The following is a 54,133-nucleotide window of genomic DNA, read 5'->3' on the forward strand; positions in this document are numbered from 1 at the left end:
CAGGACGTGGTCTATGTGGGTCGGGTTCGCGCCGGGGTCGATGACCCGGCGGAACTAAATTTGTGGCTGGCGTCAGATAACGTACGCAAAGGGGCCGCATTGAACGCCGTACAACTGGCGCAGTTGTTGATAAAAGGCCTTGTGTAAAAGATACTTGGCCGCAATTTGTAGATTGATTCTAGCCAGGCGCTATGCTTGGCCCCAAGATGGAAAGATTGCGCGTCGGTGACCTATCGGCTCGCCATGCCTTATGGCAGCGGTTACCAACCTTCTCGCAGGCCGGGGAGTGTTCAAACAAAGGATGAGGCTATGGTTCAAGTTCGCAAACTGGTGTTAGCAATAGCGGCCGCCTCGGCGCTGTCCTCCGGTATGGCGCAAGCACTGCAACTTGGGGAGATGACCCTCAAGTCGACGCTGAACCAGCCGCTGTCGGTGGAAATCGAGTTGCTCGACGTCGGTGGCCTGACGGCCTCCGAGATCACGCCCAGCCTGGCTTCGTCCCAGGCCTTTGTGGATGCGGGCGTCGATCGCCAGGCTTTCCTGAATGACCTGACCTTTACCCCGGTGGTCAATCCCAACGGCCGCAGCGTGGTGCGTGTCACCTCCAGCAAGCCGCTGCCTGATTCCTATGTGCGTTTCCTGCTCCAGGTGCAATGGCCCAACGGCCGCCTGATGCGCGACTACAGCGTGTTGCTGGACCCGGCCAAGTTCGACCCGTCGGCCCCGGCAGCCAGTGCACCTGCACCCGCGCCCCGCTTGAACTCGCCTGCGACGGCTCCGGCAATCAGCAAGCCCAAGGAACACACCACGACTTCCCACGACACCTTGTGGGAAATCGCCGCGAAGAATCGCAATGGTGCCTCGGTGCAGCAGACCATGCTGGCCATCCAGGCGCTGAACCCGGGCGCCTTTATCGACGGCAACATCAACCGCATGAAAACCGGCCAGGTCCTGCGCCTGCCGGATTCGGGGCAGAGCACCAGCCTGCCGCAGCCCCAGGCGATTGCTGAAGTGACTGTGCAAAACGCTGCGTGGCGCGAGGGCCGTCGCGGTGGCAATCAGCTCGCCGGCAAGGCGCAACTCGACGCCACCAAGCGTACCCAGGCGGGTAACGCGCCGTCGCAGACCAGTACCAAGGACAACTTGAGCCTGGTCTCGGCCGAAGCCGCCAAGAAAGGCGTGAAGGGCGGGGCTGGCGACAGCCGCGCCTTGAACAACAAGCTGGCGGTGACCCAGGAAAGCCTGGATTCGACCCGTCGCGAAAATGAAGAACTGAAAAGCCGCATGGCTGACCTGCAAAGTCAGCTGGACAAGTTGCAGCGGCTGATCGAGCTCAAGAACAATCAACTGGCCAAGTTGCAGATCCCGGGCGGCGCTGCGGCGCAGCCTGCTGCCCCGGCTGCGATGCCGGCCGAGCTGGCTGCACAACCGGCCGCGCCGGTTGCGGCAACTCCGGCCGCGGCTCCGGTCGAGACGCCGGTCAAGGCTGACGCGGCGCCTGCTACCACTGAAGGCAAATTCAATGACCTGCTGACCAACCCGATCGTACTCGGTGTGATCGGCGGCGCAGCGGGTTTGCTGGTGCTGTTACTTCTGCTGCTGTGGGCTCGCCATCGCAACGCGCGCCTTGAAGAAGAAAAGCACCTGCGCATGGCGCGCGCGTTGGCTGAAGAGCCGGAGTTTGCACCGAACATTGATCACGACCTGCCGTCTGACAGTTTTGAAGGCCTTGATGTACCGCCGCCGAACGTCAAGCTGGCTCCAGCTCCAGCCCCGGCGGCAGTGGTTGCTCCGGTTATTGCACCGGTTGTCGCCCCTGTTGCTGCCGAGCGCCCAACCGACGCCCTGGCGCAAGCCCAGTCGCACATCGACCGTGGCCACCTGAACCAGGCCGCTGAAGTGCTGGAAGATGCGATCAAGCAAGAGCCTGCCCGTAGCGACCTTCGTCTCAAACTGATGGAAGTCCACGGTTTGCAGGGCAACAAGGACGGGTTTGTCACCCAGGAGCGCCAACTGGTCGCCAATGGCGAGAATCACGCCCAGGTTGAACAACTGAAAAGCCGCTTCCCGGCCATGGCCGTACTCGCGGCGGGCGTCAGCGCTGCCGTCGCTGCTGCTGCCCTGGATGCCCAGTACGTCAAGGACCTGCTCAAGGACGAACCCGCGCCACCTGCACCTGCACCGGAGCCGGAAGCGGAACCTGAGCTGGACGCATTTGACACCGACTTCGACCTGAGCCTGGACGATCTGGAAGCCGCTTCCCCTGCCGTGGTCAACCCGCAGGTGGACGACCTGAGCTTTGAATCGGTGCTGCAACAGCAGACCGAGGCCAAGGCCAGCGAGGAAGACCTCTCGGACTTCGACCTGGACCTGCAACTCGATCCGCCATCGTCGACCCAATCCGACGACGACTTCCTCTCCGGTCTTGAAGACCAGATGAAGGACCTGCCGCCGGTAGAGCCGCCGACCCTGACGCCGGCTGACCTGGACGACCTCGACCTGCCGGAAGATTTCGACCTGTCCCTGGCCGACGAGCCCGAGGCGCCTGCAGCGGCCAAGCCGGATGCGTTCGCCTCGGAGCTTGACGACGTCAACGCCGAACTGGGTCGCCTGTCGCAAAGCCTGGAGCATCCGCCGATCGAACCGTCCTTCACCGAAGAAGACGCGGCATTGGGTGGCGACGAGCCGGAATTCGACTTCCTCTCCGGTACCGACGAAGTGGCGACCAAACTCGACCTGGCCCAGGCCTACATCGACATGGGCGACGCCGACGGCGCGCGGGACATCCTTGCCGAAGTGCTCAGCGAAGGCGATGACGGTCAAAAAGGCGAAGCCAAGGAAATGCTCAGCCGACTGGCTTGATACACGCGGTAAACACAACGGCAGCCTTCGGGCTGCCGTTTTGCCATCCGGGCACCAAACCCATGGCGTCCCCGGCGCGCGGCCTTATAATGGCTGCCTTTGCGCAACTCATCAGGCTCTCAGTTCTTGGCAAATATAGATAACGCGGCCGCCGAAATGGCGGCCGCAGGCTTTTTCAGAATCGCCCTGGGCGTGGAATACAAAGGCTCACGCTATCGCGGCTGGCAGCGCCAGGCCTCCGGCGTGCCGACGGTGCAGGAAACCCTGGAGAAGGCCCTGTCGAAAGTCGCCGACTCGCCGGTGTCGCTGATGTGTGCCGGGCGTACCGACGCCGGTGTGCATGCCTGTGGGCAAGTGGTGCACTTCGACACCCAGGCCGAGCGCTCGATGAAGGCGTGGGTGATGGGCGCCAATATCAACTTGCCCCACGACGTCAGCGTCAGTTGGGCCAAGGTGATGCCGGCGGACTTTCATGCGCGCTTCAAGGCGATCGCCCGGCGTTATCGCTATGTGATCTACAACGATCAGATCCGCCCGGCTCATCTCAACGAAGAAATCACCTGGAACCACCGCCCGCTGGACGCCGAGCGCATGGCCGAGGCCGCGCAGCATTTGGTGGGTGTGCATGATTTCAGCGCGTTTCGTGCCGGCCAGTGCCAGGCCAAGTCGCCGATCAAGGAAGTCCATCACCTGCGGGTGACCCGCCACGGCAAGATGATCGTCCTGGATATCCGCGCCGGCGCCTTCCTGCACCATATGGTGCGCAATATCGCCGGGGTGCTGATGACCATCGGTACCGGCGAGCGCCCGGTGGAGTGGGCCAAGGAGGTGCTGGAAAGCCGGGTTCGCCGCACCGGCGGCGTTACGGCGCATCCGTTCGGCCTGTACCTGGTGGATGTGGAGTACCGCGACGAGTTCGAACTGCCGCAGCGGTTCATCGGGCCACACTTCCTCACAGGTTTCAGCGAACTTGGCGGCTGACGCCCTCAAAAGCATTTGTTACCATCCGGGACTTTCCCGGATAAGCCCTGAGGTTTCATCGACATGCCTGCCGTTCGCAGCAAGATTTGCGGGATTACCCGCATAGAAGACGCGTTGGCGGCGGTCGAGGCGGGGGCCGATGCCATCGGTTTCGTGTTTTATGCCAAAAGCCCGCGGGCGGTGAATGTGTTGCAGGCGCGGGCAATCATTGCCGCGTTGCCGCCGTTCGTGACCACCGTTGGGTTGTTCGTCAACGCCAGCCGTTGCGAACTCAATGAAACCTTGGATGCCGTGCAACTGGACATGCTGCAGTTCCATGGCGATGAAAGCCCCGATGAATGCGAAAGCTACCAGCGCCCTTACATCAAGGCGCTGCGGGTCAAGGCCGGCGACGATATCGCGTCGGCGTGCGCTGCCTATGCCGGAGCTCGCGGGATTCTTCTCGACACTTACGTCGAAGGCGTTCCCGGCGGTACCGGCGAAGCGTTTGACTGGTCGCTGATTCCGGAGGGCTTGAGCAAGCCGATCATCCTCGCGGGCGGTCTGAACCCGGGCAACGTGGCCAGCGCCATCGGGCAGGTTCGGCCGTATGCCGTGGACGTCAGCGGCGGGGTAGAGCAGGGCAAGGGCATCAAGGATCACGCAAAGATTCGCGCATTCATGCAGGCCGTGCGCGACAGCAGTGGGACGATGTGACGGCTGGCAGTCTGCCGCCGTCCATAACTACCACTGTGTAAAACAGGCCGGCGCCGCCTGTGGGAGGCCCGGAAATAAAGTGGCAACCCTGCATCGCAGGTTGTCTGGAAGGCTGAGGGCGCAGGCAGGAAATGGCAGGTCGAACGTCTGACCCCGTCCAGCGTGTGTCATCGCCACATATGAATTTAGCTCAAGGGCATACGCGGGGCTGTGTTCAAGCCACCGGTACTGGAGAAAGAAAGCATGAGCAACTGGTTAGTAGACAAACTGATCCCCTCGATCATGCGTTCCGAGGTGAAAAAAAGCTCGGTTCCTGAAGGTCTTTGGCACAAGTGCCCTTCCTGCGACGCGGTGTTGTACCGCCCGGAGCTGGAAAAGACCCTGGACGTTTGCCCCAAGTGCAACCACCACATGCGTATCGGCGCCCGCGCCCGCATTGATATCTTCCTCGACGCCGATGGTCGCTCCGAACTGGGCGCTGACCTGGAGCCGGTTGACCGTCTGAAATTCCGCGACGGCAAGAAGTACAAGGACCGCCTGACCGCGGCCCAAAAGCAGACCGGTGAGAAGGACGCGCTGATTTCCATCAGCGGCAAGCTGCTGGGCATGCCGGTGGTAGTTTCCGCCTTCGAATTCTCCTTCATGGGTGGTTCCATGGGCGCCATCGTGGGCGAGCGTTTCGTACGTGCCGCCAACTACGCCCTGGAAAACCGCTGCCCGATGATCTGCTTTGCGGCCTCCGGCGGTGCGCGGATGCAGGAAGCGCTGATCTCTCTGATGCAAATGGCCAAGACCTCCGCGGTGCTGGCGCGTCTGCGTGAAGAAGGCATTCCGTTCATCTCCGTACTGACCGACCCGGTCTACGGCGGCGTTTCTGCCAGCCTGGCGATGTTGGGTGACGTGATCGTGGGGGAGCCAAAAGCCCTGATCGGTTTCGCCGGCCCGCGTGTTATCGAGCAAACCGTTCGCGAAAAACTGCCGGAAGGCTTCCAGCGCAGCGAGTTCCTGCTGGAACACGGCGCGATCGACATGATCATCGCCCGTTCCGAGCTGCGTCCACGCCTGGGCAACCTGCTGGCACAAATGATGGGCCTGCCGACACCTGTGTACGTGGCGCCTAAAATCGAGCCGATCGTCGTGCCGCCGGTGCCTGCAAACATATGACCCAACGTACCCTGGGCGAATGGCTCGCCTACCTTGAGCAGTTGCATCCGTCAGCCATCGACATGGGCCTGGAGCGCTCGCAACAGGTAGCGGCCCGCCTCGGGTTGGGCAGGCCGGCGCCGCGAGTCATCACGGTGACCGGCACCAACGGCAAGGGCTCTACCTGCGCCTTTGTCGCCGCCTTGCTGCAAGCCCAGGGCCTGAAGGTCGGCGTTTACAACTCGCCGCACCTTTTGCGCTACAACGAGCGGGTGCAACTCAATGGCGTCGAAGCCACTGACGAGCAGCTCTGTGAAGCCTTCGCCGCACTCGATGCCGGGCGTGGCGAGATTTCCCTGACCTATTTCGAGATGGGCACGCTGGCGGCGTTTTGGCTGTTTGAGCGTGCGCAATTGGATGTAGTTGTGCTGGAAGTCGGCCTGGGCGGGCGTCTGGACACGGTCAACGTGGTGGATGCCGACCTGGCGCTGATCACCAGCATTGGTGTCGACCACGCCGACTACCTGGGTAACACCCGTGAATCCGTGGCCTATGAAAAGGCCGGGATCTTCCGTCAGGGCAAGCCTGCACTGTGCGGCGACCTGGATCCGCCGCATACCCTGCTGGACAAGGTGCGTGAGCTGGATTGTCCATTCTTCCTGCGTGGGCGCGATTTCAACCTTGAAGTTGGCGACCAGCATTGGCAATGGCGCGGGCTTGATGCGCGCGGCCAAACCGTTGAATTGCGCGACCTGCCGCTGCTGAACCTGCCGATGGAAAACGCCGCGCTCGCGCTGCAAGCCTACCTGCTGCTGGATTTGCCCTGGCATGCCGAGCAAATTGCCGCTACGTTGCAGGCTACTCGCGTGGTGGGGCGCCTTGATCGGCGCAACTTCGACTGGAATGGCAAGCGCCTGAACCTGCTGCTGGATGTAGGGCATAACCCTCATGCCGCTGAATACCTGGCCAAGCGCCTGGCGCGCACGCCACCCGCCGGTCGCCGCCTGGCGGTGTTCGGGCTGTTGTCCGACAAGGACCTGGAAGGCGTGGTTGCGCCATTGCTGGGCAACGTTCAAGCCTGGGCAGTGGCGCCGCTGGATACGCCGCGCAGTCGTCCTGCTGTCGAGTTGCTGGTTGCGTTGCAGAACCTTGGTGCGTCGGTGACGTCCCATGCAAGCGTGACAGCCGCCCTGGAAGCCCAGTGCGCGATTGCAACGCCTGACGATGAGATTCTGTTGTTCGGATCATTTTATTGTGTTGCCGAGGCACTCGAGTGGTTGGCCCGGCGCTCCACGGAGGAAGCTGCACATGGCATTACTGGATAGCGCATACAAGCAGCGAATGGTTGGAGCCCTGGTTCTGGTGGCGTTGGCGGTGATTTTTCTGCCGATGCTGTTTTCCCGTCAGGACGAGCAGCGCCAGGTAACCGTTGAAGCCCCGGCTGCGCCCCAGGCGCCGGCGGTGCCTCAGGTTCAGATTGAGCCGGTGGTGGTTCCCGAGCCGCAAGCGCTGCCGGAAGAAGAGCCGGTGCCAACCGATGATGAAGTGGCTGCGCAGCAGGCGCCGTCGATGCCGGTTCAGCCGAGCGTACCGGTGGTGAAGCCCTCGCCTGCTGCTCCGGCAGTTGCGGCCAAGCCTGCGACGCCAGCGCCGGCGCCAAAGCCTGTGGCACCGCAGCCGGCAGCTCCAGGTAAGCCGGACGTGGGCCAGAGCCGCATTGATCCGAATGGTTTGCCGATCAGTTGGTCGATCCAACTGGCTAGCCTGGCTAACCGCGAAAGCGCCGAAGCCTTGCAGAAAACCCTGCGCAGCCAGGGTTACAACGCCTATATCCGCACTGCCGATGGCAAGAACCGGGTATTTGTCGGGCCGCTGATCGAGCGTGCCGAGGCGGATCGCCTGCGTGACTCGCTGGATCGCCAGCAAAAGCTCAAGGGCTTTGTGGTTCGCTTCCAGCCAGAGAAGGGCTGAGCGCGCACGGATTAAAGCTGGAATGCAGGAAATGTGGGGGCGGGCTTGCTCGCGAAGGCGGTGTATCAGTCAGCCATCTATTGGCTGGCCCACCGCTTTCGCGAGCGAGCCCGCTCCCACCTGTGTTTTGGGTGTGTCGCGACAGGCGGGTTCTCGCTTTAACCCATTGATTTCAAATGCACTGCCAATCACAGCTTACCGATAGCCCGGCGCTCTGCTAAAATGCGCCGCCTTATCCGTCTGTAGGCTGAACTGTGCCATTTACCTGGGTTGATTGGGCGATCGTTGCAATCGTCGCCATCTCCGCTTTGATCAGTCTAAGCCGCGGCTTCGTTAAAGAAGCATTGTCGCTGCTGACATGGATCATCGCAGGGGTTGTAGCCTGGATGTTCGGCGGTTCATTGTCCGTCTACTTGGCCGGATACATCGAAACACCTTCGGCTCGCGTCATCGCGGGCTGCGCCATCATGTTCATCGCCACGTTGTTGGTGGGGGCAATGGTCAATTATCTTATCGGCGAATTGATACGCGTCACCGGCCTCTCCGGGACCGATCGATTTCTCGGCATGGCCTTCGGCGCCGCGCGTGGCGGCTTGCTGGTGGTCGTGGCGGTCGGGCTGTTGAGCCTGGGGCCGGTACAGCAGGATTCGTGGTGGCAGGAGTCTGTACTCGTGCCAAAATTTCTATTGGTTGCAGATTGGTCCAAAAACCTCATTTTGGGGTGGAGCAGTCAGTGGCTGGCCAGCGGGATCAGCATACCCGCTGATCTTCCGTTCAAGGAACACCTCTTACCGGCCAAAACGCCTCAGTAAGTTGTGTTCAGTCAAGATTCATTAAGTAGGGGTTGCGTCGCATGTGTGGCATCGTCGGTATCGTCGGTAAGTCGAACGTGAATCAGGCGCTGTATGACGCGCTAACCGTCCTCCAGCACCGCGGCCAGGATGCTGCCGGTATTGTGACCAGCCACGACGGCCGGTTATTCCTGCGCAAGGACAATGGTCTGGTGCGTGACGTGTTCCATCAGCGCCACATGCAGCGCCTGGTCGGGCACATGGGCATTGGCCACGTGCGCTACCCGACTGCGGGCAGCTCGACGTCGGCCGAAGCCCAGCCGTTTTACGTCAACTCGCCGTATGGCATCACCCTGGCGCACAACGGCAACCTGACCAACGTTGAACAGCTGGCCAAGGAGATTTACGAATCTGACCTGCGCCACGTCAACACCAACTCGGACTCCGAAGTGCTGCTGAACGTGTTCGCCCACGAGCTGGCCCAGCGTGGCAAGCTGCAGCCGACCGAAGAAGACGTGTTCGCTGCCGTGACTGACGTGCACAACCGTTGCGTGGGTGGTTATGCCGTCGTGGCGATGGTGACCGGCTACGGCATCGTCGGCTTCCGCGACCCGCATGGCATCCGTCCGATCGTGTTCGGCCAGCGTCATACCGACGAAGGCGTCGAGTACATGATCGCTTCCGAAAGCGTTTCCCTGGACGTGCTGGGCTTCACCCTGATCCGCGACCTGGCGCCGGGCGAGGCGGTCTACATCACTGAAGACGGCAAGCTGCACACTCGTCAGTGCGCGCTGAACCCGAAACTCACCCCGTGCATTTTCGAACACGTCTACCTGGCGCGTCCGGATTCGATCATCGACGGTGTTTCGGTGTACAAGGCGCGTCTGCGCATGGGTGAGAAGCTGGCGGACAAGATCCTGCGCGAGCGTCCGGATCACGACATCGACGTGGTTATCCCGATTCCGGACACCAGCCGCACCGCAGCGCTGGAACTGGCGAACCACCTGGGCGTGAAATTCCGCGAAGGCTTCGTCAAGAACCGTTACATCGGCCGTACGTTCATCATGCCCGGCCAGGCAGCACGCAAGAAGTCGGTACGCCAGAAGCTCAACGCGATCGAGCTGGAATTCCGCGGCAAGAACGTGATGCTGGTGGACGACTCCATCGTACGTGGCACCACTTGCAAGCAGATCATCCAGATGGCCCGTGAGGCCGGTGCGAAGAACGTTTACTTCTGCTCCGCCGCGCCAGCCGTGCGTTACCCGAACGTGTACGGCATCGACATGCCGAGCGCCCACGAACTGATCGCCCACAACCGTTCGACCCAGGACGTTGCGGACCTGATCGGCGCTGATTGGCTGATCTACCAGGACCTGCCGGACCTGATCGAAGCGGTTGGCGGTGGCAAGATCAAGATCGAGGAGTTCGACTGCGCAGTGTTCGACGGCAAGTACGTCACCGGCGATGTCGACGAGGCGTACCTGAACAAGATCGAGCAGGCGCGTAACGATTCCTCGAAGATCAAGACCCAGGCGGTCAGCGCGATCATCGACTTGTATAACAACTGAGTAGACACCGGCCCTGGTACCGGTGGCTGACAATGTAGGAGCGAGCTTGCTCGCGAAGGTCGTCAACGATAACGCGGGCATTCTGTATGAGCGCGCTGTTCTTGAGCCCTTCGCGAGCAAGCTCGCTCATACAGGTTATGCCTGGGGGCGTTTGGATTTTTAAAGCATTGAGTTGAGGAGTAGAGCATGAGTCAGGAATGGGATGCCGGTCGCCTGGATAGCGACCTCGATGGCGTAGCTTTCGATACCCTGGCTGTGCGCGCCGGCCAGCACCGCACCCCGGAAGGTGAGCACGGTGACCCGATGTTCTTTACCTCCAGCTACGTATTCCGCACCGCGGCCGACGCGGCTGCGCGTTTTGCCGGTGAAGTGCCGGGCAACGTTTATTCGCGCTACACCAACCCCACCGTGCGCGCGTTCGAAGAGCGTATCGCGGCGCTGGAAGGCGCCGAACAAGCCGTCGCCACCGCCACGGGCATGGCCGCGATTCTCGCGGTGGTCATGAGCCTGTGCAGCGCCGGCGATCACGTGCTGGTGTCGCGCAGCGTGTTTGGTTCGACCATCAGCCTGTTCGAAAAGTACTTCAAGCGCTTTGGCATTGAAGTCGACTACGTGCCGCTGGCGGACCTGTCCGGCTGGGACGCGGCCATCAAGGCCAACACCAAATTGCTGTTCGTCGAGTCACCGTCCAATCCTTTGGCCGAGCTGGTAGACATCGCCGCATTAGCCGAAGTGGCGCACGCCAAGGGCGCGATGCTGATCGTCGACAACTGCTTCTGTACCCCGGCGTTGCAACAGCCGCTGAAGCTGGGCGCGGACATCGTTGTGCACTCGGCCACCAAGTTCATCGACGGCCAGGGCCGTTGCATGGGCGGCGTGGTTGCCGGCCGCAGCGAGCAGATGAAGGAAGTGGTGGGCTTCTTGCGCACCGCCGGCCCGACCCTGAGCCCGTTCAATGCCTGGATTTTCCTCAAGGGCCTGGAAACCTTGAGCCTGCGGATGAAAGCTCATTGCGCCAACGCCCAGGCTCTGGCCGAGTGGCTGGAGCAGCAGGATGGCATTGAGAAGGTCCACTACGCCGGCCTCAAGAGCCACCCGCAACACGAGTTGGCCCAGCGCCAGCAGCGTGGTTTTGGCGCCGTGGTGAGTTTCGAGGTCAAGGGTGGCAAAGAGGGCGCCTGGCGCTTTATCGATGCAACCCGCCTGATCTCCATCACCGCCAACCTGGGTGACAGCAAGACCACCATCACTCACCCAAGCACCACCTCTCACGGTCGCCTGGCGCCGCAAGAGCGTGAAGCAGCGGGTATTCGTGACAGCCTGATCCGCGTTGCCGTGGGCCTGGAAGACGTTGCTGACTTGCAGGCCGATCTGGCCCGTGGGTTGGCTGCCCTGTGATCGAGTGGTCCATGGAGGCGGCAACCGCCAGTAACGGACGGGTCGCGCTGGTGACCGGCGCGGCGCGTGGCATCGGCCTGGGGATTGCTGCCTGGTTGATCAGCGAAGGCTGGCAGGTGGTGCTCACGGACCTGGACCGCGAGCGCGGTTCCAAGGTGTCCAAAGTGCTGGGTGACAACGCCTGGTTTATCACCATGGACGTGGCGGATGAGCGGCAGGTTGCCCTGGGCGTGGCCGAGGTGCTTGGCCAGTTCGGGCGCCTGGATGCGCTGGTGTGTAACGCGGCCGTGGCCGATCCACGCAATATCACTCTGGAAAGCCTCGACCTGGCTTACTGGAATCGGGTGCTGGCGGTGAACCTCAGTGGGCCGATGTTGCTGGCCAAACACTGTGCGCCGTATTTGCGGGCTCACGGTGGTGCCATCGTTAACCTGGCGTCGACCCGGGCCCGTCAGTCGGAGCCCGACACCGAAGCCTACGCAGCGAGCAAGGGTGGTTTGTTGGCCCTGACCCACGCGCTGGCCATCAGCCTTGGGCCAGAAGTGCGAGTCAATGCCGTGAGCCCGGGCTGGATTGATGCGCGTGACCCGGCTGCACGCCGCGCCGAGCCGCTGACGGACGCCGATCACGCTCAGCACCCGGCGGGCAGGGTAGGCACTGTGGAAGACGTGGCGGCGATGGTGGCGTGGTTGCTGTCGCGCAATGCGGGGTTTGTCACCGGCCAGGAGTTCGTCGTCGACGGTGGCATGAGCAAGAAGATGATTTACAGCGAGTAGGGCGCGTCACCGTCTTGAAGTGATTTTGTCTTTTTCAGAAAAACTTCAAGCGGGCTATTGACTTAGGTCCGCTACCTGCGTAAATTTCGCGGCCTCAACGAAGCAAAGGGTGATTAGCTCAGCTGGGAGAGCATCTGCCTTACAAGCAGAGGGTCGGCGGTTCGATCCCGTCATCACCCACCACTTCTTGAGAGTTTTGCCCTAGGGCAAGACGCAACGTTAAAGGTTGCACCGACGCGCAGCGGTAGTTCAGTCGGTTAGAATACCGGCCTGTCACGCCGGGGGTCGCGGGTTCGAGTCCCGTCCGCTGCGCCATATTTTCCAGGTCTGATGTTTCAGATTTGAGATTGAACAGCCAAGGCTGATCAGTCAGATGTTTGAAGGCGGTTGAAGGTGACACTTCAGCAGTCTGAGCGATACGCAGCGGTAGTTCAGTTGGTTAGAATACCGGCCTGTCACGCCGGGGGTCGCGGGTTCGAGTCCCGTCCGCTGCGCCATATCTGTTCCAGGGCCCACTGAACGCCCTGAGACGCCAAAGCAAGCCGCTGGCTTGGTTGGATCGATAGCAAAGACCCTGGTCGAAAGACCGGGGTTTTTTGTGTCTGCGATTTGGCTCGGTGCTTGATGTGCAGGGGCCGGCAAGCCAGCCCCTCGATCCGGAATTAGAACCCAAGCTTGTCCCGCAGCCCGTAATACCAGGCCCCCAACGCCGCAAACGGCGTACGCAACAGTTGCCCGCCCGGGAACGGGTAGTGCGGCAGGTCGGCAAACGCATCAAAACGCTCTGCCTGGCCTCTCAGTGCTTCCGCCAGCACCTTGCCTGCCAAGTGGGTGTACGTCACGCCATGGCCGCTGCAGCCCTGGGAATAGTAGATGTTATCGCCCAGGCGACCGACCTGCGGCAGGCGCGACAGGGTCAGCAGGAAATTGCCGGTCCAGGCGTAGTCGATCTTCACGTCCTTGAGCTGCGGGAACGCCTTGAGCATCTTCGGCCGGATGATCGCCTCGATATTTGCCGGGTCCCGCGCGCCATACACCACGCCACCGCCGAAGATCAGGCGCTTGTCGCTGGTCAGCCGGTAGTAATCCAGCAGATAGTTGCAGTCCTCCACGCAGTAATCCTGCGGTAGCAGCGTCTTCGCCAGCTCATCACCCAGCGGCGCGGTGGTGATGACCTGCGTGCCACACGGCATCGATTTGGCCGCCAGCTCCGGCACCAGGTTCCCGAGGTAAGCATTGCCCGCGACAATAATGAACTTGGCCCTGACCTTGCCGTGTGCCGTATGCACCACCGGATTGGCGCCACGCTCAATGCGAATCGCCGCCGACTGCTCGTAGATCGTGCCGCCGAGGGATTCAACTGCTGCGGCTTCGCCCAGCGCCAGGTTCAGCGGGTGAATGTGCCCGCCGCTCATGTCCAGCAGGCCGCCCACATAGTTGTCACAGGCGACCACTTCACGAATGCGGCGCTCGTCCATCAGTTCTAGCTGGGTGTGGCCGTAGCGCTCCCATAGGCGCTTCTGCGACTCCAGGTGGCCCATGTGCTTGCTGTTCAGCGCGGCGAACACACCGCCGTCCTTCAGGTCGCACTGGATCTGATACTTGGCCACACGCTCCCGAATGATCCTGCCGCCTTCAAACGCCATCTCTCCCAACAATTGCGCCTGCTTGGGGCCGACGCTGCGCTCGATCACATCGATATCACGGCTGTAGCTGTTGACGATCTGGCCGCCGTTGCGGCCCGACGCGCCAAAACCCACCTTGGCAGCTTCCAGCACCGTTACGCGAAAACCGTTCTCCAGCAGGAACAGCGCGCTGGACAGCCCGGTATAGCCGGCACCGATCACGCATACATCGGTTTCGACTTCACCTTGCAGCTCCGGGCGAGGAGGTACCGCATTCGCAGACGCGGCGTAATACGACTGGGGGTAGGGGGTGTTCGCCATCCTGGAACCTCTGTTTTATATTTTTTACGAGTGCGCCGATCCTACCTGAGTTGAAAATCCGCTGCCAGCCACCGGAAAAATACCGTTGTGCTGGCCACAAATAAAAAATTCGCATATTCATAGGCTTAGCTGCAAAAAAGGTATTGACACCCCTCGGGAATTCCGTAAAATGCCGCCTCACAGCAGGCACGTAGCTCAGTTGGTTAGAGCACCACCTTGACATGGTGGGGGTCGTTGGTTCGAGTCCAATCGCGCCTACCAAACAAAATCCGCTCTGCTGGGCGGTCTAGAAGGGCTCACCGAAAGGTGGGCCCTTTTTTGTTGCCTGTCGTTTGGGCAAACATTGGGAATACTTTGGGTAAGTGAAATTCAGACACGAACCAAGGTACTGAGCTCCTTTGTCGATCTTGGCTTACAGTCACCGCTGGGTAGCCTGGGAGGCTCTCGGCAGCAACCGGTGATGGGTATTATGTGTGTCGTTTACAACACAATAAGTACTATGTGACTACACGAAACAAATGACGAAATTCATTTTCTAGCTGTCATAAGTGGTGAGAATTATTTCTGAAAGAGAGTGTTGTTATGAATTTGAATCGAGTAGTCAAGGCGGTCGTTGTAGTCGCTTTTCTGTCTTCCTTGTCGGGATGCTGGATATTCATGCCTCCGGGTGGTGGCGGTGGCGGTGGCGGTGGCGGTCACGGTCATGGCCAGGAGGGCGGCCCAGGCGGTGGTCAGGGCGGTGGTCAGCGATAACGGATCAAGTCTGGGTGGTGGGCTAACAGGAAAAGGCGCGGTCCCAAGGTCCGCGTCATTCCCGACGGCCAGCATCGCTTTCCCGCGACAATACATCCCGGCATGATGCCATGCAGTGTTGGCGCCGGGATCCTCTCCCGGGCAGGCCTGTTCGCGCCTTGAGCCGGCCATGGCTAAAGGCGGGGCATGGGTTAGGGTCGAGTCGCGCCGGTACGACCTTTCCCGCCCGCCACGGCAAGGTTGCCCAACACCTCATCAATCACCCCAAGCTGCCAGTTGAAATACGGATTGAACGTCAACCGCGCATGCATCTTGCCCGCTTCACGATAACCCCAGTCCGAATACCACACCTCTGACCCCTGTTCGCAGGCGCGGGTGGCGTCTTCCGTCTGGCCGTTCCAGCAAAACCGCAGGCTGCCCTGTTCGCCGTAGAGCGCATTGTCGGGTGAAAACAACAACCCCATGTGCGAGAACTGGCTGATCCGCAACTCCGGCAGATAGTCGGTGCGCGCTTTTACACGCTGCGTGTCCCAGGCGCTCTCCGGCAGTGTGCCGTACCAGGCCAAGCGGCTGTGGGGGTTACTGAAGCGCTGCTGGAAGGTCTGCAGTATGTAGTTCGTATCCAGGACTGAGTCGTGGGCTGCAACGGCAATGAACACCGGCTTGTCGTAGGTTCGATGTTCGAGCTCCTGGCGGGCCACTCGGCTGCTGCGGTAGAACTGGGCGAAGCCATTGGTGGGGACGGTCATGTAGCGCACCAGGCTCTGCTGTGGCCGGCTTGCGTCTGGCGCCAACAGCCATGGGCGCGCCCAACTGATCAGGGGTGTCAGCCAGTCGTAGGTCATGCTGGACTGGAACGCCGGGGAGAACAGCAGCAGCCCGGCGACGTCGTCGTGCTTGTAGGCGTAGTCGACTACCAGGTTGGCGCCGGTGGAGAAGCCGCCGAGGTAAATTTCACCCACCTCTGCGCGCAGTATCGCGGCCTGTTCGTCCACTACCCGGCGCCAGTCTTCCATGCGCACTTGCAGCATGTCGGCCGGTTGGGTGCCGTGGCCGGGCAGCAGCACGGTCCTTACCAGGAAGCCGCGGGCGGCCAGTGCGCTGCCGATATCGTGAAACGACCATGGCGAGTCGCCCAGGCCATGCACCAGAATGATCCCGCGCTTGGGCGCGCCCGCCGGGCGCCATTCCTGTGGTGCATTCCAGTTGAGTTCAGCTTCCCTGTCGGTGCCCTGGAAGTCGCGATGGTCGCGCAGCCATTGCAAGGTATCGAGGCGATACGACCCGAACGACTTCTGGCCCAAGGGCATGGCTGTGTCGGCAATGGCGGCATTGGCAAATAGAAGGGCAATAATCGCGAAGGCGGCGCTTCGCAGCATCACAGGTATGGAAAAAGCGGGGATGTTGTTCAAGGCGGGATCTCGGCGTCGCGTAACCGTAAAGTCATGCACGATAATCACCGGGCAGGCACTGCCGATAGTGCAAAACAGTCGCAAGACATTTCGCTTTTAGCGATGGCCGGCGTAGAAAAAGGCGCCACCACCGCGTGCTTGCTTATTGCTGGGAAAGGATCGCCTGGACCAGCCCCGGAAACCGGCTGTCCATTACATCAGTGCGCAACGAGTTCATATGCGTCGTACCCACGCTGCGGGTATGTACAAGCCCCGCATCCCTTAACACCCGGAAGTGATGGGACATGCTGGATTTTGGTCGTCCGCCGTCCAGTTCGCCGCAGGTGGCTTCGGTCACTCCAGCCAGGCAACGTACGATTTCCAGTCGAACAGGGTCACTCAACGCGTATAGCACGCGTTCTAGAATCAGGTCTTCGGCATTGGGGTGTTTGAAGGCTCGCATGGGGCGAATGATAACAGGGCTATCGCTTGACACCATAGTTCGATTAACATCGAACTATCGAAAGTTAACCTTTCTCTTCAGGAGCCCTCTTATGTCTGCATTGTTCGAACCCTACACACTGAAAGACGTTACGTTGCGCAACCGGATCGCGATTCCGCCGATGTGCCAGTACATGGCTGACGACGGCATCGTCAACGACTGGCACCACGTGCACCTTGCCAGTATGGCCCGGGGCGGCGCGGGTCTGGTGGTGGTCGAGGCGACCGCTGTAGCGCCAGAAGGGCGCATCACGCCGGGCTGCGCGGGGATCTGGAGCGACGCACATGCGCAAGCCTTCGTGCCCATGGTCAAAGCCATCAAGGCCGCAGGTTCGGTGCCCGGTATCCAGATTGGCCACGCCGGCCGTAAGGCCAGCTCCAATCGCCCGTGGGAAGGGGATGACCATATCCCGGCTTCCGATGCCCGGTCATGGCAGACGATTGCACCGTCGGCCATCCCTTTTGGCGCGCACCTGCCGAATGTTCCCCGCGCCATGACCCTGGAAGACATCGCACGGGTTCGCCAGGACTTCGTCGATGCTGCTCGCCGTGCCCGTGACGCTGGTTTTGAATGGATTGAACTGCACTTTGCCCACGGTTACCTGGGCCAGAGCTTCTTCTCTGAGCATTCCAACCAACGTACCGATGCCTACGGCGGCAGCTTCGATAACCGCAGCCGTTTCCTGCTGGAAACCCTCGCTGCAGTGCGCGAGGTATGGCCGGAAAACCTGCCACTGACCGCACGTTTTGGCGTGATTGAATATGACGGCCGCGACGAGCAGACCCTGACGGAATCCATCGAGCTGGCCCGTCGTTTCAAGGCCGGTGGCCTGGACTTGCTGAGCGTCAGCGTTGGCTTTTCCACACCCGATGCGAACATTCCGTGGGGGCCGGCATTTATGGGGCCAATCGCCGAGCGCGTACGTCGCGAAGCCGGTTTGCCGGTGACGTCCGCCTGGGGCTTTGGTACGCCGCAACTGGCAGAAGGCGCGTTGCAGGCCGGGCAACTCGACCTGGTGTCGGTGGGGCGTGCACATTTGGCCGATCCACACTGGGCGTACTTTGCGGCCAAGGAACTGGGTGTTGAGAAGTCGTCCTGGACCTTGCCCGCGCCTTACGCTCACTGGCTGGAACGCTATCGCTAAGTAGCGGCGACAGAAGGGCGGCACCGTAGATAGGTGCCGCTGCGGTCAGAAACGACTCAGTCGATAGGGTTCCAGCGCCGGCAAGTCCTGGCTGAAAAACGCGGGCGACACCAATTGGCCAATCAACTGCGCCGTCACCGCCGCCTGCGTCAGCCCCAAGTGCTGATGCCCAAACGCAAGCAACACCTTGCCCTCGCACACCTTGTCGATAATCGGCAGCGAGTCCGGCAACGAAGGGCGAAACCCCATCCAGGGTGTCGCGTCCTCAGCATTCAAATCCCGACGAAACAGCCCCTGGCTCAGCCGATGCAGCTGCCACGCGCGCTCCATGTTCGGTGGGCGATCAAGGCCTGCGAATTCGACCGTGCCTGCCAACCGCAGCCCGTCGGTCATGGGCGTCATGATGAACTTGCGCTCCAATGACGTAACCGCAAAAGGTAGCCGCCCATGCTCATGCGCCAGCATCAGGTGATAGCCACGTTCAGTGTCCAGCGGGACCTTTTTACCGGTCAGTGCCGCGGTCAATTTGGCCGAATGCGCACCGCAGGCGATCAACACCTGACGCGCCGCCACTGCACCTTGGCCGGTCATCAGCGAGACACCGTGCTCGTCCAGCTTCCCGCCCACTACCTGGCGCTTGAGAAATTGCACCCCACTGGCCTTGGCCGCTTCCATCAGCTCGCACACCACCCGGTAGGGATCGAGGAAGTGCCCGGTACGTGGATAGAACAACGCGCCCTGAATCCCGTCGCTGAGTTGCGGCGCCACCTCCTGCACCGCGCTGGCCTGCCAGTAATCCACCGGCACTTCTTGCTGGCGCATGCGAGCCTGCAACGCGTCGATGGCTTGCCGCGAATCGGGGCGCTCGAAGATCAGCAGCGAGCCGTCTTCGCGCATCAGGTCGGGGCGATCGATACTGTCCAGCAGCCGGTGCCAGGCGCCCAGGCTGCTTTCATTAAGTGCACGGATGCCTGCGACCGTACGCTGGAATGCCGCCGGGCGCAGGTTCAACACCAGGCGGGTGAACCACGGCAGCGCGCGCGGCATGTATTTCCAGTCCAGGCGCAGCGGCCCCATCGGGTCCATCAGCATGGCCGGCAAGCGCGTAAGGATGGACGCATCCGCGATGGGAAACACTTGCTCGGTCGCCAGGTGACCGGCATTGCCGAACGAGGCGCCATGGCCGGGTTCCTGCTGGTCGATGATGACCACTCGCCGGCCTTGGCGTGCCAGTTGCAGCGCGCAGGCGACACCAATGATTCCGGCGCCGACCACAGCGATGTCTGGAATGACGTTATTGGTCATGGCCTAGGCTTCTCTCTGACCGTCGAGCAAGCGGCGCAGCAGCAATGGATTGCCGTGTTGAAGCGCGGTCGGCAGCAAGCCATCCGGGAAATCCTGGTAGCACACCGGCCGCAGGAATCGCAGGATGGCAGCGGTACCCACCGACGTCGTGCGCGAGTCTGAGGTGGCCGGGAAAGGCCCGCCGTGCACCATCGCATCACACACTTCAACACCGGTCGGCCAACCATTGACCAGCAGGCGGCCGGCCTTGCGTTCCAGGGTCGGCAGCAACGCGCGGGCGGTTTCCAGATCGTCGTCATCCAGATGCAGAGTGGCGGTCAATTGGCCTTCCAGGTGCTCGCTGACCTGGCGGACTTCATCGGCATCGGCACATTGCACGATCAAGGATGCGGCGCCGAATATCTCGGCCTGCAAGCTGTGATTGGCGAGAAAGTCCCGAGCCTGGGCAATAAACAAATGGGCCTGCCCTTGGTTCGGGCCTTGCGCCGCCAACCCGGTACCCGCGAGCCGAGCATGCTTGGCCATGGCGCTGACACCGTCTTCGTAAGCCTTGAAGATCCCCGGTGTGAGCATGGTCTGGGCAGCGCTGCGTTGAAGCATATGGGCAGCAGTTTCGGTGAAGTGGTCCAGCGCCGGCCCCGCAACAGCAATCACCAGTCCGGGGTTGGTGCAGAACTGGCCGGCCCCTTGGGTCAGGGACGCGACAAACCCTTGCGCCAACGCTTCACCTCGCGCGCTCAACGCGCCAGGAAACAGATAAACCGGATTGATCGAGCTCATCTCCGCATACACCGGGATCGGCTCAGGACGCGCCTGGGCCGCCTCGCACAACGCGATACCACCGCTGCGCGAACCGGTGAAACCCACGGCCTTGATACGCGGATCGCAGACCAGCGCGATGCCCACTTCACGTCCCGAGCCATATAACAGCGAAAACACACCTTCAGGCAGGCCACATTGCTGAGCGGCCTTGGCCACCGCGCGCCCGACCAGTTCACTGGTGCCAGGATGCGCGCTGTGCGCCTTCACGATCACCGTGCAACCGGCCGCCAGTGCTGATGCCGTATCACCGCCCGCCACCGAGAATGCCAGCGGGAAATTACTCGCGCCGAACACCGCCACCGGCCCCAACGGCACCTGGCGTTGACGCAGGTCTGAACGGGGCAAGGGCTGGCGATCCGGTTGCGCAGTATCTACCCGCACATCCAGCCATTCACCCGCGCGCACGGTGCGGGCAAAGGCGCGCAACTGCTGGCAGGTGCGCCCGCGTTCGCCCTGGATACGTGGGCGCGGCAGGCCGGTCTCAGCCATCGCCCGCTCAATCAACTCATCGCCCAGTGCTTCGATTTCGTTGGCGATGGTTTCCAGGAACTCGGCGCGAGCCGCCAACGGCGTTTCGCGATAGCTATCGACGGCACTCCATGCCAGCGCGCAGGCTTGTTCGACATGCTCGGCGGTGCCGCCAGCGTAGGCGGGTTCCAGTGCAATATTGGTGGCAGGATTGATCGCCCGGATTGCCTCGCGGCTGCCTGGAATGGAGTGCTGACCAATCAGCATGGTGCCCGTCAGAGTCATGGCGTAGTCCTGAAAGTAAAGATGGGCTTGGCAAAGAGAATCCACATTTGATCTTTTCTGCCTTGAATATTTTTAAGCGATGTTCTGCTCGGCCGACCAGTTGGCGTACCACTGGCGGAACAACGCGTACTGGTTCTCGGCATACCGACGCTGGGCATCGCTGAGGGCGTCGGTTTCGTTGAAGTGCAGGGTGTATTCCTTGTCGCCGTTCAGCACCATCAGGTGCTTGTAAAACAGCACCAGGTCGCAGCCTTCGTCGAAGGACGACAGCACCGCCAGCGCCGACTCCAGTTCCCGTGCCTGGCGACGTGCGGTGGCGTCACCCTTGGCGGCTTTCTTGCTCAGGGCCACCAGTTGCAGCACTTCCCGTGGCAGCGCGTTGCCGATGCCGGTGATCGCGCCGGTGGCGTTGCAGTTGACGAAACCGTGGACCACCTGGGTATCCACGCCGACCATCAAGGTCACGTCATCGTCCTTGGAGGTGATGTGCTCGGCCGCGTAACGCAGGTCTGCAGCGCCGCCGAATTCCTTGAAGCCGATCAGGTTCGGGTACTCGCGGCGCAGTTCAAAGAACAGGTCGGCACGGGTGGCGAAGCCATAGTAAGGGCTGTTGTAGATCACCGCCGGCAGGTTCGGCGCCGCCTTGAGGATGGCCGCAAAGTGGTCTTTTTGCGCAGTCGCCGAGGCGCCTCGGGACAGCACGCGCGGGATGACCATCAAGCCGTGGGCGCCGACCTTCGCCGCATGCGCCGCGTGGGCCACTGCTTCACGGCTGTTGACCGCGCCGGTGCCGACGATGGTTGGTACGCCGGCGGCTACCAGTCGCGCCACGCCTTCCTGACGCTCGGCTTCTGTCAGCAACGGCCAGTCACCCATGGAGCCGCAGTACACCACCGCGCTCATGCCGATATCGATCAGTTCGCGGCCCTTGGCGACCAGTGCGTCGAAATCCGGTTTGCGCTCGGCGGTGCACGGGGTCATCAGGGCAGGGATGCAGCCAGTGAAGATCGTGGTATTCATGGTTTCAGCTCCAGGTTGATTGAAGTAGCGGGGGCGGTTCAGATGCCCCACGCGAAGGGATCCTGTTCGTCGATCAGCAATACGCTGTCGGCGGTCATGTAGGCGCGGCCGGTGATGGAAGGGCGCACACGCTCGCCTTCCCATTCATAACTGCCTTCGAAGCGGCTGCCGGTGATGCTGGCCTGCACCCACGGTTCACCGGCGGCGAGTTTTCCATCGGCCGCCAGGCACGCCAGCTTGGCGCTGGTGCCGGTGCCGCAGGGCGAGCGGTCGTAGGCTTTGCCCGGGCACATCACGAAGTTGCGGCTGTCGGCCTGGTCGTCGTCGGCGAACAGTTCGATATGGTCGATCAAGGCGCCGTCTTCGCCGTGGATGCCCTGGGCCTCAAGGGCCTTGAGCATCGCCCAGGTGTAATCGGTCAGGGCTTCGACGTTGTCCATGTGCAGCACATGCCCGTGCTCGGAAACCAGGAAGAACCAGTTGCCGCCCCAGGCGATGTCGCCGTAGACCCGTCCATGCCCTGGCACGTCCACCGGCACCTGCTGGCGATAACGATAGGCGGGCACATTGCGCAGGGTCACCGCGCCGTCTGCATGCAACGTGGCGCTGACCGGGCCGACTGGCGTGTCGATCTTGTGCACGCCCGGCGCGATGTGCCCCAGGTGATGCAACGAGGCAACCAGGCCGATGGTGCCGTGGCCGCACATGCCGAGGTAGCCGGCGTTATTGAAGAAAATCACGCCGCAGGTGGCATCGGCCGAGACCGGTGCGCAATACAGCGCGCCCACCAGCACATCGTTGCCACGGGGTTCCAGCAGGCACGCCCTGCGCCATTGGTCATGCCGAGTGCGCAGGTCGTCGAGCTTGTCAACCATGGTCTCGCCGGCAAGCTCGGGAAAACCGGTCATCACCAGGCGCGTGGGTTCGCCGCCGGTGTGGGAGTCAATGATGTGAACTCGTTTCATAGCGCTATCCATTCAGTGGTGGGCTGACGTTCAGGAAGCAAGCTGCACTCGGCCGATGGCGGGCTCAGGCACTTCGCTTTCGTCATCTTCGGTTTCCAGGCGAACCAGGTGGGCCGGTACGCCGGTGGCCGCGCCCCAGTAATAAATACCCAGTGCACAAGCCGCTACTACCAGCGTGTCGAAGGGGTGACTGAGGATGCCCAGGCCACCAAAGCTGCCGAGTTTCGACAGGATGATGGTCGCGGCGTAGAAGCCGATCAGCCAGGCAGAGGAGCGCACCTGCCGGCCCAGGCTCAGGTGCAGGGTCGGCACAAAACGCCCGCACAGCAGGTACACCACGAACATCAGGATTTGCAGGCCGAGCAGCCACGACACGGTGCTCCAGCCGGACCAGTAGACGATCAGCGCGGCGATGATGAACGACAGCGGGCCGAGCACACCCATCCACTTGACCCGGAACGGGCGCGGCAGGTCAGGCGCATTGCGGCGCAGTGCGGCAACGGACACCGGCGCCACGGCGTAGCTCAACACCAGCGCGGCAGACACCACGTTGATCAGCGCTTCCCACGACGGGAAGGGCAGCGTCCAGAACACCGACAGGCCAAAGGTCAGCCACAGCGCCGGGCGCGGGATGCCGGACTTTTCGTCGATGCGCGTGAAGACCTTGAAGAAGGTCCCGGTTTGCGCCCAGCCGTAGATCACCCGTGGCGTGGCGTTCATGTAGATGTTGCCGCAACCGCTGGGGGAGATCACGGCGTCAGCGACCACCAGATACGCCAGCCAACCCACGCCCAACGCGAGGGCGATATCGCGATACGGCAGGGCCAGTTCCTTGGCGACGCCGGCCCAACCATTGGCGAGCATTTCAGTGGGAATGCCGCCGAGGAATGCGGTCTGCAACAACACGTAGATCGCAGTGGAGAGCAGTACAGAGAGGATCAACGCAATTGGAATGGTGCGCTGCGGGTTCTTCACTTCGCTGGCCACCGAGATGATCGGCGTCAGGCCCAGGTAAGCGAAAATCACCCCGCCGGCGGACACGGCCATTTCAATGCCCGACAGGCCGAACGGCGCGAAGCCCTGGGCGTGGAAATTCTCTGGCTTGAAGAAAGTGAACAGCACGCCGATCACCAACAGCGGCACGATGAACTTGAACACGCTGACCAGGTTATTGGCCATGGCGAAGGTCTTCACGCTGCGGTAGTTGAGGGCGAAAAACAGCGAGAGCAGCGCAAACTGCACGAACCAGCCAAGGATCGTCGGGTTGCTGGTACCCGCCTGCGTCAACTCGGGAAACCACGCCGCGGCGTATTGGCGCGAAGCGACCACTTCAATCGCCACCAGGCTTGAGAACGCGATCAGCGTGATAAAGCCCATCAGGTAGCCCAGCAGCGGGCCATGGGAGTAAACCGGGTAGCGCACCACGCCACCGGCGCGGGGCAATGCCGCCCCCAGTTCGCAGTACACAATGCCCAGCAGCAGCACGGCGAACCCGCCCAGCAACCAGGAAAAAATCCCCGCCGGCCCGGCGATGGCAGACACGTGACTGGCCGCGAACAGCCAGCCCGAACCGAAGATCGCTCCCAGTCCGATAAAGGTGAGGTCGATCAATGAAAGCTGTTTCTTGAACTTGCCTTGGGCTGACATGACGGCGCCTTCTTGTGGGTTATTGGATAGGCATGCAGTGGCCCTACAGTGAACCCATCAACGGCGCCGCGATTGATGTTTTGCGCAGGCTGCGATGACGAAATCAGCACAATGGCGAACACTCGACACGCCGCCGCTCATGCGGCAATCTGCTTGCCAGGCACCGCCCGCCGGGCGCCTGGCCTATCCGCAAAATGCAGGAGAGAGCGTCATGATGCAGAGCGCGTTCGCGACCCTTTGCCAAGGGAGCGAGACCCACCGCCCGCACACCATTGAAGAATTACTGGCCGGTGTAGGGCTGTTATTGCCGATGCTCGACGTGATTCCCAATGCCGCGATCTTTATCAAGGACGACCAGGCGCGCTACGTATTGGCCAACCGCACGCTGGTGCAGCGGTGCGGGTTGAAGCACCTGCAACCGTTGCTCGGGAAAACCAGCGCCGAGGTATTTCCTGCGCAGTTGGGGCCCGGCTATACCGAACAGGATCGGCGGGTTCTGGAGCAGGGGTTTGTTTTGGAAGACCAGTTGGAATTGCACCTGTACGGCACCCGCGAGCCGGGTTGGTGCCTGACGCACAAATGGCCGCTGTATAACCGCGATGGCGCGATCATCGGCCTGGCGGGCATCTCGGTCGACCTGCAAACCGCCAGTGAAACCCACCCGGCCTATCAACGCCTGGCGGCGGTGGATGAGTACATTCGGGCGCACTTCAATCGGCGTGTCACGTTGGGTGAACTGACGCGGATTGCCGGGATTTCAGTGGCGCAGCTGGAGCGCTACTGCAAGCGCGTGTTCCACCTGACGCCGCGCCAGATGATCCAGAAGGTGCGCCTGGAACATGCGCACCTCCTGCTGCATACCGAGATGCCGATCACTGAAGTGGCGCTGCAGTGTGGTTATACCGACCACAGTGCGTTTACCCGGCAGTTCAAGGCGTTGACCGGGTTTACACCGCGCCAGTATCGGCAGGCGACAGCGGCGCCCGCCTGAAAACGGGTTGCTGTCAGCGGCTGGCCTTCAGCGTTTCAAACATCGCCTGCGCCGCCAGTGCATGCACCTTGCGCGTCGGGTGCCATTCATCCCAGTAGTAATGCGCGTCCGGGTTTTCACACACGGGTTTCACGTCCGGATAGGTGTGTTGGCATGGCGCATCCAGGTCTTTCAACCCCGCAACCCCGGGTGCTGCGCGCAGCTTGTCGCTGAATGCCACGTGGTCGAAGTAACTGATACTGACCTGATGCGCTTTAGCCAATGCGCTCAGCACCACCGGCAGTTTTTGTTCGAGCGCCTGCTGGTAGCTTTTGGCATTCTCCACCTGATTGCCCTGCACCACGGCCGGCACATGACTCAAGTCCGTCGTGCCCACCACCATCACCTGCTTCGCACCGGCGGCGATCAGCGTCTCGGTGGCCTTCTGGATGTTCGCCACGCTGTTCTGACTGAGCACGGCAACCGATTCCGGGTGCGAGAAATCCGCCCATTCAAAAAAGTCGTTGGCCGAGATGAAAATGAAATACAGCGCCTTCGGGTCCGCTGCGTGTGCCTTGGCGGCCTTCAGGTAATCAGCGACTTGCCCCAAAACGCCAGTGTCACGGGCGGGCTCCATCCAGGCGTAGTAGTTACCGTTGCCACTCTTGGCGCCGCCCACTGCGTAGTCGGTCAAGGGTGTTTTCAAGGCGTGAGCCAGGTTCTCGACGGCCGTCGGGCCATTGCTCCAGCGGCCTTTCCAATACAACGAGCCGGGCAGTTCCTGCGCATCCTTGACCTTCTGCGTGGCCAGGGTTTTGGTGAAGCGTTCACCCGCGCCATTGTCGGAGTAGCTGTCACCGAACGCATACAGGTGATCGTAGCGGGGGGCGCCAAAAGCAGTGGAGGCGGTCAGTACCAATAGAGTGGCCAAGCAAGCGCGTAGTGTCATTGGAAATCTCCCGGGTGGTCACTCCAGAGTACCGGCGGCGACGTGTTTGCCTTGGGGCGGTTGCGACCTGTGTGTAGCTGAGGGCGCAAAGACTGTCCCGTATGCGACAAGTGGCAATCGCTGGTAATGTCAGCAGGATTGGGCATTCACATCAGGGAGATTGAGATGGCGTTAGCGATAGAGTTGTCTTTCGACGTTACGGAGCAAGAGCGCCAGGCCATCCTCCAACCGCTGAGGGAATACAACATCAGCCAATGCGGCGAGAACCCGTTTGAAACCTTCGGGCTGTTGCTGCGTGATCCTGGCAGCCAGGAAGTGGTGGGCGGCCTCTACGGCAAAATTGCCTATGGTTGGATGTTCGTTGAGCTCTTGAGCGTGCCTGAGTCAATGCGCACCCAAGGCACCGGTTCACGCCTGATGCGCACGGCTGAGGACCTGGCACGGGAGAAAGGCTGTGCGGGGATCTGGCTGGACACCTTCAGCTTCCAGGCGCCCGGGTTTTATCGAAAACTGGGCTTTAGCGAGTTCGGGCATATTGCCGACTACCCGCCAGGGCACAAGCGCCACTTTTTCCAGAAGCACCTGGCCTAGCGCTCACCGGCAAGGCTCACCGTGATACACAACCCGGTGTGGTTGATTTCATCGGTGAAGCCCATTTGCACCCGTGCTCCGGTTCGCTCGGCGATCGCCTTGACGATCGAAAGTCCCAGCCCGGAGCCGGCTTCTTCAGTCCCCAGGCTGCGATAAAACGGATCAAACACCCGTGCGTGTTCATCCGCCGCAATTCCCGGCCCGGTGTCCTTGACCTGCAACCGCGCAGAGCCCAGCACCCGCTCTACCGACAGGTCGACCCGACCGCCCTCGGGGGTGTAGCGGATTGCGTTATCCACCAGGTTCTTGACCAGGGTGAACAGGTCCAGTTCGTTAATGATGACCTGTACGTCCTCGATGCTCTCCACGCCGATATCGATGCGTTTACGCTCGGCCAATGGCAGCAGGTCTTCCAGCACCTGGCGATACACCGCGTGCACGGACACGGCTGCCAGTGGCCGGTTTGCGGTGGATTGCGCGGCGGCCAGGGTTAACAACTGATCGATCAATTTGCGCCCGCGCTCGATGCCTCGAATCAACGGCAGCAGGCGTTCGCGGGCTTGCGTTGGCATCTCGCTGGCCGCCAGTCGCTCGGCTTGCAGCGACAGTGCCGTCATCGGCGAGCGAAGCTCATGGGCGGCGTCGGCGACAAAGCGGCGCTGGCTGTCCATGGACTGCGCAATCCGTTCGAGCAGGCGGTTGATGGCGATGACAAACGGGCGTACCTCGGTGGGCAAATGCTGTTCATCAATCGGGTGCAGTTCCTGTTCGGCACGCTGGTCGATTTCTGCCGCCAGGCTGGCGATGGGGCGAAACAGCTTGCGCACCAGGTCGCCGACCACCAACAGCAATACCGGAAACAGGATCAGAAACGGCAACAAGCTGCGCCAGGCGCTCTCGCGGGCGTCCTTGTCGCGCCCGCCGGTTTCCTGGGCGACAGCAATGCGCTCGCCGCGCGCGGTGGTGCGGACCAGCACGCGAAACGCTTCGCCACCGACCTCGACCGTGGACAAGCCATCGGCCAGGGTGGTGGGCAGCGGCAGCGGGATCACCTCATCGTCTCCAGCCAAGGCCTGCTTGCCGTCAGCCAGGTACTGAATGATCACCCGTGACTCTTCGTCATCGCCTTCGATGCCCTGGCCTTCGGGATAGCGCATCGTCATCTGCTGGCGGTCGAACAGCACCGCCACCTGGCGCAGCGTATCGTCCTGCAGTTCGTGGGCCTCATCGAAGGCCGAGACGAACGCGAACACACTGGCGAGGGCGGCCACCAGCAGAATCGCCAGGGCCAGGGCCACGGAGAGCCTGAGCTGGACCGACTCGGTCAAACGTTTTTTGAAACCATCCATCCCATGCCCCTGACGTTCTTGATGACGTGGCTGCCCAACTTGCGCCGCAGGGCGTGAATCAGAAACTCGATGGCGTTGCTTTCCACCTCATTGCCCCAGCCATACAGGCGGTCTTCGAGTTCGCTGCGCGAGAGGATCGCCCCCGGGCGGATCAACAAGGCTTGCAACAGCGCGAACTCGCGGCTGGAGAGGGCCACGCCGCTGTGTTCGTCCGTGCTGGCCTGCTTGGAGAGCAAGTCCAGCGAGACCACGCCGTTTCCCAGCAAGGGCAGGGCGGCGCCGCCCTTGCGCCGCAACACCGCGCGCATGCGAGCGAGCAGTTCGGCCATGTCGAAGGGTTTGAGCAGGTAGTCGTCAGCGCCACCGTCGAGGCCACGCAGCCGGTCGTCGAGGCTGTCCCGGGCGGTGATGATCAGCAAGGGCACCGGGTTGTTGCGCGCGCGAATGCTGGCCAGCACGTCGAGGCCGTCCTTGCCGGGCAGGCCGAGGTCCAGCAACACCAGGTCGTAGGCGTGGGTGTCCAGTGCGGCGAGGCCGGTGAGGCCGTTCTTGACCCAGTCGGCGGCATAGCTCGCGTCGGTGAGGGCGCGCTGGATCGCGTCGCCAATCATCGGGTCGTCTTCGACCAGCAATATCCGCATGTAGCGCTCCTGCATGAAAGAGGCGCGAGGGTGGTGACCGTCGCGCCTGTAGTGAAGCACCGATGGGGCGGTTTGTCCGCCGTGGGGTTAGGGCTTGGCTTTCATCGAGTCAAACGCTTGCATCAGCGTGCCCATGGCGGCCTTGCAGTCGGCCTGGTTCGGGCTGCCGGCACGCAGCGCGTCCAGGGCGTGGTCGATGGCTTTGTCCACTACATGCCAGTCGCTGGCGGCGCGCGGTTTGATCCCGGCTTCGGCCGAGTCCCAGGTGGTTTCCAGGTCTTTGATCCGGGCTTTGGCGCCGATCAGGTCATTCTTGTTGACGAGGGCGGTCACGTCCGCAGCGATGGCGCGGAACTCGCTCAGGTCGCCCAGTTTCGAGCCCGCCTGGTTCAGGGTCGCCACGGCATTGCCGGTGGCGGCGGCAGGCTTGTCGGCAGGTTTCGAGCAGCCGGCAGCGATGCTCAGCAAGAAGATCGACGAGACGATGGCCGCGTGACGAATAAGGGTGTGTGCGAAGCGCATGATGATTTTCCTGACGGGTTTATTGAGTGATGGATTTGCGATGGCCGACGCTGATTTGGGCTGCGGCCACCAGCAGGACGATGACGCAGAGGAAGATCGCGCTGGTCCAGGTGGCGCCCATGCCCAGGCCGCCATAGGTCTTGGCCTGGGTCAGCAAGTCGCCCAGGGACGCACCGAACGGACGGGTGAGGATGTAGGCGATCCAGAAGGCCGGCACCACGTTGGCCCCCATGCGCCAGGCCAGCAGCGTGGCGGCGATCAGAGCTGCGAAGATCACGGCGCCAAGGGTGAACCCCAGGCCCAGTGCTTCAGTGGCCAGGTCGCCGGCGGCAGTGCCGAGGGCAAAGGTGCAAAGCACCGTGGCCCAATAGAACAATTCCCGGCGCGGGGTGACGATGGCGCGGATCGACAGGGTGTGTTCCGCCCGGTACCAGACCAGGAAATTGACCGCCAGCAACACCGAGAAAATCGCCGTGCTGGTGTAGAGGCTGACGTCGAGTTTGTCGGTGAGGATGTCGGTGATCTGCGTGCCGACGATGCTCACCAGCACCACGGTCAGCCAGTAGATCCAGGGGGTGTAGGCCTTGGTGCGCAATTGGCAGAACAGCGCGATCGCCAGCAGGGTTGCCATGCCGAGGCTGGTCCAGCCGGCGCCGAACCCGGCGTCGACGGCGAGAAAGTCGGCGCCGGTTTCGCCCACGGTCGTCGACATCACCTTGATCACCCAGAATGACAGCGTCACCTCGGGCACTTTGTTCAGCCAACGGGCTGCTGTGGCATTCATCGGGGTTACCTCTCCTGTGCGCGGCAAGTGGCGCAGGGGAGAAGGTACGGCACGAAACTTAGCTGGGACTGAGGGCCGTCAATACATGCGCCCGGCCCACGGTGGTCAGGTGCACGGCGCTGCCGGTGGGCGGCGCCTGCAGGCCGGAACTGCGCACCAGCAAGGATCGGCCTGTGCCCGATTGCAACGCCACGGTCAGGGTGCAGGTGTTGCCGCCAAAGTCACGCTCGGTCACCACGCCCTGGCAGCCGGAGGCGTCTGCCTCGCCCAGGCTGATGTGCAGTTGCTCGGGACGCAACATGATCTGCGCCAACGCGTGGTTGCCCTGGCTGTTGACCGGGATGCGGCCCAGGTCGCAATGCGCCCAGCCCCCTTCGATCCGGGCGGGCATCAGCACGGCATCGCCGAGAAACAGGGCGGTCTGCTCGTCCCTGGGAAACTGATACAGGTCCATGGGATTGCCGGATTGCACCAGGCAACCCTGACGCATCACGGCCAACTGATCGGCGAATGACAGCGCTTCGCTCTGGTCATGGGTTACCAGAATGGTGGTCACGCCCGCGTCTTCCAGCAGCCTGGCGACCATCTTGCGCATCGCCGCGCGCAAGCCGGTGTCCAGTGCTGAAAAGGGTTCATCCAGCAACATCAGCCGGGGCTGCTGCGCCAGTGCCCGGGCCAGCGCCACACGCTGTTGCTGGCCGCCGGAGAGTTCATGGGGCCAACGCTTGGCCATGTTCGCGTCGAGCGCCACGCTGTCCATCAGTTCGGCAATTCGCAGTTGCCGGGCATCGCCCTTGGCGTTGAGGCCGAAGCCGATGTTGTCGGCCACCGTCATGTGCGGGAACAACGCGCCGTCTTGCGGCACGTAGCCGATCAGGCGTTGATGGGCCGGTACTTCGTGCTTGTCATCCACCAGCACCTGGCCATTGAGGGTGAGGCTGCCGGAATCGGGGAACTCGAAACCGGCAATCATCCGCAGCAAGGTGGTTTTGCCCGAGCCGGAAGGCCCGACGATAACTGTCCGGCTGCCGGTGGGCACCGACAGGTTGATGTTTTCCAGGGCGCGTTGGGTGCCGAAGGATTTGCAGATCGCGGTGAGTTCGAGAGCGTTCATCGGCCAGCCGTGCGTTTGGATTGGTGATAAAGAAGACCGGTCAGCGGCAGCGACAGCAGGATCATCAGCAGCGCATAGGGCGCTGCGGCTGCGTAGTCGATTTCACTGGTCATGGCCCAGAAGCCCGTGGCCAGGGTGCGTGTGCCGTTGGGGGCGAGCAACAGGGTGGCGGTCAGCTCGTTGGTGATTGCCAGGAACACCAGCGCGGCGCCGGCGGCAGCACCCGGTGCGGCGAGGCGCAAGGTGATCAGCCACAAGGCCCGGCCGGGGGAGCGGCCGAGGCTGCGGGCCATGTTTTCCAGCTCCACCGGCGCCTGGGCGATGCCGGCGCGCAAGCTCACCAGCGCCCGTGGCAGGAACATCAGCATATAGGCCAGCAGCACGGTGATGGTGGTCTGGTAGATCGGCCGGGCGAAGTGGATGGTCACGGTCACCAGGGCCAGCGCCACGACAATGCCGGGCAGCGAGCTGGTGATGTAGTTGCAGCTTTCCAGCACCCGTTGCAAGCGGCCCGGTGCACGAATCGACAGCCAGGCAATCGGCACGGCTGCGCAGGTGGTCAGCACCGCACCGGCGATGCCCAACAACAGGGTTTGCTCCAGCGCCGGCAGCAATTCCCCCAGTTGCCAGACCTCGCGGCCACCGGCAATCAGCCATTTGCCCAAGGTGATCAGCGGCACGCCGAGGGCCAGCAGGCAGGTCGCGGTTTGCAAACCCAGAGCGAGGGCGGTGGTGCCCGCGTTCAATCGTACGATCCGTTGTTCCCGCGCGCTGCCCGAGCCGACACGGGCGTAGCGGGCATTACCCCGGGCGGCCGACTCGGCGGTGAGCATCGCCAGGCAGCACAGCGCCAGCACGGCGGCGAGCATGTTCGCCGCCGGGCCATTGAAGGTGGATTTGAACTGATCGAAGATCGCCGTGGTGAAGGTGTCAAAACGGATCATCGCGTACAGGCCGTATTCGGCCAGCAAGTGCAGGCCCACCAGCAGCGCACCGCCGCAGATCGCCAGGCGCAGTTGCGGCACCACCACCCGGAAAAACACCGCCCACGGCTTGAGCCCGAGGGATTCGGCCACGTCTTCGATGGCGGGGTCTAGCCTGCGTAGGGTCGCCGCCACCGGCAAGTAGAGAAACGGGAAATAGGCAATCACCGACACCAGCACGCCAGCCGGCAGGCCGTGAATCGACGGCACCAGGCTGACCCAGGCGTAGCTGTGCACAAATGCCGGCACCGCCAGCGGTGCGACGGCCAATAGCGACCACGCCCTCCGTCCGGGCAGGTTGCTGCGCTCCGTGAGCCAGGCCAGCGCGACGCCCAACACCACGCATAAGGGCAGGGTGATCAGCACCAGCAATACGGTGTTGACCAGCAGCTCGCCAACGCGCGGCCGCAGCACCAGCGCGGCAATCTGCGCCCAGCCAATCTGCCAGGACACGCCGATCACAAAGGCAATCGGCAGCAGCGCCAGCAGCGAAACCAATACGGATAAACCGGTCACCCACGCGCCGCCGCGGCCTTTAAACAGGCCACGGGAGCGTCGAGAGGAGCGGGCGGGCAACGTTTGCGCGATACCCGGCGGCAGGGTTTCAGGCAGCAATCAGAGCAGTCCGGCCTGGGTCATGAGTTCGACGGCTTTTTTGCTGTCGAGTTTGGACGCGTCGACCTTCGGCGCATCGAGTTGCGCCAGCGGCACCAGTTTCGGGTTCGACTGGGCGTTCTGGCCCACAGCGTATTCGAACGAGTTGCCGGTTTCGAGAATCGCCTGGCCGTCTTTGCCGCTGATCCACTTCAGGAACGCCTGCGCCTGTTCCTGATGTTTGCTGGAGGCCAGGACGCCGCCGCCGGAGATGCTGACAAAAGCGCCCGGGTCCTGGTGCTTGAAGTAGTGCAGCGCGGTGTTCTTGCTGTTTTCGCCGGTCTTGGCCTGATCGACGAAGCTGTAGTAGTGATAAATAACGCCGCTGTCGACTTGGCCAGCGTTAACGGCTTTAAGCACTGCGCTGTTGCCGCGGTAAAGGGTGGCGTTGGCTTTCATCGCCTTGAGCCAGTCGAGGGTGGCGGCTTCGCCCTTGAGTTCCAGCACGGCGGCGACAATGGCCTGGAAGTCAGCACCGGCCGGGGAGGCGGCCCATCGGCCTTTCCAGCTTGGCGAGGCGAGGTCGAGCAAGGACTTTGGCAGGTCAGCTTCTTTCAAGGTGCTCGGGTTGTAGACAAACACCGTGGAGCGCGCGGCGATCCCCAGCCACTTGCCGTGGGCCGGGCGATAAGCTGCGCCGACCTGTTCCAGGGTACCCGGTGCCACGGGGGCGAACAGCCCCGCGTTGTCTACCAGCACCATGGCCGGGGAGTTTTCGGTGAGGAATACGTCTGCCGGTGACGCGCTGCCTTCCTGGATGATCTGGTTGCCCATCTCGGTGTCGTCGCCATTGCGTATGGTGACCGGGATCCCTGTTTCCTGGGTAAAGCCTTCAACCCAGGCCTTGGTCAGGCTTTCGTGTTGGGCGTTGTAGACCACGATGCCCACCGTGTCGCTCGCCGCGTAGGCGTGCCCGGCGCTGACCAATGCAGTGGCCAGCAGGGCCTGTTTCAGAAAGGAAGGGATGCGGGTAATCATGCCGGGCGAGCTCCTGGTTTATCTGGGGACGATGCGTGTTGACTCTAGTTCAATAGGAATCATTTGCATGTTTGGGCGCGGCGAATGTAGAGCGGGGAATGAGAAAAAAACGTCAAATAAATCGTTAATACTCGTGATGAGACCCAGGGAATTGCGTCTGCGTTGTGGCAGGGCGTTATCTCGTTACAGACCGCCAGGTCACCAGCCCATCCAAGCCATGATCTGATTTCAAGTACCTGAGCACATTCTGCGCCTGGGCCTTTTCTTCAAACGGGCCGACAAACGCGTGCGGCGGTTCATCGAGTACGGTGGGCACATCGAGTGCCTGCAATTGCGTAACCAGCAGGCCGAACGCTGTGTCGGTATCGGCGGTAATGCGCACGACCCAGCCGCTGCGATCTTTCAGGGCGATGGGCTCCACCTCGGCGCCACAGTGTTTGCATTGGGCGGCGGCGGCTTTAATGGGGCTTGCACAGGCCGGGCAGGGGCGCAGGTCCTCGTGTACCAGCGCGTCAACGCCGGTCTTCGGAATGCGTGGCATCAGCAGGAGCACGATCAGGGGGGCCACCGGCACGAACACTGCTATCGCAAACCACCTTGGCCCTGATCGGCCGCGCTGACTGGCCACGTAGGCGGTCACAATGGCGAGGGCCAGCAAAAGGGGAGGGTAGATGCTCATTTATACGTCCTTGTCTTGATTTAGCGAGCGCAATGTCAACGCTGGGCATTTTCAGCCCAGCGTCGTCAGCCGCAGCGCGAGCAACATGGATAGCCGCCAGGCGATTACTGCGCCTTGGCGTTCTTGATATCCGCGATCACCTGCTTGGCAATCGCCTGGACCTGCTTCTGGGTCATGGCCGAGGCGATGCCTTCCCACGCCGAAGACTCGGTTTCATAGGTGCGCGCGCCCAGCGGTGCGCCGGACTTCAAGTCGCAAAAATCAGCTTTCGAGAAGACCCAGGCGTTGCCCACCAGCGCACCGGCGGCATAGCGGGTGCCTGCGGTCAGGTAGCGGAACTTGCTGACGTTGATGGTGATGCCCACGCCGTCGGCACTGCCGGTGCTGATGGTTGGCGTTTCCTTGAGGCTATAACCGGCCTGCTGTGCTTCGGTTTGCAGGGCCGCGCCCCATTGTTGCTTGAGCAGTGGCCAGTCCTGGTTTTGCTCGACCGTGGTGTTGCCTTTAAAGCTCACCACCAGGTTCTGTTTGGCCGATTCCGGGATTGCCAGCGCGTCCGTGCCGCCGCTTTTTACCTTGGCGGCGCAACCACCCAGCATCGAGAGGGCGACAGCGAACGACAGGGCATACAAGGCCTTGGAGGTTTTCATTGAATTTCCATATCCACAGAGAATAAGAGAGGGGGAAGCCACCGCATCGGATGGGGGCGCTACGATGCTTGAATACCTCGCTCTATGGCAAGTAGCTATGCCTCCCGCCCCGGAAAAAACAACGTAAAGCACGTCACGCTGTCTTCACTGGTCACGCTGTATCGGCCGTTATGCAGTTGCATGATGGTCGCGACAATCGACAGCCCCAATCCATTGGACTGGGCCGAACGTTCCCGTGATTCATCCACGCGATAAAACCGCTCGAACAACCTCGGCAGGTGCTCCGCCGCAATGGTTGCTCCTTGGTTGGTCACCGTCAGGCTGATGCCCTCGGGGCTGGGCGTGGCCTGGATCAGCAATTCAGAACGTGGCGCGCCATATTTGATCGCGTTGGCACACAGGTTGGCCAGGGCGCGGCGCAGCAGCATCGGTTCGGCCCAGATCACACCAGCGCCTTGCGCGAGGATGCTGATGTCGACGTCGCCTGCCGGCCCTTCGAAATAGTCGGCCATGCGTTCCACTTCGTCGGCCGCATCCAGTTCCTGGCGTTGGCGCAATGCGCTGGCCGGGTCGGTGCGGGCCAGGAACAGCATGTTGTCGAGCATGCGCGCCAGGCGTTCAAGCTCTTCGACGTTGGAGGCGAGCAGTTGCTGGTACGCCTCGATGCTACGGTGTTGCTGCAACGCCACCTGGGTTTCGCCCAACAGATTGTTGATCGGGGTGCGCAGTTCATGGGCCATGTCGGTGGAGACCTGGCCCAATTGCACAAAGCCCTTGGCCAGGCGTTCGAGCATGGTGTTGAACGAATCAATCATCGGCAGCAGTTCTTTCGGTGCGCCATGGCTGTCAAGGCGCGCGGCGAGGTTGCCGACGCCGATGCCCTGGGCATGCACTGCCAGGCGCCGCAAGGGCAGCAAGCCGCGATGCACCATCAGGTAGCCGACCACCGCCAGCACCAACGCGGCGATGCTGGCGAGGATATACACACTCAGCCTGTAGCTTGCGAGCACGGCGGTGCGCTCGGTCATCAGCCGCCCGGTGGTGACTTGCAGGCTGCCCAGGTCGCCCGAATCGATGGTGGCGGCCAGGGTGGAGAAGGGCACGCCATTGATGCCGGGCAAGTGCTGCACGTCGGCGAATTCCAGGGTGTGGTCCCGGGGCACCGGTGTAACGTCGGGCATGTCGATGTTGCCGGGGTTCACTTCCAGCAAAGGCTTCTGCCCGGGCGCGGCAATGCTCAGCACCGACTCGCGGTTGCCCAGCATGTTCTGGAACAGCTCCGGCTTGGTCTTGATCAGGTCCAGGGTGTTGCTGTCGTTCAGCAGGTTGCGCAGTTGGTCGACGCGGTAAATCAGGGCGGCGTCATCCCGGTGGATCAGCTCGCGCTCAAGCTCGCGGTACAGCGCCACGCCGAGGGTCGCCAGCAGGGCAAAGGCCAGCAAGGCAAAGATCAGCGCCAGGCGCAGGGTCAGGGAGTAATGCCCAGGCTTGCTCATGGTTGTGTATCGAAGCGGTAGCCGATGCCGCGCACGCTGTGGATCAGCTTGAGCTGGAACGGGTCGTCGATTTTCAGGCGCAGGCGGCGCACTGCCACGTCGACCACGTTGGTGTCGCTGTCGAAATTCATGTCCCACACCCGGGAGGCGATCAGCGAGCGCGACAGCACCTGGTCCTGGTGGCTGGCGAATAAGTGCAACAAGGCGAACTCCTTGTTGGTCAGGGTAATGCGCACGCCGGCGCGGGTGACGCGGCGCTTGAGCACGTCGATCTGCAGGTCGGCGATCTGCAGCTGTTCTTCTTCACGGCTGGGCCCGCGCCGGGTCAGGGTGCGCAGGCGCGCCACCAGTTCGGCGAAGGAAAACGGCTTGATCAGGTAATCATCGGCGCCCAGTTCCAGGCCCTTGATGCGGTCGGCAATGTCGTCCCGGGCGGTGAGGAACAGCACCGGCGTGTCGGCTTCCTTGCGCAGGCGACGCAGCACTTCCCAGCCGTCCATTTTCGGCATCATCACGTCCAGCACGATTACGTCGAACGGGGTTTCCAGGGCTTGGTGCAAACCATCCACACCGTCGCGGGCGAGGCTCACGGAGTAACCCAGTTCCTGCAGGCCGTTGAGCAAGTAGTTGCCCGCCTTGGGCTCGTCTTCGACTACGAGGATATTCATGGGAGTTGCCCTGGTGATGTGCAGGTCGTTCGTGGCGCAAGTGTAGCCCGATCAATTGTCATTGGGGCAGCCGATGCCCTGTACTTGATAGTCCAGCACGTGTTCGCGGCCCTGGCTGTCCAGGTAGTCGAGGCGGGCAGGGACGATGCCGCACTGGCCGTAGGTGTCGGTGCTGGACAGCACTTTGGCCACGTCCATGTGCATGAAGAAGCCGGGTTTGTCATGGATCACCGAGGCAGCGGCAGTGGTGTCAGCAAAGGCCGAACCGGTGGCGATCAGGGCAGCAAAGCCGAGGATAAACAGTTTCATGGCGGTATCTCTCTTTAAGGGTTGGCTGCCGGTACCCGGCAGTGAGTTCACAGTAACCAGGCGACACAAACAGCCAGCCAACAGGATGATGACAAGGTTGTAATGAAGGGCTTAAGGCTGGCGGCCGGATGCTTCGAGGATCAGGTCGGTGATTTCCTTGGCGTGGGACACCAGCGACAAGTGGCTCGACGGCAGCTCAATGGTGGTGGCGTTCATGCGCTTGGCCAGGAAGCGTTCCAGGTCCGGGTTGATGGTCTGGTCGTTGCTGGACACCGCATACCAGGACGGCTTGGTGTGCCATGCGGCGTTGACGGTGCGACCGCTGAACAGGGTCTTGGCGATCGGTTGTTGCACGGCGTACAGCTCCATCGCCTTGGCGCGGGGCACGTCGGCGGCGAAGTACTTCAGGAAGGCGTCCTGGTTCAGGGTCAGGTAGCCGTCGTGTTCCACCACACCGGCACGCACGGGTGTGGTCGGGTACTTGGCGGACAGCGCGACGAAATCTTCGTTGGCGTCCGGGGCACGGGCGGCGACGTACACCAGGGAGCTGACCTTCGGGTTGACCCCGGCGTCGCTGACCACGGTGCCGGCGTAGGAATGGCCGACCAGCACGGTAGGGCCGTCCTGTTGGTCGAGTACGCGGTTGGTGGCAGCGACGTCATCTGCCACCGAGGTCAGCGGGTTTTGTACGGCGGTTACATGCAGTCCAGCGGCCTGCAGGCGGGTGATCACTTCGGACCAGCTGGAACCGTCAGCCCAGGAGCCGTGTACCAGCACCACGTTGTTGGCTTTCACCGGGGCAATCGGGCCGGCCACGGCGGCGCCGGTGCCCAGCATCAACAGGCTGGCGGCGATCAGGCAGAGTTTGCTTGCAGGTTTCATGGGGCGGGCTCTCTTCATCATCAGTGGGAAGCTGGGTCACCCGCTGTGGGTGACTGACGACTTCACTGTATGAAGTGAGGGTGCTGGCAACACTGACAGCTTAATGACAAGTTTGTAATGCAGTGGGCAGCCATACCGCTGGATACAAAACCGTGTCCCGGAATAAGGTTTACAGCGTTTGGGTCGATCCGTAGATTGCACAGGAAAGTGGTTCGTCAGCACCCAAGACCGGGTGACGAAAACATAAGGAAGCCGAGCAGTGTCCACCCGCGATTCAGCTGTATTCGCCAACCGTTACCGCGCCTTCCTGTTCGATATGGATGGCACACTCCTGAGCTCCATTGCTGCCGCCGAACGCGTATGGGCCATCTGGGCTGAACGCCACGGGCTGGATGTCGCGGCTTTTCTGAAGACTATCCATGGCGCCCGGGCCATCGACACCATTACCCGGCAGGCGTTGCCGGGCGTGGACGCGCAGGCAGAGGCGCAATGGATTACCGAGGCTGAACTCGCGGATGTGGAAGGGGTGGTGGCGATTGCTGGCGCGGTTGAATTCCTCAACGCGTTGCCCGGCGATCAATGGGCGCTGGTCACGTCCGCGCCCAAGGCGCTGGCCCTGCGTCGTATGCAGGCGGCCGGTATTAACCCGCCAGCGGTGTTGGTGACGGCGGAGGATGTCGCCAGTGGCAAGCCGGATCCGGCGTGTTATGTCCTGGGTGCGCAGCGGCTGGGAGTGCCGGTGCAGGACTGCCTGGTGTTTGAAGATGCCAACGTCGGGATTCGCGCTGGCGAGGCGGCGGGGGCCGATGTGCTGGTGGTGACGTCGACGCACCTTGCGCCCATGGCCACGGAGCACCCGTCGATTGACGGGTATGAGCGGTTGCAGGTCCAGCGTGACGAAGCCGGGCTGCTGCACCTGCATCGCCTGGCGTGAAAAAGCCGATCCGGTTACCCGGATCGGCCTTCTTCGTAAACGGACGGTTCGGCAGCGGAGCCGTTCTCAGCCAGCGTCTGCAGGCGGTTGCCCTTGATCCCCTGGCGAGACAAGACCATCTCCTTGAGGATTTCGCCGGCGAGCCTGGCAATCGCCTCCGGCCCTCGATGGTGCGCCCGAACGATGCCGGTCACCGCAAAGTGATCAGCTCCCGGGCCGCTGAGAATCGCGCAAAGCGTGCCGTCCGAATGCAAGGTGCAGACGATTTTGTAGCTGGGCAGACGCGCTGCCAGCGCCGCTTCGATTTCAGTTTTGCTCAGCGTGTCCATCCGCGCTACAACCTTTCACTGACCGTGCATGCCCTAGCATAGGTTGTGTTGCGCGGCTGTAAATACCGGCGATCCGATAGCGGATGGGGCGTGCTTCAAAGTGGTTTCAGTGATAAGCCGCGCGGGGTCAACAGGATGTTTTTGGCACTGATCCATTGGTAGCCCAGCGGGTCAACGACGTCGCCGTTGACGAAGGTGCCGGTGATCAAGTTCAGCAAGTACAGCTCGCGCAAGCCGGCGAGCACATCCTCGGGCTGGCCCTGTAACTCGGTCGAGCACTTTGGGGTGTCCGCTGACAATTGCAGGATCAAGGACTGAAGAATGGCCACACTCTGCTCTATATCCATATCGATATGCTTTTCTATTAAAGATATTCGTATGGGTGTCTTTGGCCCATATAGTTCCTGAAATTTTTGAGGATGGGGCCCAGGGGGTCAGGGTGAGGCTTTCTGGCGATCGCTGCGAGGGGGGCGTCGGCACAGTTTGCGATGAATGGCGGCCTGGATCGGTTTGAGGCAGAAGATAAACAAGTAGGCGCCCAAAAACAGCGCCAGGTCGAGCCAGGAGTGTGCGTGGCTGTTGCCCTCGTACTCGAACCTGAGGCCGCACTCCATCCCGAGAAACGCCAGGCTGATCAGCGCGACGATCATCCAGGACTTGGACAAATAGGGCTGTTTGGCAGGTCGCCTCATCAACGTGCTCCTGAGCGCGTCGCAGACTGTAGGGGATTTGTCACGAGATTCGGCTCTCGAATACCCAACAAGTTCCCGTTGTACGCGGGCTGTTTCATGCGCAGAGGGCAGCCTGCGGCTATTGCTGGGAAGTGTTCCTGCCATGTGTCACACAAAAGGGAGTACGCCTTATGTTCGTTCAGTGGTTTCTTGCTGCAACCCATTTACTGGCATTCGCCGTGGCGTTGTCGGCCGTGCTCGCCAGGAGCAAGGCCTTGCGCAGTTTTTCGAATATTGCCCCATCCACCGTAGGCCGCGTATTGATCGCGGACAACATCTGGGGAATCAGCGCCCTGGTGTTGCTGGTAACCGGTGGCTTGCGGGCCTTTGGCGGCTACGAAAAGGGCAGTGATTATTACCTGCACCAGCCGTTGTTTCACGTGAAGATGACGCTGCTGGTATTAATTTTGTTACTGGAACTGGCGCCGATGATCCGTTTCATCAAATGGCGCATGGCCTTGGTTCGCGGCACGCGACTGGATGTGCAGCAGGCAGGTCCTTTTGCGCGCATCAGCCACGTGCAGGCATTACTGATTGTGCTGATGATGATTGCGGCGAGTGGCATGGCGCGCGGTGTTGGCCTGGGGTGACGGTGGCCTGGCGCTGGGATGGGGGAATAGGGTGTGCTGGCCGCGGAAGCCGCGAGCAGGCTAAAGAGGTTTTCGCCAGCCGTTACAGTGAACGAAAGGGCTGGCTACTGGAGGCGCTTCAAGGTGTCTGGTTTTTGTCCGGAGCCGTCAGACCCGCCTGGATACGTTGGTAGATCTCCTCGCGATGCACGGCAACGTCCTTTGGAGCATTGATGCCGATTCTTACTTGCTGGCCGCTAACGCCCAGAATGGTGATCGTAATGTCATCACCGATATTTATGCTTTCACCGACTTTGCGGGTGAGTATCAGCATGGACTTCTCCTTGATTGCTTTGAAGGACACATGTTTCAGACAGGGCAGATGTCGGATGTGTGTAGCTTACTGCGAAGCGCTTCCCTGTGGCTGCCTCTTTTAGGACGCATAGAGGCGGCATTAATTCCCATGGCGCCATCATACAGGTCTGCGATACATCATTCGCATTGTTTAAGCCAACGTTTATGACGGCCAGAATAGACAGTGAATGATAAAGTCGCCTCTTTGATCCTCTAAGGAGCAGGGTAGTGCGTAAAGTAGCGATGGCAATTGCGGTGTTGGCATTGGCCGGTTGCGGTGAAGGTAAAAGCGTCGATGCCCCCAAGGCCAGGCCCGCCGTTGCCGAGGCGCCCGCCCAGGCCCAACCTGCGGTCGGTGCGATCGCCTCTCAAGAGTGGGATGTATGGGTGGGACCGCCGGATCACAAGCTCCAGGCGATGACTGACCTGACCGCGTGGTTGCTCGAGCACGGTTTCAGTTTCTACCTGGTGAAGGAAGACGGTAAGGACCAGGTACTGCTGGGCCCGTTCAGCACCAAGGCCGAGGCTGAGGCGAAGCAGGCGCAGTTGACCCAGAAGCTTGTTACGGCGAAGAAAAATGACACCGTGTCCGAGGTCATCGAACACAAGGTTGCACAGTAAGAAACCGGCCAGCGGGAGGCGATAGCGCTCCCGCTTTTTTATGTTCAGCCGCAGGCTTTCAAGTTCACCGGGCCGACAAACTCATTGCCGCGCCCCATCACGCACGCCACGGTTTGATTGCGCTGGCGTTCCCAGGGTTGTACCGGGTAAGTCTTGTTCCAGGCGTCGTAGAGTTGGCGATCCTGTTTTGACAGGCGCAAGCCATACTGCTTGCTCATGTAGAAGTACGTACGAGCGATCATTCCGCGAATGGAAGGGCGTGGCATGACTTTCTTGGCCTTGAAATCCACTTGGGTCAGGCACGAGCCGTATTGCCCGCTTTGTACCGGCAGCCAGCCAAAACTGAAGTTGTTACGGTCGCCATTGACCTCGCCGATGCTCGGCACCAGGTTGTGCAGGTCGGCCTCGGCGCGCTTGTACACCGCGTCCTTGCGGGTGCAGTTCTTGCGCCCGCCGTCTTGCCAGCACTGGCGCTGATGGCCGATCTGCCAGGCCGGAACAATGTGTTCCCACTCAATACGCGCTGCCCGGTTGGCGTTCTTGCGGGGGATATAGCCGCAGGCTTTCAGGTCCACCCGGTTACCGTTGTATTTGCAGCCGCAATAAAACTCCGTGGATTGCGGCTCATAAAGCTTCCAGGCGATTTTCTTGGCTTCGCTGAAAGTCTTGGGGGCTTGCGCGTGAGCGGTGACAGCAAAAAACACAAACAACACGCTGATAAAACGGACACTCATTGACTCAATCTTCCTTCGGCACAACCCAGAAAATCTGCACGCCGCCATCATCGCGATAGGCGAGGGTGACGTTATCGTTTTCTGCAATCTCCTCCAGTAGTCGTGCCCACTCGTCTTCCGGTTCCTCCGGCAGGCGGAAAATCAGCGCCGCCTTGTTTTTTTGGGCATTGGTGGAATTGATGATTTTTTGCACGCGAACGGCCAGGCGTTGGTAGGCGTCAGGAACTGTTGGTGCTGCGGAAGAGGGCTTTGCCACGGAGTGTTCCTTATTAGGCTGTACGTGCATACAGTATTTAACTGTGGGCAATTTCGCAACTGCTTAAAATCCAAGAAGTTCTTCTGACAATGATTTTGCTGACTTGGTGTAGGAGGGCTTTGTTTTTAAAAGATTTTTTGCGCGCGGGTAAAGCGGGGGCAAGTTGGACCCGCTCGCGGTGCGCCACGAGCGGGATGGCCCAACCGTTACCGGTCAGGCCTGGGAGCGATCAATATTCCCAGAACATCCGTTGCAGTTCCTTGCTGTCCTGAGTCTTGGTCAGGGCGACCATGGCCAGGATGCGGGCCTTCTGCGGGTTCAGGTCGTGAGCAACCACCCAGTCGTATTTGTCGTCAGGCTGTTCGGCGTTACGCAGAACGAAACCGCCGGCATTCACATGGGAAGAGCGAATGATCTGTACGCCCTGCTTGCGCAGTTCCTGCAGGGCAGGCACCACCTTGGACGACACCGAACCATTGCCGGTACCGGCGTGGATGATGGCTTTTGCGCCGGCCTGGGCCAGGGCTTTGTAGGCGGTGTCGCTTACGTTGCCGTAGGAGTAGGCGATTTCGACGTCTGGCAGACTTTTGATGGTCTTGATGTCGAATTCCGAGTTCATGGTGTGGCGCTTGGCTGGCAGGCGGAACCAGTAGGATTTGCCTTCTACGACCATGCCTAGCGGGCCCCACGGGCTCTTGAACGCTTCGGTCTTGATGTTGATCATCTTGCTGACGTCGCGACCCGACTGGATCTCGTCGTTCATGGTCACCAAAACGCCTTTGCCGCGGGCGTCTTTGCTGCCGGCGACGGCAACGGCGTTGTACAGGTTGAGCATGCCGTCAGCCGACATGGCGGTGCCTGGGCGCATCGAACCGACCACGACGATTGGCTTGTCGGTCTTTTCCACCAGGTTGAGGAAGTAGGCGGTCTCCTCCAGGGTGTCGGTACCGTGGGTGATCACGATGCCGTCGACGTCCTTGTTGTCAGCCAGTTCGGCAACGCGGCGACCCAGTTGCAGCAGGTTTTCGTTGGTGATGCTTTCGGAGGCAATTTGCAACACTTGCTCGCCGCGAACATTGGCGATCTGGCTAAGCTCAGGAACACCGGCGATCAATTGTTCGATGCCGACTTTGGCGGCCTGGTAGGTCGCACTGTTGGCCGCGCTGGCGCCAGCGCCGGCGATGGTGCCGCCGGTGGCCAGGATCACCACGTTGGACAGCTTTTGCTTGGTTTCAGCTTCTTTTGCCTGAGCGGCAACGGGGAACAACAGCAGGAGGGCTAACGCGCCCGGGACGAAAGTTTTCAACGCAGATTTCATTATTCTTCTCTCTAGTTTTTGATGAGTGCTGATGCAGGTTCATCTAGAAACACCTGGGCGGTTCTGAACGCCACGAGGTGCTGAGTAAGAGCAGGATTTGTACCAGCGGTATTTTGTTATTCAATAGAATTTAACTTATTGATTTGTATCTATTTTTATTTGATTTTCAGGCGAGGTTTTTCGTTTTGCGTCCGGCATTCCGAACAAAGTGGCGGGTTGGTGTTCGGTTGTCCGAAAAGGATGACGGAAAAGGAATGGAGTAATGCGTGGCAGGTACACCGTCACCTGTCGTTTCAGAGAACGAGCAAACGGCGCCGATGTTTAATGTGGAAACCCAATGGCCGCGAGGGCAGGGCGTAGAGCGAATTCATCAAAAGGCTGTTTTCTTCCGTTGACAAATCCCGACAAGCTTCTCATAGTTTGACCTAACGCAAACGTTTGCGAGATGTTTCACGAGGTGCTCCTTGAGTGTCGTGAAAGCTCGTATCAGTCGCCCGGGTGGGATGGCTGCCGAAGCGTTCTTCGGTGCAAGCGTTGCTCACAATAATCATAAGATCGGAGTGAACCCATGAAGCTGCCATTTGCTGGACGTCTTCTTGCTGTCGCTGTGCTTGCTGCCGCATCCGCTGCCCTGCCTCTTTCCTCTGCATTTGCCGCCGAGACCGCCGCCAAACCCAAGGTCGGCCTGGTCATGAAATCCCTCGCAAACGAATTCTTCGTCACCATGCAAGACGGTGCCAAGGCATATCAGAAGGCCCACTCCGCCGACTTCGACATGATCACCAACGGGATCAAGAACGAAACCGATACCGCGGCGCAAATTGATATCGTCAATCAGATGATCCTGTCCAAAGTGGACGCCATCGTCATTGCTCCTGCCGATTCGAAAGCCTTGGTCACCGTGCTGAAAAAGGCCTCGGATAAAGGCATCAAGATCGTCAACATCGACAACCGTCTTGATGTGGACGTGCTGAAAAGCAAATCCCTGAATATCCCGTTCGTGGGTCCAGACAACCGCAAGGGCGCACGCCTGGTGGGTGAAGAACTGGCCAAGCACCTCACCAAGGGTGACCAGGTTGGCATCATCGAAGGTGTGTCCACCACCACCAACGCCCAGCAGCGTACCGCTGGCTTCAAGGACGCGATGGATGCCGCGGGCATGAAGATCGTCTCCACCCAGTCCGGCGAGTGGGAAATCGACAAGGGCAACGCGATTGCCGCTGCGATGCTCCAGGCAAACCCGAACATCAAGGCGCTGCTGGCCGGTAACGACAACATGGCGCTGGGTGCGGTCTCCGCCGTGCGTGGCGCCGGCAAGGCGGGCAAAGTGTTCGTGGTGGGCTACGACAACATCGAGGCCATCAAGCCGATGCTTCAGGACGGCCGTGTCCTGGCCACCGCCGACCAGGCCGCTGCCCAGCAAGCCGTTTTTGGTATCCAGAACGCGCTGAAGCTGGTCAAGGGTGAAAAAGTCGATGCCGTGGATGGCATGATCGAAACCCCGGTCGAACTCATCCTCAAGAAGTAATTCCCGGCAGCACAAAACAGCGTCCGCTCACCCCGAGCGGACGCCTGGAGACGTTCCTATGTCATCTTCCGCACCGAACGCTGTCCTCTCGGTCAGCGGTATCGGCAAGACCTATGCCCAACCGGTTCTATCCGACATCACCCTGACGCTCAATCGTGGGGAAGTGTTGGCGCTTACCGGTGAGAATGGCGCGGGGAAAAGCACCCTGTCGAAGATCATCGGCGGGCTGGTCACACCGACCGACGGCCACATGCAGTTCAATGGCCAAGCCTACACACCGGGCAGCCGGACCCAGGCCGAAGAGCAGGGCATCCGCATGGTCATGCAGGAACTCAACCTGTTGCCGACCCTGACGGTCGCCGAAAACCTGTTCCTCGATAACCTGCCCAGCCACGGTGGCTGGATCAGCCGCAAGCAACTGCGCAAGGCCGCCATTGAAGCCATGGCCCAGGTTGGCCTCGACGCCATTGACCCGGACACCCTGGTCGGCAGCCTCGGCATAGGCCACCAACAGATGGTCGAGATCGCCCGCAACCTGATCGGTGATTGCCACGTCTTGATCCTCGACGAACCCACGGCGATGTTGACCGCCCGTGAAGTCGAGATGCTGTTTGAACAAATCACCCGCCTGCAAGCCCGGGGCGTAGCGATTATCTATATTTCCCACCGGCTCGAAGAACTCGCCCGTGTCGCCCAGCGCATTGCGGTATTGCGTGACGGCAAACTGGTGTGTGTCGAGCCGATGGCCAACTACAACAGTGAGCAACTGGTCACGTTGATGGTGGGCCGCGAGCTGGGCGAGAAAATCGACCTGGGCCCGCGCACCATCGGCGCGCCGTTGTTGACGGTAAAAGGCCTGACTCGCTCGGACAAGGTCCGCGACGTGTCGTTTGAAGTGCGTGCCGGCGAAATCTACGGCATCTCCGGCCTGATCGGTGCGGGTCGCACAGAATTGCTGCGCCTGATCTTCGGTGCCGACTTGGCCGACAGCGGCACCGTGGCCCTGGGCACGCCTGCGCAAGTCGTCAGCATTCGCTCCCCGGCTGACGCGGTGGGTCATGGCATCGCCCTGATCACCGAAGACCGTAAAGGCGAAGGCTTGCTGCTGACCCAATCCATCGGCGCCAATATCGCTTTGGGCAACATGCCGAAAGTGTCCAGCGCTGGCTTGGTGAACAGTCGTGACGAAAGCGCCTTGGCCAAGCGCCAGGTCGATGCCATGCGCATCCGCAGTTCCAGCCCGGCGCAGTTGGTGTCCGAGCTGTCGGGCGGCAACCAGCAGAAGGTAGTGATCGGCCGCTGGTTGGAGCGCGATTGCGCGGTGATGCTGTTCGATGAACCGACCCGGGGCATCGACGTCGGCGCCAAATTCGATATTTATGCCTTGCTCGGCGACCTGACCCGCCAAGGCAAGGCGCTGGTGGTGGTGTCCAGCGACCTGCGTGAGCTGATGCTGATCTGCGACCGCATCGGTGTGCTTTCCGCCGGGCGCATGATCGAGACCTTCGAGCGCGACAGCTGGACCCAGGACGAATTGCTTGCGGCCGCATTTGCTGGCTATCAGAAACGTGATGCGTTGCTCAACGAAGCCGCGCCTAGGAATACCCCATGAAAACCACTTCCTCCCCCGCAAAACGTGGCGGCAACTTCTACGGCCTGGGCACCTACCTGGGCCTGGCCGGTGCCTTGCTGGCGATGATTGCGTTGTTCTCGTTCCTGAGCGACCACTTCCTCTCGTACGACACCTTCAGCACCCTGGCCAACCAGATTCCCGACCTGATGGTGTTGGCGGTCGGCATGACCTTCGTGCTGATCATCGGCGGCATCGACCTTTCCGTAGGCTCGGTGCTGGCTCTTGCCGCATCGGCCGTCAGCGTGGCGATTCTCGGCTGGGGCTGGAGTGTTTTACCGGCCGCTGTGCTGGGCATGGGTTGCGCCGCGTTGGCCGGTACCATTACCGGTTCCATCACCGTGGCCTGGCGCATCCCGTCGTTCATCGTGTCCCTCGGCGTGCTGGAAATGGCTCGCGGCGTGGCGTACCAGATGACCGGTTCGCGCACTGCGTACATCGGTGACTCGTTTGCCTGGCTGTCCAACCCGGTGGCCTTCGGTATTTCGCCTTCGTTCATCATCGCGTTGCTGGTGATCATCGCCGCGCAGTTGGTGTTGACCCGTACCGTGTTCGGTCGCTACCTGATCGGCATCGGCACCAATGAAGAGGCTGTGCGTCTGGCCGGTATCAATCCAAAGCCCTACAAGATTTTGGTGTTCAGCCTGATGGGGCTGCTGGCCGGCGTGGCGGCACTGTTCCAGATTTCGCGCCTGGAAGCGGCAGATCCCAACGCCGGTTCGGGCCTTGAGCTGCAAGTGATCGCTGCCGTGGTAATTGGCGGTACCAGCCTGATGGGCGGGCGTGGCTCGGTGGTCAGTACCTTCTTTGGTGTGCTGATTATCTCGGTACTGGCGGCAGGGCTGGCGCAGATTGGCGCCACCGAACCGACCAAACGTATCATCACCGGTGCCGTGATCGTGATCGCGGTGGTGCTCGATACTTACCGCAGCCAGCGCGCCAGTCGGCGAGCCTGAGCCATGGCAACGATCAAGGATGTGGCCGCGCTGGCTGGGATTTCCTACACCACCGTGTCCCATGTGGTGAACAAGACGCGCCCGGTCAGCGAGCATGTACGAATCAAGGTCGAGGCGGCCATCAAGCAGCTCGACTATGTGCCCAGTGCAGTCGCGCGATCGCTGAAGGCCAAGACCACCGCGACCATCGGCCTGTTGGTGCCCAACAGCCTCAACCCGTATTTTGCGGAACTGGCCCGGGGCATCGAGGATTACTGCGAGCGTAACGGCTATTGCGTGATCCTCTGCAACTCCGACGATAATGCCGAAAAGCAGCGCAGCTACTTGAGGGTGCTGCTGGAAAAACGCATCGACGGATTGATCGTGACCTCCGTGGGCGGCGACGACAGCGGCCTGGCGACGGGTCTGAAAGCGGTGCGTACGCCCATGGTCATCGTCGACCGTGCGCTGGATGGGATCGATGTCGACCTGGTGCGCATCGACCATGAGCAGGGCGCTTACCTGGCGACCCGGCACTTGCTGGAGTTGGGTCATCGCGACATTGCCTGCATTGGTGGCCCGAGCCATACCCGCGTGGCGCAGATGCGTATGGCGGGTTACTACCGCGCCCTGGCCGAGGCGGGTCTTGAAGTGCCGGCCGGCCGCGTGCTTGAGAGTGATTTCACCACCACCGGTGGCTACGCTGCGGCGGCGCAATTGCTGGCGGATAATCCCCCCAGCGCGATTTTTGCCGGCAACGACATGATCGGCTTCGGCGTGTTACGCGCGGCTGCCGAACGCAATATCCGCGTGCCCGGCGAGCTTTCAGTGATCGGGTTCGACGATATTCAAATGAGCCAGTACGTGTACCCGGCGCTGACCACGGTGGGCCAGTCGATCCTGCAGCTGGGAGAGATGGCGGCCGAGCTTTTATTGCGACGAATTGCGACACCCCAATTGCCGATCGATCAACGCATCGTGACGCCGAGTATTGTCCTGCGCGAGTCTACGGCGCCGTTGGCTGGTGTGTTTGCCCAATACCGCTGAACCGAATTGATGAGTACTGATGTATGCCAGCAAAAGTAGTGGTAATAGGCAGCCTGAACATGGACCTGGTCACCCGGGCCAGCCGGCTGCCCCGCGCCGGTGAAACCCTGATTGGCCAATCGTTTTCCACGGTCCCGGGCGGCAAGGGCGCGAACCAGGCGGTCGCTTCGGCGCGCCTTGGCGCCGAGGTGTCGATGGTCGGCTGCGTGGGCACCGATGCCTATGGTGCGCAATTGCGCGATGCGTTGTTGGTGGAAGGTATCGATTGCCAGGCCGTCAGCACCGTCGACGGCTCCAGCGGTGTAGCGCTGATCGTGGTGGATGACAGCAGCCAGAATGCGATCGTTATCGTCGCCGGCAGCAACGGCGAGCTGACCCCGGCCAAATTACAGACATTTGACAGCGTGCTGCAGGCCGCCGACGTCATCGTCTGCCAGCTTGAGACGCCGATGGACACCGTCGGCCATACCCTCAAGCGCGGTCGCGAACTGGGCAAGACTGTCATCCTCAACCCGGCACCCGCCAGCGGTCCGCTGCCTGAGGATTGGTACGCCGCCATCGATTACCTGATCCCCAACGAAAGCGAAGCCTCGGCCTTGAGCGGCGTGGTGGTCGATTCCCTGGACAGCGCCAAGGTCGCCGCCGCGCGGCTGATCAAGGCCGGTGCCGGTAAAGTCATCATTACCCTAGGCTCCGAGGGCGCGTTGTTTGCCGATGGCCAGGGCTTTGAGCACCTGGTGGCGCCCAAGGTCAAGGCGGTCGATACCACGGCTGCCGGTGACACCTTCGTTGGTGGTTTTGCGGCGGCGCTGGCCAACGGCAAAAGCGAGGCCGAGGCCATTCGTTTTGGCCAGGTGGCGGCCGCGCTGTCCGTGACCCGTGCCGGTGCGCAACCCTCCATTCCTACATTGCATGACGTCCAAGGTTTTGTGCCCTCATGAAAAAGACTCCCTTGCTCAATATCGCGCTGTCTCGGGTGATCGCGTCCCTTGGCCATGGCGACATTCTGGTGATCGGTGATGCCGGCCTGCCGGTGCCGCCGGGCGTCGAGCTGATCGACTTGGCGCTGACCAAAGGCATCCCTGATTTCGTCAGCACCTTGCGCATCGTGCTCAGCGAAATGCAGGTGGAAAGCCACGTGCTGGCTGAAGAAATCCTGCTCAAGCAGCCACCGGCCCTGGCCGATCTCAATACTCTGACCGAACAGGCCGCCCTCGGCGAACGCCGCCTGGTCAGTCACGAAGAGTTCAAGCAGCTCAGCCGCAAGGCGAGGGCGGTGGTGCGCACCGGTGAGTGCCAGCCTTACTGCAATATTGCGCTGGTCTCCGGCGTAACGTTCTAGAATTCCCCAACGACAAGGAGTGCGTCATGCAACGTGGTACCCAAACCCTGCGACACCTGTTCCGGAGTGTGCTGCTTTTGTCCGTGCTAACTGCTGCCAGCGCCCACGCGGCGGAAAAAATCGACCTGATCATCGATACCGACCCCGGTGCCGACGACGTGGTTGCCTTGCTGTTCGCCATGGCTTCGCCCGATGAGCTGAAGATTCGCGCGCTGACCACCGTTGCCGGTAACGTGCGCCTGGACAAGACCTCCCGCAATGCACGCCTGGCCCGCGAGTGGGCAGGCCGCGAAGAAATCCCGGTGTACGCCGGTGCGCCGAAGCCGATGCTGCGTACGCCGATCTATGCCGAAAACATCCATGGCAAGGAAGGCATCTCCGGCGTCACCGTGCATGAGCCGAAAAAAGGCCTGGCTGAAGGCAATGCCGTTGATTACCTGATCAAGACCCTCAGCACCGCCAAGCCCCACAGCATCACCATCGCCATGCTCGGCCCGCAGACCAACCTGGCGCTGGCACTGACCCAGGCGCCTGAAATCACTCAAGGCATCAAGGAAGTGGTGGTGATGGGCGGCGCGCACTTCAACGGCGGCAACATTACGCCGGTGGCCGAGTTCAACCTGTTCGCGGACCCTATCGCGGCCGAGATCGTGCTCAAAAGTGGCGTCAAGCTGACTTACCTGCCGTTGGATGTGACCCACAAGGTGCTGACCAGCGAAGCACGCCTGAAGCAAATCGCTGCGCTGAACAACAACGCGAGCAAAGTGGTTGGCGACATTCTCAATGAATACGTCAAGGGCGACATGGAGCACTACGGCATCCCAGGCGGCCCGGTGCATGATGCTACCGTGATTGCCTACCTGCTCAAGCCTTCGCTGTTCAGCGGCCGTGAGGTCAATGTGGTGGTGGACAGCCGTGAAGGCCCGACCTTCGGCCAGACCATCGTCGATTGGTACGACGGCCTGAAACAACCGAAGAACGCGTTCTGGGTTGAAAACGGCGATGCCCAAGGCTTCTTCGATCTGCTAACCGAACGTCTTGGTCGCCTGAAGTAAGCGCTTTACCGGCCGGCGTTCGTCGGCCGGGTCTTATTCGCGCTCGGGGTCTGGCGCCCCCATGTGATCGGCCGGGTATTTCTCGAATACCTGGCCGATGAATGCCTGCGCGGCCTGAGTCCCCAATTCCTTGACCAGCAGGTCGATACCGATGATTGCCAACTCCTCCGGGCTGCCCGGGCTGTAGGAGCTTTGCCCGTGGGGCCACTTGGCTTTGATGTCGGCGTGGATCGTCACGATGGTCATGGGTGTCTCGCGAGGCTGAAAGGCGGTTGGTGCGTTATCTGGCGTGTGGAGTTAACCATTTTGCGCGGCGTTTGGCACTGCTACTTAGGCATGAGGGGAGGGCTGTGCCACACTGTTCGCCCGTTTAATTGCCAGGGCAAACCGCGTGCAGATCGATTTGAACAACCCCGAGAACCTGACGCTGGACGCTGTGAGGCAGCTGCTTGCCTCTGCCAGTGACAACGTTCACACCCAATTGCGCGTTACCAAAGCCGGCATTGCCTACCTCTCTTCGGGCGTGGTGGGCGGTGTTGATATTGACGGCCTGCTGTTCCGCCTGGAGACCTGGGCAGCGGGTTCCGGTTATGTCGGCAACGTCGCGGCCAGCGATGAGGTGTGGGTGATGCAGATTTTCAACGCTCTCAAGCAAAACTGGCCGAAGCCGCCGTTCGATTACATCGACATCTACTGAGTGCGTTCATATCTGGTGACGATTGATTCGCCAGCGCCACGCGTCGACTCAGGCAGACTGGCCCGTGGCCAATTGTGACAATTCTGAAACCAATCGGCCAAACCACGGTCGCACGATCTCTGTCCATTTTTTCTCAAAGGAGGCTTCATGCCTTGGAAGCTCGCATCATTCGGTACTTTGTTGGCTGCGCTTGTGTTGACGGGTTGCAGCACCCCGGGTACCTCTGAGCCAGCCAAAGACACTGCCGTGACCGATGCTGGTCATAGCCGCTGTACGGCGAAGGCCGCCGAGTTCGCAATCGGCCAAAAGGCTTCGCCGCAACTGCTGGAACAGGCCCGTAGCCGCGCCGGTGCGCAGAACGCACGCATTCTCAAGCCAGACGACATGGTCACTCTGGAATACCGCTCGGATCGCCTGAACCTCAACACCGATGACAACCTGGTGATCAATCGGGTTAATTGCGGCTGATTGCTTCAGCGCTTTTATCCAGGCCATAAAAAACCCCGTCACATGGACGGGGTTTTTTTGATCAGCGCAGAAATTACTCTGGGCGAACCTGTGCAGCTTGCATACCCTTTTGGCCTTTCTCAGCCACGAAGGAAACGGTTTGGCCTTCTTTCAGGCTTTTGAAACCGTCGCTTTCGATAGCTTTGAAGTGTACGAACAGGTCGTCACCGCCACCTTGAGGAGTGATGAAGCCGAAGCCTTTTTCATCGTTGAACCATTTAACGGTGCCGGTTTGGCGATTAGACATGGTGTATCTCCAAGAAACATATATTTTCAGTAGTGCTGTGCTGCTCAGGCCAACTGGGCACACCGAGCTATCATAGTCGAAATGTTCGGCTTGGGAGCCCCCCCAAGGCATTGTTTGCTAATCAATCGCGTTGTGTTTCATGCCTTGGTTGGCTGAAAGCCCCGATCTACGGGGCTTTCAGGCGAAATATCAGCTGTTAAAAAAAGCCGTAAAAGCTGCGTAATTTGTGAGAAATGGCAGTTTTCAGGGCGATTTTTGGTCCTTTAGCCGGTCTGGCGGGGCCTAAAAATTACTTTTTCTTCACGACCTTGCAAGACGAAATAGCGGCGACGGCCTTGTTCTTCAGTGCGGGATCCGCGTTCTGATTGGTCATCAGCTCTTTGATCTCGGCACTGCTCAATTCAGCGTTGATTTTGTCCGCGCCACAGTCGCAATGGTCTTTGGCGGTTTTGGCATCAACACTTTGCTGGGCGGCTGCGCTGCAATCCTTGATGAAGCTGTCCCGCGCACCGGCAGGCCAGTTCGAAGGTGCTGCGGCGTGCGCGCCCAGGGAAATGAGGGTCAGGGATGCAGCGAGGGCGAAAGTCGAGGTAAAACGCATAATTAAATGCTCCTGGAGTCGTGGACGAACGGCGATTCTCGGTGT

General features: G+C 61.2%; 58 protein-coding genes and 4 tRNA genes (1 of these 62 cut by a window edge). 30 read left to right on the forward strand and 32 right to left on the reverse strand.

From position 1 onward, the window contains the following. The 14 genes from CEC48_RS03700 to CEC48_RS03765 all read left to right on the forward strand — a co-directional run. Positions 1–147: the final stretch of an aspartate-semialdehyde dehydrogenase gene (locus CEC48_RS03700; protein WP_088422519.1), read on the forward strand. The gene continues 864 nt to the left of window position 1, outside the view; the window shows 147 of its 1,011 coding nt (coding positions 865–1,011); its start codon lies off the left edge, out of view; its stop codon occupies positions 145–147. A gap of 162 nt (positions 148–309) precedes the next feature. After that, positions 310–2,862 (forward strand): FimV/HubP family polar landmark protein, encoded by a 2,553-nt coding sequence (locus CEC48_RS03705; protein ID WP_088422520.1) that lies wholly within the window; start codon positions 310–312, stop codon positions 2,860–2,862. A 156-nt stretch (positions 2,863–3,018) separates the two neighbouring features. After that, entirely contained in the window at positions 3,019–3,843 is an 825-nt protein-coding gene (gene truA, locus CEC48_RS03710; RefSeq protein WP_088422521.1) for a tRNA pseudouridine(38-40) synthase TruA, read from the forward strand. Positions 3,844–3,906: 63 nt separating this feature from the next. Beyond that, positions 3,907–4,539, forward strand: a complete 633-nt coding sequence (locus CEC48_RS03715) for a phosphoribosylanthranilate isomerase (protein WP_088422522.1) — start codon at positions 3,907–3,909, stop codon at positions 4,537–4,539. Positions 4,540–4,782: 243 nt separating this feature from the next. Next, on the forward strand, positions 4,783–5,703 hold the full coding sequence (accD, locus tag CEC48_RS03720; protein WP_088422523.1) for an acetyl-CoA carboxylase, carboxyltransferase subunit beta: 921 nt from the start codon (positions 4,783–4,785) through the stop codon (positions 5,701–5,703). Beyond that, entirely contained in the window at positions 5,700–7,007 is a 1,308-nt protein-coding gene (gene folC / locus CEC48_RS03725) for a bifunctional tetrahydrofolate synthase/dihydrofolate synthase (protein ID WP_088422524.1), read from the forward strand. Before accD ends, folC begins: the two co-directional genes overlap by 4 nt. Then, positions 6,991–7,653 carry an SPOR domain-containing protein gene (locus CEC48_RS03730; protein ID WP_088422525.1) on the forward strand — a complete coding sequence of 221 codons (663 nt, stop codon included), beginning with the start codon at positions 6,991–6,993 and terminating at the stop codon, positions 7,651–7,653. The genes folC and CEC48_RS03730 overlap by 17 nt, the downstream gene beginning before the upstream one ends. Positions 7,654–7,907: 254 nt before the next feature. Further along, positions 7,908–8,465: a CvpA family protein gene (locus CEC48_RS03735; RefSeq protein WP_088422526.1), complete on the forward strand. Its 558-nt coding sequence runs from the start codon at positions 7,908–7,910 to the stop codon at positions 8,463–8,465. Positions 8,466–8,506: 41 nt separating this feature from the next. Next, positions 8,507–10,012 (forward strand): amidophosphoribosyltransferase, encoded by a 1,506-nt coding sequence (gene purF, locus CEC48_RS03740; RefSeq protein ID WP_003212683.1) that lies wholly within the window; start codon positions 8,507–8,509, stop codon positions 10,010–10,012. Positions 10,013–10,198: 186 nt separating this feature from the next. Continuing rightward, the gene (locus CEC48_RS03745; protein ID WP_088422527.1) at positions 10,199–11,410 is read left to right on the forward strand and encodes an O-succinylhomoserine sulfhydrylase; all 1,212 of its coding nucleotides are present in this window, start codon (positions 10,199–10,201) and stop codon (positions 11,408–11,410) included. A gap of 11 nt (positions 11,411–11,421) precedes the next feature. Further along, positions 11,422–12,186 carry an SDR family oxidoreductase gene (locus CEC48_RS03750; RefSeq protein ID WP_088422528.1) on the forward strand — a complete coding sequence of 255 codons (765 nt, stop codon included), beginning with the start codon at positions 11,422–11,424 and terminating at the stop codon, positions 12,184–12,186. A 107-nt stretch (positions 12,187–12,293) separates the two neighbouring features. Further along, positions 12,294–12,369 (forward strand) — tRNA-Val (locus CEC48_RS03755). 55 nt (positions 12,370–12,424) lie between these two features. Then, positions 12,425–12,501: transfer RNA gene (locus CEC48_RS03760), tRNA-Asp, on the forward strand. A gap of 105 nt (positions 12,502–12,606) precedes the next feature. Next, positions 12,607–12,683 (forward strand) — tRNA-Asp (locus tag CEC48_RS03765). Between the two features lie 165 nt (positions 12,684–12,848). Here CEC48_RS03765 and CEC48_RS03770 read toward each other — a convergent pair. Further along, the gene (locus tag CEC48_RS03770; RefSeq protein WP_088422529.1) at positions 12,849–14,132 is read right to left on the reverse strand and encodes an FAD-binding oxidoreductase; all 1,284 of its coding nucleotides are present in this window, start codon (positions 14,130–14,132) and stop codon (positions 12,849–12,851) included. 184 nt (positions 14,133–14,316) lie between these two features. Here CEC48_RS03770 and CEC48_RS03775 point away from each other — a divergent pair. Next, positions 14,317–14,393 (forward strand) — tRNA-Val (locus CEC48_RS03775). A gap of 683 nt (positions 14,394–15,076) precedes the next feature. Here the strand turns inward: CEC48_RS03775 and CEC48_RS03780 are convergent. Beyond that, positions 15,077–16,264: an alpha/beta hydrolase gene (locus CEC48_RS03780; protein WP_371917739.1), complete on the reverse strand. Its 1,188-nt coding sequence runs from the start codon at positions 16,262–16,264 to the stop codon at positions 15,077–15,079. A gap of 175 nt (positions 16,265–16,439) precedes the next feature. Continuing rightward, positions 16,440–16,775: a helix-turn-helix transcriptional regulator gene (locus CEC48_RS03785; RefSeq protein WP_088422530.1), complete on the reverse strand. Its 336-nt coding sequence runs from the start codon at positions 16,773–16,775 to the stop codon at positions 16,440–16,442. Between the two features lie 55 nt (positions 16,776–16,830). Here CEC48_RS03785 and CEC48_RS03790 point away from each other — a divergent pair, with 55 nt between their 5' ends. Next, complete coding sequence (locus CEC48_RS03790) at positions 16,831–17,922, forward strand: NADH:flavin oxidoreductase/NADH oxidase (protein WP_088422531.1); 1,092 nt, start codon at positions 16,831–16,833, stop codon at positions 17,920–17,922. Between the two features lie 45 nt (positions 17,923–17,967). Here CEC48_RS03790 and CEC48_RS03795 read toward each other — a convergent pair whose 3' ends face one another. The 5 genes from CEC48_RS03795 to CEC48_RS03815 form a co-directional block, all read right to left on the reverse strand. Then, positions 17,968–19,227 (reverse strand): FAD-binding oxidoreductase, encoded by a 1,260-nt coding sequence (locus tag CEC48_RS03795; protein ID WP_088422532.1) that lies wholly within the window; start codon positions 19,225–19,227, stop codon positions 17,968–17,970. A 3-nt stretch (positions 19,228–19,230) separates the two neighbouring features. Then, a complete protein-coding gene (locus CEC48_RS03800; protein WP_088422533.1) occupies positions 19,231–20,802 on the reverse strand; it encodes an aldehyde dehydrogenase (NADP(+)) in 1,572 nt (523 codons plus the stop codon). Between the two features lie 72 nt (positions 20,803–20,874). After that, a complete protein-coding gene (locus CEC48_RS03805) occupies positions 20,875–21,822 on the reverse strand; it encodes a dihydrodipicolinate synthase family protein (RefSeq protein WP_088422534.1) in 948 nt (315 codons plus the stop codon). Positions 21,823–21,860: 38 nt separating this feature from the next. Beyond that, entirely contained in the window at positions 21,861–22,787 is a 927-nt protein-coding gene (locus CEC48_RS03810; RefSeq protein ID WP_088422535.1) for a 4-hydroxyproline epimerase, read from the reverse strand. A 30-nt stretch (positions 22,788–22,817) separates the two neighbouring features. Continuing rightward, the gene (locus CEC48_RS03815; protein WP_088422536.1) at positions 22,818–24,434 is read right to left on the reverse strand and encodes an APC family permease; all 1,617 of its coding nucleotides are present in this window, start codon (positions 24,432–24,434) and stop codon (positions 22,818–22,820) included. 211 nt (positions 24,435–24,645) lie between these two features. Between CEC48_RS03815 and CEC48_RS03820 the strand changes: the two genes are divergently transcribed. Beyond that, positions 24,646–25,425, forward strand: a complete 780-nt coding sequence (locus tag CEC48_RS03820; protein ID WP_176438660.1) for an AraC family transcriptional regulator — start codon at positions 24,646–24,648, stop codon at positions 25,423–25,425. Positions 25,426–25,438: 13 nt separating this feature from the next. On the opposite strand, the gene CEC48_RS03825 is transcribed toward CEC48_RS03820, so the two are convergent. Then, positions 25,439–26,353, reverse strand: coding sequence for an SGNH/GDSL hydrolase family protein (locus CEC48_RS03825; RefSeq protein WP_088422537.1), 915 nt, complete (start codon positions 26,351–26,353; stop codon positions 25,439–25,441). 165 nt (positions 26,354–26,518) lie between these two features. Here CEC48_RS03825 and CEC48_RS03830 point away from each other — a divergent pair, with 165 nt between their 5' ends. Beyond that, positions 26,519–26,944 carry a GNAT family N-acetyltransferase gene (locus CEC48_RS03830; protein WP_088422538.1) on the forward strand — a complete coding sequence of 142 codons (426 nt, stop codon included), beginning with the start codon at positions 26,519–26,521 and terminating at the stop codon, positions 26,942–26,944. Here the strand turns inward: CEC48_RS03830 and CEC48_RS03835 are convergent. The 13 genes from CEC48_RS03835 to CEC48_RS03895 all read right to left on the reverse strand — a co-directional run bounded on the left by CEC48_RS03835 (position 26,941) and on the right by CEC48_RS03895 (position 38,653). Continuing rightward, a complete protein-coding gene (locus tag CEC48_RS03835; RefSeq protein ID WP_088422539.1) occupies positions 26,941–28,293 on the reverse strand; it encodes an ATP-binding protein in 1,353 nt (450 codons plus the stop codon). The two genes, CEC48_RS03830 and CEC48_RS03835, sit on opposite strands and share 4 nt — an antisense overlap. Continuing rightward, complete coding sequence (locus CEC48_RS03840) at positions 28,269–28,934, reverse strand: response regulator transcription factor (protein ID WP_088422540.1); 666 nt, start codon at positions 28,932–28,934, stop codon at positions 28,269–28,271. The genes CEC48_RS03835 and CEC48_RS03840 overlap by 25 nt, the downstream gene beginning before the upstream one ends. Positions 28,935–29,021: 87 nt before the next feature. Next, positions 29,022–29,456 carry a hypothetical protein gene (locus tag CEC48_RS03845; RefSeq protein WP_088422541.1) on the reverse strand — a complete coding sequence of 145 codons (435 nt, stop codon included), beginning with the start codon at positions 29,454–29,456 and terminating at the stop codon, positions 29,022–29,024. A 19-nt stretch (positions 29,457–29,475) separates the two neighbouring features. After that, a complete protein-coding gene (locus CEC48_RS03850; RefSeq protein ID WP_088422542.1) occupies positions 29,476–30,240 on the reverse strand; it encodes a hypothetical protein in 765 nt (254 codons plus the stop codon). A gap of 58 nt (positions 30,241–30,298) precedes the next feature. Continuing rightward, positions 30,299–31,354 (reverse strand): ABC transporter ATP-binding protein, encoded by a 1,056-nt coding sequence (locus CEC48_RS03855; RefSeq protein WP_088422543.1) that lies wholly within the window; start codon positions 31,352–31,354, stop codon positions 30,299–30,301. Further along, positions 31,351–32,949, reverse strand: a complete 1,599-nt coding sequence (locus tag CEC48_RS03860) for an iron ABC transporter permease (protein ID WP_088422639.1) — start codon at positions 32,947–32,949, stop codon at positions 31,351–31,353. Before CEC48_RS03860 ends, CEC48_RS03855 begins: the two co-directional genes overlap by 4 nt. A 3-nt stretch (positions 32,950–32,952) precedes the next feature. Further along, a complete protein-coding gene (locus CEC48_RS03865; protein ID WP_088422544.1) occupies positions 32,953–33,969 on the reverse strand; it encodes an iron ABC transporter substrate-binding protein in 1,017 nt (338 codons plus the stop codon). A 175-nt stretch (positions 33,970–34,144) separates the two neighbouring features. Continuing rightward, positions 34,145–34,648, reverse strand: a complete 504-nt coding sequence (locus CEC48_RS03870) for an SPOR domain-containing protein (RefSeq protein WP_088422545.1) — start codon at positions 34,646–34,648, stop codon at positions 34,145–34,147. Positions 34,649–34,752: 104 nt separating this feature from the next. Continuing rightward, positions 34,753–35,298 (reverse strand): DUF4410 domain-containing protein, encoded by a 546-nt coding sequence (locus tag CEC48_RS03875; RefSeq protein ID WP_088422546.1) that lies wholly within the window; start codon positions 35,296–35,298, stop codon positions 34,753–34,755. Between the two features lie 95 nt (positions 35,299–35,393). Next, positions 35,394–36,794 carry a heavy metal sensor histidine kinase gene (locus CEC48_RS03880; RefSeq protein ID WP_088422547.1) on the reverse strand — a complete coding sequence of 467 codons (1,401 nt, stop codon included), beginning with the start codon at positions 36,792–36,794 and terminating at the stop codon, positions 35,394–35,396. Beyond that, entirely contained in the window at positions 36,791–37,462 is a 672-nt protein-coding gene (locus CEC48_RS03885) for a heavy metal response regulator transcription factor (RefSeq protein WP_088422548.1), read from the reverse strand. Before CEC48_RS03885 ends, CEC48_RS03880 begins: the two co-directional genes overlap by 4 nt. Positions 37,463–37,513: 51 nt before the next feature. Continuing rightward, positions 37,514–37,771 (reverse strand): DUF2790 domain-containing protein, encoded by a 258-nt coding sequence (locus CEC48_RS03890; protein ID WP_088422549.1) that lies wholly within the window; start codon positions 37,769–37,771, stop codon positions 37,514–37,516. Between the two features lie 111 nt (positions 37,772–37,882). Beyond that, on the reverse strand, positions 37,883–38,653 hold the full coding sequence (locus CEC48_RS03895) for an alpha/beta fold hydrolase (RefSeq protein ID WP_088422550.1): 771 nt from the start codon (positions 38,651–38,653) through the stop codon (positions 37,883–37,885). 259 nt (positions 38,654–38,912) lie between these two features. Here CEC48_RS03895 and CEC48_RS03900 point away from each other — a divergent pair, with 259 nt between their 5' ends. Further along, complete coding sequence (locus CEC48_RS03900; protein WP_088422551.1) at positions 38,913–39,587, forward strand: HAD-IA family hydrolase; 675 nt, start codon at positions 38,913–38,915, stop codon at positions 39,585–39,587. Positions 39,588–39,601: 14 nt separating this feature from the next. On the opposite strand, the gene CEC48_RS03905 is transcribed toward CEC48_RS03900, so the two are convergent. From CEC48_RS03905 to CEC48_RS03915, 3 genes are all read right to left on the reverse strand, one after another. Then, on the reverse strand, positions 39,602–39,916 hold the full coding sequence (locus CEC48_RS03905) for a hypothetical protein (RefSeq protein ID WP_088422552.1): 315 nt from the start codon (positions 39,914–39,916) through the stop codon (positions 39,602–39,604). 95 nt (positions 39,917–40,011) lie between these two features. Then, positions 40,012–40,245 carry a hypothetical protein gene (locus tag CEC48_RS03910; RefSeq protein ID WP_088422553.1) on the reverse strand — a complete coding sequence of 78 codons (234 nt, stop codon included), beginning with the start codon at positions 40,243–40,245 and terminating at the stop codon, positions 40,012–40,014. Positions 40,246–40,350: 105 nt separating this feature from the next. Then, complete coding sequence (locus CEC48_RS03915; protein WP_088422554.1) at positions 40,351–40,608, reverse strand: hypothetical protein; 258 nt, start codon at positions 40,606–40,608, stop codon at positions 40,351–40,353. Positions 40,609–40,778: 170 nt separating this feature from the next. Between CEC48_RS03915 and CEC48_RS03920 the strand changes: the two genes are divergently transcribed. Next, a complete protein-coding gene (locus tag CEC48_RS03920) occupies positions 40,779–41,237 on the forward strand; it encodes a DUF2214 family protein (RefSeq protein ID WP_088422555.1) in 459 nt (152 codons plus the stop codon). A 118-nt stretch (positions 41,238–41,355) separates the two neighbouring features. On the opposite strand, the gene csrA is transcribed toward CEC48_RS03920, so the two are convergent. Continuing rightward, on the reverse strand, positions 41,356–41,550 hold the full coding sequence (gene csrA, locus CEC48_RS03925; RefSeq protein ID WP_003192511.1) for a carbon storage regulator CsrA: 195 nt from the start codon (positions 41,548–41,550) through the stop codon (positions 41,356–41,358). A 248-nt stretch (positions 41,551–41,798) separates the two neighbouring features. Between csrA and CEC48_RS03930 the strand changes: the two genes are divergently transcribed. Beyond that, positions 41,799–42,191: a penicillin-binding protein activator LpoB gene (locus CEC48_RS03930; RefSeq protein WP_088422556.1), complete on the forward strand. Its 393-nt coding sequence runs from the start codon at positions 41,799–41,801 to the stop codon at positions 42,189–42,191. Positions 42,192–42,235: 44 nt separating this feature from the next. Here CEC48_RS03930 and CEC48_RS03935 read toward each other — a convergent pair whose 3' ends face one another. The 3 genes from CEC48_RS03935 to CEC48_RS03945 all read right to left on the reverse strand — a co-directional run bounded on the left by CEC48_RS03935 (position 42,236) and on the right by CEC48_RS03945 (position 44,499). After that, positions 42,236–42,925 (reverse strand): endonuclease, encoded by a 690-nt coding sequence (locus tag CEC48_RS03935; RefSeq protein ID WP_088422557.1) that lies wholly within the window; start codon positions 42,923–42,925, stop codon positions 42,236–42,238. A gap of 4 nt (positions 42,926–42,929) precedes the next feature. Continuing rightward, positions 42,930–43,181, reverse strand: a complete 252-nt coding sequence (locus CEC48_RS03940) for a DUF1654 domain-containing protein (RefSeq protein ID WP_088422558.1) — start codon at positions 43,179–43,181, stop codon at positions 42,930–42,932. 229 nt (positions 43,182–43,410) lie between these two features. Continuing rightward, a complete protein-coding gene (locus tag CEC48_RS03945) occupies positions 43,411–44,499 on the reverse strand; it encodes an asparaginase (protein ID WP_088422559.1) in 1,089 nt (362 codons plus the stop codon). 568 nt (positions 44,500–45,067) lie between these two features. On the opposite strand from CEC48_RS03945, the gene CEC48_RS03950 reads away from it, so the two are divergent. Genes CEC48_RS03950 through CEC48_RS03980 form a run of 7 tightly spaced genes read left to right on the forward strand, consistent with a single transcriptional unit; the run spans position 45,068 to position 52,036 of the window. Then, the gene (locus CEC48_RS03950) at positions 45,068–46,027 is read left to right on the forward strand and encodes a sugar ABC transporter substrate-binding protein (RefSeq protein WP_088422560.1); all 960 of its coding nucleotides are present in this window, start codon (positions 45,068–45,070) and stop codon (positions 46,025–46,027) included. A 58-nt stretch (positions 46,028–46,085) separates the two neighbouring features. Then, positions 46,086–47,639 carry a sugar ABC transporter ATP-binding protein gene (locus CEC48_RS03955; RefSeq protein WP_088422561.1) on the forward strand — a complete coding sequence of 518 codons (1,554 nt, stop codon included), beginning with the start codon at positions 46,086–46,088 and terminating at the stop codon, positions 47,637–47,639. Then, positions 47,636–48,613 (forward strand): ABC transporter permease, encoded by a 978-nt coding sequence (locus tag CEC48_RS03960; RefSeq protein ID WP_088422562.1) that lies wholly within the window; start codon positions 47,636–47,638, stop codon positions 48,611–48,613. Before CEC48_RS03955 ends, CEC48_RS03960 begins: the two co-directional genes overlap by 4 nt. A 3-nt stretch (positions 48,614–48,616) precedes the next feature. Next, the gene (locus CEC48_RS03965; RefSeq protein WP_088422563.1) at positions 48,617–49,639 is read left to right on the forward strand and encodes a LacI family DNA-binding transcriptional regulator; all 1,023 of its coding nucleotides are present in this window, start codon (positions 48,617–48,619) and stop codon (positions 49,637–49,639) included. 23 nt (positions 49,640–49,662) lie between these two features. Beyond that, positions 49,663–50,580 carry a ribokinase gene (gene rbsK / locus CEC48_RS03970; protein ID WP_088422564.1) on the forward strand — a complete coding sequence of 306 codons (918 nt, stop codon included), beginning with the start codon at positions 49,663–49,665 and terminating at the stop codon, positions 50,578–50,580. Beyond that, a complete protein-coding gene (gene rbsD / locus CEC48_RS03975) occupies positions 50,577–50,981 on the forward strand; it encodes a D-ribose pyranase (protein WP_008438690.1) in 405 nt (134 codons plus the stop codon). Before rbsK ends, rbsD begins: the two co-directional genes overlap by 4 nt. Before the next feature lie 26 nt (positions 50,982–51,007). Beyond that, positions 51,008–52,036: a nucleoside hydrolase gene (locus CEC48_RS03980; protein ID WP_088422565.1), complete on the forward strand. Its 1,029-nt coding sequence runs from the start codon at positions 51,008–51,010 to the stop codon at positions 52,034–52,036. A 33-nt stretch (positions 52,037–52,069) separates the two neighbouring features. On the opposite strand, the gene CEC48_RS03985 is transcribed toward CEC48_RS03980, so the two are convergent. Then, positions 52,070–52,282 (reverse strand): hypothetical protein, encoded by a 213-nt coding sequence (locus CEC48_RS03985; RefSeq protein WP_003219951.1) that lies wholly within the window; start codon positions 52,280–52,282, stop codon positions 52,070–52,072. Positions 52,283–52,427: 145 nt separating this feature from the next. Between CEC48_RS03985 and CEC48_RS03990 the strand changes: the two genes are divergently transcribed. Further along, on the forward strand, positions 52,428–52,733 hold the full coding sequence (locus CEC48_RS03990) for a hypothetical protein (protein ID WP_088422566.1): 306 nt from the start codon (positions 52,428–52,430) through the stop codon (positions 52,731–52,733). A 147-nt stretch (positions 52,734–52,880) separates the two neighbouring features. Beyond that, positions 52,881–53,201, forward strand: coding sequence for an I78 family peptidase inhibitor (locus CEC48_RS03995; RefSeq protein ID WP_088422567.1), 321 nt, complete (start codon positions 52,881–52,883; stop codon positions 53,199–53,201). Positions 53,202–53,274: 73 nt separating this feature from the next. On the opposite strand, the gene CEC48_RS04000 is transcribed toward CEC48_RS03995, so the two are convergent. Beyond that, positions 53,275–53,487 (reverse strand): cold-shock protein, encoded by a 213-nt coding sequence (locus CEC48_RS04000; protein ID WP_003179963.1) that lies wholly within the window; start codon positions 53,485–53,487, stop codon positions 53,275–53,277. A 289-nt stretch (positions 53,488–53,776) separates the two neighbouring features. Then, entirely contained in the window at positions 53,777–54,091 is a 315-nt protein-coding gene (locus CEC48_RS04005; RefSeq protein ID WP_088422568.1) for a hypothetical protein, read from the reverse strand. Positions 54,092–54,133 lie beyond the last annotated feature (42 nt).

This window comes from Pseudomonas sp. K2I15 (genome assembly GCF_002204795.1).
Taxonomy (GTDB): Bacteria; Pseudomonadota; Gammaproteobacteria; order Pseudomonadales; family Pseudomonadaceae; genus Aquipseudomonas.

What these genes read in the sequence shown, in the direction of transcription:
- CEC48_RS03705 (WP_088422520.1), top strand. Translation starts at nt 310, where the DNA reads ATGGTTCAAGTTCGCAAACTGGTGTTAGCAATAGCGGCCGCCTCGGCG.
- truA (WP_088422521.1), top strand. Translation starts at nt 3,019, where the DNA reads ATGGCGGCCGCAGGCTTTTTCAGAATCGCCCTGGGCGTGGAATACAAA.
- CEC48_RS03715 (WP_088422522.1), top strand. Translation starts at nt 3,907, where the DNA reads ATGCCTGCCGTTCGCAGCAAGATTTGCGGGATTACCCGCATAGAAGAC.
- accD (WP_088422523.1), top strand. Translation starts at nt 4,783, where the DNA reads ATGAGCAACTGGTTAGTAGACAAACTGATCCCCTCGATCATGCGTTCC.
- folC (WP_088422524.1), top strand. Translation starts at nt 5,700, where the DNA reads ATGACCCAACGTACCCTGGGCGAATGGCTCGCCTACCTTGAGCAGTTG.
- CEC48_RS03730 (WP_088422525.1), top strand. Translation starts at nt 6,991, where the DNA reads ATGGCATTACTGGATAGCGCATACAAGCAGCGAATGGTTGGAGCCCTG.
- purF (WP_003212683.1), top strand. Translation starts at nt 8,507, where the DNA reads ATGTGTGGCATCGTCGGTATCGTCGGTAAGTCGAACGTGAATCAGGCG.
- CEC48_RS03745 (WP_088422527.1), top strand. Translation starts at nt 10,199, where the DNA reads ATGAGTCAGGAATGGGATGCCGGTCGCCTGGATAGCGACCTCGATGGC.
- CEC48_RS03750 (WP_088422528.1), top strand. Translation starts at nt 11,422, where the DNA reads ATGGAGGCGGCAACCGCCAGTAACGGACGGGTCGCGCTGGTGACCGGC.
- CEC48_RS03770 (WP_088422529.1), bottom strand. Translation starts at nt 14,132, where the DNA reads ATGGCGAACACCCCCTACCCCCAGTCGTATTACGCCGCGTCTGCGAAT.
- CEC48_RS03780 (WP_371917739.1), bottom strand. Translation starts at nt 16,264, where the DNA reads ATGCTGCGAAGCGCCGCCTTCGCGATTATTGCCCTTCTATTTGCCAAT.
- CEC48_RS03785 (WP_088422530.1), bottom strand. Translation starts at nt 16,775, where the DNA reads ATGGTGTCAAGCGATAGCCCTGTTATCATTCGCCCCATGCGAGCCTTC.
- CEC48_RS03790 (WP_088422531.1), top strand. Translation starts at nt 16,831, where the DNA reads ATGTCTGCATTGTTCGAACCCTACACACTGAAAGACGTTACGTTGCGC.
- CEC48_RS03795 (WP_088422532.1), bottom strand. Translation starts at nt 19,227, where the DNA reads ATGACCAATAACGTCATTCCAGACATCGCTGTGGTCGGCGCCGGAATC.
- CEC48_RS03800 (WP_088422533.1), bottom strand. Translation starts at nt 20,802, where the DNA reads ATGACTCTGACGGGCACCATGCTGATTGGTCAGCACTCCATTCCAGGC.
- CEC48_RS03805 (WP_088422534.1), bottom strand. Translation starts at nt 21,822, where the DNA reads ATGAATACCACGATCTTCACTGGCTGCATCCCTGCCCTGATGACCCCG.
- CEC48_RS03810 (WP_088422535.1), bottom strand. Translation starts at nt 22,787, where the DNA reads ATGAAACGAGTTCACATCATTGACTCCCACACCGGCGGCGAACCCACG.
- CEC48_RS03815 (WP_088422536.1), bottom strand. Translation starts at nt 24,434, where the DNA reads ATGTCAGCCCAAGGCAAGTTCAAGAAACAGCTTTCATTGATCGACCTC.
- CEC48_RS03820 (WP_176438660.1), top strand. Translation starts at nt 24,646, where the DNA reads ATGATGCAGAGCGCGTTCGCGACCCTTTGCCAAGGGAGCGAGACCCAC.
- CEC48_RS03825 (WP_088422537.1), bottom strand. Translation starts at nt 26,353, where the DNA reads ATGACACTACGCGCTTGCTTGGCCACTCTATTGGTACTGACCGCCTCC.
- CEC48_RS03830 (WP_088422538.1), top strand. Translation starts at nt 26,519, where the DNA reads ATGGCGTTAGCGATAGAGTTGTCTTTCGACGTTACGGAGCAAGAGCGC.
- CEC48_RS03835 (WP_088422539.1), bottom strand. Translation starts at nt 28,293, where the DNA reads ATGGATGGTTTCAAAAAACGTTTGACCGAGTCGGTCCAGCTCAGGCTC.
- CEC48_RS03840 (WP_088422540.1), bottom strand. Translation starts at nt 28,934, where the DNA reads ATGCGGATATTGCTGGTCGAAGACGACCCGATGATTGGCGACGCGATC.
- CEC48_RS03845 (WP_088422541.1), bottom strand. Translation starts at nt 29,456, where the DNA reads ATGCGCTTCGCACACACCCTTATTCGTCACGCGGCCATCGTCTCGTCG.
- CEC48_RS03850 (WP_088422542.1), bottom strand. Translation starts at nt 30,240, where the DNA reads ATGAATGCCACAGCAGCCCGTTGGCTGAACAAAGTGCCCGAGGTGACG.
- CEC48_RS03855 (WP_088422543.1), bottom strand. Translation starts at nt 31,354, where the DNA reads ATGAACGCTCTCGAACTCACCGCGATCTGCAAATCCTTCGGCACCCAA.
- CEC48_RS03865 (WP_088422544.1), bottom strand. Translation starts at nt 33,969, where the DNA reads ATGATTACCCGCATCCCTTCCTTTCTGAAACAGGCCCTGCTGGCCACT.
- CEC48_RS03870 (WP_088422545.1), bottom strand. Translation starts at nt 34,648, where the DNA reads ATGAGCATCTACCCTCCCCTTTTGCTGGCCCTCGCCATTGTGACCGCC.
- CEC48_RS03875 (WP_088422546.1), bottom strand. Translation starts at nt 35,298, where the DNA reads ATGAAAACCTCCAAGGCCTTGTATGCCCTGTCGTTCGCTGTCGCCCTC.
- CEC48_RS03880 (WP_088422547.1), bottom strand. Translation starts at nt 36,794, where the DNA reads ATGAGCAAGCCTGGGCATTACTCCCTGACCCTGCGCCTGGCGCTGATC.
- CEC48_RS03885 (WP_088422548.1), bottom strand. Translation starts at nt 37,462, where the DNA reads ATGAATATCCTCGTAGTCGAAGACGAGCCCAAGGCGGGCAACTACTTG.
- CEC48_RS03890 (WP_088422549.1), bottom strand. Translation starts at nt 37,771, where the DNA reads ATGAAACTGTTTATCCTCGGCTTTGCTGCCCTGATCGCCACCGGTTCG.
- CEC48_RS03895 (WP_088422550.1), bottom strand. Translation starts at nt 38,653, where the DNA reads ATGAAACCTGCAAGCAAACTCTGCCTGATCGCCGCCAGCCTGTTGATG.
- CEC48_RS03905 (WP_088422552.1), bottom strand. Translation starts at nt 39,916, where the DNA reads ATGGACACGCTGAGCAAAACTGAAATCGAAGCGGCGCTGGCAGCGCGT.
- CEC48_RS03915 (WP_088422554.1), bottom strand. Translation starts at nt 40,608, where the DNA reads ATGAGGCGACCTGCCAAACAGCCCTATTTGTCCAAGTCCTGGATGATC.
- CEC48_RS03920 (WP_088422555.1), top strand. Translation starts at nt 40,779, where the DNA reads ATGTTCGTTCAGTGGTTTCTTGCTGCAACCCATTTACTGGCATTCGCC.
- csrA (WP_003192511.1), bottom strand. Translation starts at nt 41,550, where the DNA reads ATGCTGATACTCACCCGCAAAGTCGGTGAAAGCATAAATATCGGTGAT.
- CEC48_RS03935 (WP_088422557.1), bottom strand. Translation starts at nt 42,925, where the DNA reads ATGAGTGTCCGTTTTATCAGCGTGTTGTTTGTGTTTTTTGCTGTCACC.
- CEC48_RS03945 (WP_088422559.1), bottom strand. Translation starts at nt 44,499, where the DNA reads ATGAAATCTGCGTTGAAAACTTTCGTCCCGGGCGCGTTAGCCCTCCTG.
- CEC48_RS03950 (WP_088422560.1), top strand. Translation starts at nt 45,068, where the DNA reads ATGAAGCTGCCATTTGCTGGACGTCTTCTTGCTGTCGCTGTGCTTGCT.
- CEC48_RS03955 (WP_088422561.1), top strand. Translation starts at nt 46,086, where the DNA reads ATGTCATCTTCCGCACCGAACGCTGTCCTCTCGGTCAGCGGTATCGGC.
- CEC48_RS03960 (WP_088422562.1), top strand. Translation starts at nt 47,636, where the DNA reads ATGAAAACCACTTCCTCCCCCGCAAAACGTGGCGGCAACTTCTACGGC.
- CEC48_RS03965 (WP_088422563.1), top strand. Translation starts at nt 48,617, where the DNA reads ATGGCAACGATCAAGGATGTGGCCGCGCTGGCTGGGATTTCCTACACC.
- rbsK (WP_088422564.1), top strand. Translation starts at nt 49,663, where the DNA reads ATGCCAGCAAAAGTAGTGGTAATAGGCAGCCTGAACATGGACCTGGTC.
- rbsD (WP_008438690.1), top strand. Translation starts at nt 50,577, where the DNA reads ATGAAAAAGACTCCCTTGCTCAATATCGCGCTGTCTCGGGTGATCGCG.
- CEC48_RS03980 (WP_088422565.1), top strand. Translation starts at nt 51,008, where the DNA reads ATGCAACGTGGTACCCAAACCCTGCGACACCTGTTCCGGAGTGTGCTG.
- CEC48_RS03985 (WP_003219951.1), bottom strand. Translation starts at nt 52,282, where the DNA reads ATGACCATCGTGACGATCCACGCCGACATCAAAGCCAAGTGGCCCCAC.
- CEC48_RS03995 (WP_088422567.1), top strand. Translation starts at nt 52,881, where the DNA reads ATGCCTTGGAAGCTCGCATCATTCGGTACTTTGTTGGCTGCGCTTGTG.
- CEC48_RS04000 (WP_003179963.1), bottom strand. Translation starts at nt 53,487, where the DNA reads ATGTCTAATCGCCAAACCGGCACCGTTAAATGGTTCAACGATGAAAAA.